The organism is Paenactinomyces guangxiensis (genome assembly GCF_016055185.1).
Lineage (GTDB): Bacteria > Bacillota > Bacilli > Thermoactinomycetales > Thermoactinomycetaceae > Paenactinomyces > Paenactinomyces guangxiensis.
In genome coordinates, this window is sequence record NZ_JAECVR010000013.1 from 1 (window position 1) to 57,671 (window position 57,671).

Annotated in this window: 49 protein-coding genes and 3 pseudogenes (1 of these 52 running past the window's edge); 30 read left to right on the forward strand and 22 right to left on the reverse strand. The window is 46.2% G+C overall.

Features of this window, described 5'->3' with window-relative positions; genetic code table 11:
* On the forward strand, nucleotides 1–181 hold a 181-nt coding region (locus I8U27_RS12610), incomplete at its 5' end, for a hypothetical protein (RefSeq protein WP_181752433.1).
* Nucleotides 182–243: 62 nt separating this feature from the next.
* On the opposite strand, the gene I8U27_RS12615 is transcribed toward I8U27_RS12610, so the two are convergent.
* Nucleotides 244–1,035, reverse strand: coding sequence for a nucleotidyltransferase domain-containing protein (locus I8U27_RS12615; protein ID WP_220185969.1), 792 nt, complete (start codon nucleotides 1,033–1,035; stop codon nucleotides 244–246).
* A 372-nt stretch (nucleotides 1,036–1,407) separates the two neighbouring features.
* Between I8U27_RS12615 and I8U27_RS12620 the strand changes: the two genes are divergently transcribed.
* Together I8U27_RS12620 and I8U27_RS12625 are read left to right on the forward strand one after the other, a co-directional pair.
* The gene (locus I8U27_RS12620) at nucleotides 1,408–1,878 is read left to right on the forward strand and encodes a hypothetical protein (protein WP_181752435.1); all 471 of its coding nucleotides are present in this window, start codon (nucleotides 1,408–1,410) and stop codon (nucleotides 1,876–1,878) included.
* A gap of 111 nt (nucleotides 1,879–1,989) precedes the next feature.
* Complete coding sequence (locus I8U27_RS12625; protein WP_181752436.1) at nucleotides 1,990–2,241, forward strand: hypothetical protein; 252 nt, start codon at nucleotides 1,990–1,992, stop codon at nucleotides 2,239–2,241.
* Nucleotides 2,242–2,368: 127 nt separating this feature from the next.
* On the opposite strand, the gene coaW is transcribed toward I8U27_RS12625, so the two are convergent.
* Together coaW and I8U27_RS12635 are read right to left on the reverse strand one after the other, a co-directional pair.
* Nucleotides 2,369–3,178, reverse strand: a complete 810-nt coding sequence (gene coaW / locus I8U27_RS12630) for a type II pantothenate kinase (RefSeq protein WP_220185970.1) — start codon at nucleotides 3,176–3,178, stop codon at nucleotides 2,369–2,371.
* A gap of 73 nt (nucleotides 3,179–3,251) precedes the next feature.
* Nucleotides 3,252–4,400, reverse strand: a complete 1,149-nt coding sequence (locus I8U27_RS12635; RefSeq protein WP_181752437.1) for a metallophosphoesterase — start codon at nucleotides 4,398–4,400, stop codon at nucleotides 3,252–3,254.
* Nucleotides 4,401–4,723: 323 nt separating this feature from the next.
* Between I8U27_RS12635 and I8U27_RS20675 the strand changes: the two are divergent.
* The 5 genes and pseudogenes from I8U27_RS20675 to I8U27_RS12655 form a co-directional block, all read left to right on the forward strand.
* Nucleotides 4,724–4,855: pseudogene (locus tag I8U27_RS20675) on the forward strand (DNA polymerase subunit beta); the annotation flags it as partial.
* 81 nt (nucleotides 4,856–4,936) lie between these two features.
* Entirely contained in the window at nucleotides 4,937–6,454 is a 1,518-nt protein-coding gene (locus I8U27_RS12640) for a class I adenylate-forming enzyme family protein (RefSeq protein WP_181752438.1), read from the forward strand.
* A gap of 569 nt (nucleotides 6,455–7,023) precedes the next feature.
* Nucleotides 7,024–8,382, forward strand: coding sequence for a GntP family permease (locus I8U27_RS12645; RefSeq protein WP_181752439.1), 1,359 nt, complete (start codon nucleotides 7,024–7,026; stop codon nucleotides 8,380–8,382).
* Nucleotides 8,383–9,002: 620 nt separating this feature from the next.
* Nucleotides 9,003–10,178 (forward strand): hypothetical protein, encoded by a 1,176-nt coding sequence (locus I8U27_RS12650; protein ID WP_181752440.1) that lies wholly within the window; start codon nucleotides 9,003–9,005, stop codon nucleotides 10,176–10,178.
* A gap of 11 nt (nucleotides 10,179–10,189) precedes the next feature.
* Entirely contained in the window at nucleotides 10,190–10,696 is a 507-nt protein-coding gene (locus tag I8U27_RS12655) for a hypothetical protein (protein WP_181752441.1), read from the forward strand.
* A 127-nt stretch (nucleotides 10,697–10,823) separates the two neighbouring features.
* Here I8U27_RS12655 and I8U27_RS12660 read toward each other — a convergent pair whose 3' ends face one another.
* The 6 genes from I8U27_RS12660 to I8U27_RS12685 all read right to left on the reverse strand — a co-directional run bounded on the left by I8U27_RS12660 (nucleotide 10,824) and on the right by I8U27_RS12685 (nucleotide 19,456).
* Nucleotides 10,824–11,171, reverse strand: coding sequence for a YunG family protein (locus I8U27_RS12660; protein ID WP_232345472.1), 348 nt, complete (start codon nucleotides 11,169–11,171; stop codon nucleotides 10,824–10,826).
* Nucleotides 11,172–11,401: 230 nt separating this feature from the next.
* Nucleotides 11,402–12,637, reverse strand: a complete 1,236-nt coding sequence (locus I8U27_RS12665; protein ID WP_181752443.1) for a hypothetical protein — start codon at nucleotides 12,635–12,637, stop codon at nucleotides 11,402–11,404.
* A 335-nt stretch (nucleotides 12,638–12,972) separates the two neighbouring features.
* Nucleotides 12,973–15,648 (reverse strand): phosphoenolpyruvate synthase, encoded by a 2,676-nt coding sequence (locus I8U27_RS12670; protein ID WP_181752444.1) that lies wholly within the window; start codon nucleotides 15,646–15,648, stop codon nucleotides 12,973–12,975.
* Nucleotides 15,649–15,678: 30 nt separating this feature from the next.
* Nucleotides 15,679–16,284, reverse strand: a complete 606-nt coding sequence (locus I8U27_RS12675) for a TetR/AcrR family transcriptional regulator (RefSeq protein ID WP_181752445.1) — start codon at nucleotides 16,282–16,284, stop codon at nucleotides 15,679–15,681.
* 211 nt (nucleotides 16,285–16,495) lie between these two features.
* Nucleotides 16,496–18,040 (reverse strand): gluconokinase, encoded by a 1,545-nt coding sequence (gntK, locus tag I8U27_RS12680; RefSeq protein ID WP_181752446.1) that lies wholly within the window; start codon nucleotides 18,038–18,040, stop codon nucleotides 16,496–16,498.
* 72 nt (nucleotides 18,041–18,112) lie between these two features.
* A complete protein-coding gene (locus I8U27_RS12685) occupies nucleotides 18,113–19,456 on the reverse strand; it encodes a GntT/GntP/DsdX family permease (protein ID WP_181752447.1) in 1,344 nt (447 codons plus the stop codon).
* A 148-nt stretch (nucleotides 19,457–19,604) separates the two neighbouring features.
* Between I8U27_RS12685 and I8U27_RS12690 the strand changes: the two genes are divergently transcribed.
* Nucleotides 19,605–20,108 (forward strand): mismatch-specific DNA-glycosylase, encoded by a 504-nt coding sequence (locus I8U27_RS12690; protein ID WP_181752448.1) that lies wholly within the window; start codon nucleotides 19,605–19,607, stop codon nucleotides 20,106–20,108.
* A gap of 88 nt (nucleotides 20,109–20,196) precedes the next feature.
* On the opposite strand, the gene I8U27_RS12695 is transcribed toward I8U27_RS12690, so the two are convergent.
* Complete coding sequence (locus I8U27_RS12695; RefSeq protein ID WP_181752449.1) at nucleotides 20,197–20,676, reverse strand: DinB family protein; 480 nt, start codon at nucleotides 20,674–20,676, stop codon at nucleotides 20,197–20,199.
* Between the two features lie 158 nt (nucleotides 20,677–20,834).
* On the reverse strand, nucleotides 20,835–22,184 hold the full coding sequence (locus tag I8U27_RS12700) for a protein kinase domain-containing protein (RefSeq protein ID WP_220185971.1): 1,350 nt from the start codon (nucleotides 22,182–22,184) through the stop codon (nucleotides 20,835–20,837).
* 448 nt (nucleotides 22,185–22,632) lie between these two features.
* Between I8U27_RS12700 and shc the strand changes: the two genes are divergently transcribed.
* The 3 genes and pseudogenes from shc to I8U27_RS12715 all read left to right on the forward strand — a co-directional run bounded on the left by shc (nucleotide 22,633) and on the right by I8U27_RS12715 (nucleotide 25,984).
* On the forward strand, nucleotides 22,633–24,519 hold the full coding sequence (gene shc / locus I8U27_RS12705) for a squalene--hopene cyclase (protein ID WP_181752451.1): 1,887 nt from the start codon (nucleotides 22,633–22,635) through the stop codon (nucleotides 24,517–24,519).
* Nucleotides 24,520–24,643: 124 nt separating this feature from the next.
* Nucleotides 24,644–25,077, forward strand: a pseudogene (locus I8U27_RS12710) (DMT family transporter).
* Nucleotides 25,078–25,345: 268 nt separating this feature from the next.
* Nucleotides 25,346–25,984 carry a hypothetical protein gene (locus I8U27_RS12715; protein WP_181752452.1) on the forward strand — a complete coding sequence of 213 codons (639 nt, stop codon included), beginning with the start codon at nucleotides 25,346–25,348 and terminating at the stop codon, nucleotides 25,982–25,984.
* A 170-nt stretch (nucleotides 25,985–26,154) separates the two neighbouring features.
* Here the strand turns inward: I8U27_RS12715 and I8U27_RS12720 are convergent, their stop codons facing one another.
* The 4 genes from I8U27_RS12720 to I8U27_RS12735 all read right to left on the reverse strand — a co-directional run bounded on the left by I8U27_RS12720 (nucleotide 26,155) and on the right by I8U27_RS12735 (nucleotide 30,921).
* Nucleotides 26,155–27,684 carry an erythromycin esterase family protein gene (locus I8U27_RS12720; protein ID WP_181752453.1) on the reverse strand — a complete coding sequence of 510 codons (1,530 nt, stop codon included), beginning with the start codon at nucleotides 27,682–27,684 and terminating at the stop codon, nucleotides 26,155–26,157.
* Between the two features lie 83 nt (nucleotides 27,685–27,767).
* The gene (locus I8U27_RS12725; protein ID WP_181752454.1) at nucleotides 27,768–28,589 is read right to left on the reverse strand and encodes a carbohydrate ABC transporter permease; all 822 of its coding nucleotides are present in this window, start codon (nucleotides 28,587–28,589) and stop codon (nucleotides 27,768–27,770) included.
* Nucleotides 28,589–29,563, reverse strand: a complete 975-nt coding sequence (locus I8U27_RS12730; RefSeq protein WP_181752455.1) for a carbohydrate ABC transporter permease — start codon at nucleotides 29,561–29,563, stop codon at nucleotides 28,589–28,591. The genes I8U27_RS12725 and I8U27_RS12730 overlap by 1 nt, the downstream gene beginning before the upstream one ends.
* A 59-nt stretch (nucleotides 29,564–29,622) precedes the next feature.
* A complete protein-coding gene (locus I8U27_RS12735; RefSeq protein WP_181752456.1) occupies nucleotides 29,623–30,921 on the reverse strand; it encodes an ABC transporter substrate-binding protein in 1,299 nt (432 codons plus the stop codon).
* Between the two features lie 329 nt (nucleotides 30,922–31,250).
* Between I8U27_RS12735 and I8U27_RS12740 the strand changes: the two genes are divergently transcribed.
* The 5 genes from I8U27_RS12740 to I8U27_RS12760 all read left to right on the forward strand — a co-directional run bounded on the left by I8U27_RS12740 (nucleotide 31,251) and on the right by I8U27_RS12760 (nucleotide 36,576).
* Nucleotides 31,251–31,922: a DUF4004 family protein gene (locus I8U27_RS12740; RefSeq protein WP_181752457.1), complete on the forward strand. Its 672-nt coding sequence runs from the start codon at nucleotides 31,251–31,253 to the stop codon at nucleotides 31,920–31,922.
* Nucleotides 31,906–32,637: a polymer-forming cytoskeletal protein gene (locus tag I8U27_RS12745; protein WP_181752458.1), complete on the forward strand. Its 732-nt coding sequence runs from the start codon at nucleotides 31,906–31,908 to the stop codon at nucleotides 32,635–32,637. Before I8U27_RS12740 ends, I8U27_RS12745 begins: the two co-directional genes overlap by 17 nt.
* A 285-nt stretch (nucleotides 32,638–32,922) precedes the next feature.
* Entirely contained in the window at nucleotides 32,923–33,705 is a 783-nt protein-coding gene (locus I8U27_RS12750; RefSeq protein ID WP_181752459.1) for a 3-hydroxybutyrate dehydrogenase, read from the forward strand.
* A 282-nt stretch (nucleotides 33,706–33,987) separates the two neighbouring features.
* Complete coding sequence (locus tag I8U27_RS12755; RefSeq protein ID WP_181752460.1) at nucleotides 33,988–35,181, forward strand: iron-containing alcohol dehydrogenase; 1,194 nt, start codon at nucleotides 33,988–33,990, stop codon at nucleotides 35,179–35,181.
* A gap of 36 nt (nucleotides 35,182–35,217) precedes the next feature.
* Nucleotides 35,218–36,576, forward strand: coding sequence for a GntP family permease (locus tag I8U27_RS12760; RefSeq protein ID WP_181752461.1), 1,359 nt, complete (start codon nucleotides 35,218–35,220; stop codon nucleotides 36,574–36,576).
* 77 nt (nucleotides 36,577–36,653) lie between these two features.
* Here the strand turns inward: I8U27_RS12760 and I8U27_RS12765 are convergent, their stop codons facing one another.
* Nucleotides 36,654–37,643, reverse strand: coding sequence for an extracellular catalytic domain type 1 short-chain-length polyhydroxyalkanoate depolymerase (locus I8U27_RS12765; protein WP_181752462.1), 990 nt, complete (start codon nucleotides 37,641–37,643; stop codon nucleotides 36,654–36,656).
* A 174-nt stretch (nucleotides 37,644–37,817) separates the two neighbouring features.
* Between I8U27_RS12765 and I8U27_RS12770 the strand changes: the two genes are divergently transcribed.
* From I8U27_RS12770 to I8U27_RS12825, 12 genes are all read left to right on the forward strand, one after another.
* On the forward strand, nucleotides 37,818–39,305 hold the full coding sequence (locus tag I8U27_RS12770; RefSeq protein WP_181752463.1) for an acyl-CoA synthetase: 1,488 nt from the start codon (nucleotides 37,818–37,820) through the stop codon (nucleotides 39,303–39,305).
* Nucleotides 39,298–42,519 carry a BTAD domain-containing putative transcriptional regulator gene (locus I8U27_RS12775; protein WP_181752464.1) on the forward strand — a complete coding sequence of 1,074 codons (3,222 nt, stop codon included), beginning with the start codon at nucleotides 39,298–39,300 and terminating at the stop codon, nucleotides 42,517–42,519. The genes I8U27_RS12770 and I8U27_RS12775 overlap by 8 nt, the downstream gene beginning before the upstream one ends.
* A gap of 75 nt (nucleotides 42,520–42,594) precedes the next feature.
* Nucleotides 42,595–43,782 carry a substrate-binding domain-containing protein gene (locus tag I8U27_RS12780; RefSeq protein ID WP_181752582.1) on the forward strand — a complete coding sequence of 396 codons (1,188 nt, stop codon included), beginning with the start codon at nucleotides 42,595–42,597 and terminating at the stop codon, nucleotides 43,780–43,782.
* Nucleotides 43,783–43,798: 16 nt separating this feature from the next.
* Entirely contained in the window at nucleotides 43,799–44,575 is a 777-nt protein-coding gene (locus I8U27_RS12785) for an ABC transporter ATP-binding protein (RefSeq protein ID WP_181752465.1), read from the forward strand.
* A complete protein-coding gene (locus I8U27_RS12790; protein ID WP_181752466.1) occupies nucleotides 44,550–45,251 on the forward strand; it encodes an ABC transporter ATP-binding protein in 702 nt (233 codons plus the stop codon). The genes I8U27_RS12785 and I8U27_RS12790 overlap by 26 nt, the downstream gene beginning before the upstream one ends.
* 24 nt (nucleotides 45,252–45,275) lie before the next feature.
* Nucleotides 45,276–46,145, forward strand: coding sequence for a branched-chain amino acid ABC transporter permease (locus I8U27_RS12795; protein WP_181752467.1), 870 nt, complete (start codon nucleotides 45,276–45,278; stop codon nucleotides 46,143–46,145).
* Nucleotides 46,142–47,149 carry a branched-chain amino acid ABC transporter permease gene (locus I8U27_RS12800; protein ID WP_181752468.1) on the forward strand — a complete coding sequence of 336 codons (1,008 nt, stop codon included), beginning with the start codon at nucleotides 46,142–46,144 and terminating at the stop codon, nucleotides 47,147–47,149. Before I8U27_RS12795 ends, I8U27_RS12800 begins: the two co-directional genes overlap by 4 nt.
* A gap of 13 nt (nucleotides 47,150–47,162) precedes the next feature.
* Nucleotides 47,163–48,182, forward strand: a complete 1,020-nt coding sequence (locus tag I8U27_RS12805) for a 3-oxoacyl-ACP synthase (protein ID WP_181752469.1) — start codon at nucleotides 47,163–47,165, stop codon at nucleotides 48,180–48,182.
* Between the two features lie 7 nt (nucleotides 48,183–48,189).
* The gene (gene phaZ / locus I8U27_RS12810) at nucleotides 48,190–49,116 is read left to right on the forward strand and encodes an intracellular short-chain-length polyhydroxyalkanoate depolymerase (RefSeq protein ID WP_181752470.1); all 927 of its coding nucleotides are present in this window, start codon (nucleotides 48,190–48,192) and stop codon (nucleotides 49,114–49,116) included.
* Nucleotides 49,103–49,843 carry a 3-oxoacyl-ACP reductase FabG gene (fabG, locus tag I8U27_RS12815; RefSeq protein ID WP_181752471.1) on the forward strand — a complete coding sequence of 247 codons (741 nt, stop codon included), beginning with the start codon at nucleotides 49,103–49,105 and terminating at the stop codon, nucleotides 49,841–49,843. The genes phaZ and fabG overlap by 14 nt, the downstream gene beginning before the upstream one ends.
* A gap of 262 nt (nucleotides 49,844–50,105) precedes the next feature.
* Entirely contained in the window at nucleotides 50,106–50,363 is a 258-nt protein-coding gene (locus I8U27_RS12820) for a response regulator (RefSeq protein ID WP_181752472.1), read from the forward strand.
* A gap of 205 nt (nucleotides 50,364–50,568) precedes the next feature.
* A complete protein-coding gene (locus I8U27_RS12825; RefSeq protein WP_181752473.1) occupies nucleotides 50,569–50,730 on the forward strand; it encodes a hypothetical protein in 162 nt (53 codons plus the stop codon).
* Between the two features lie 15 nt (nucleotides 50,731–50,745).
* Here the strand turns inward: I8U27_RS12825 and I8U27_RS12830 are convergent, their stop codons facing one another.
* Nucleotides 50,746–51,456: a metallophosphoesterase family protein gene (locus I8U27_RS12830; RefSeq protein WP_181752474.1), complete on the reverse strand. Its 711-nt coding sequence runs from the start codon at nucleotides 51,454–51,456 to the stop codon at nucleotides 50,746–50,748.
* A gap of 70 nt (nucleotides 51,457–51,526) precedes the next feature.
* Entirely contained in the window at nucleotides 51,527–52,492 is a 966-nt protein-coding gene (locus I8U27_RS12835; protein ID WP_181752475.1) for a transient-receptor-potential channel family protein, read from the reverse strand.
* A 134-nt stretch (nucleotides 52,493–52,626) separates the two neighbouring features.
* Here I8U27_RS12835 and kynA point away from each other — a divergent pair.
* A pseudogene (gene kynA / locus I8U27_RS12840) lies at nucleotides 52,627–53,470 on the forward strand (tryptophan 2,3-dioxygenase).
* A gap of 195 nt (nucleotides 53,471–53,665) precedes the next feature.
* On the opposite strand, the gene I8U27_RS12845 reads toward kynA, so the two are convergent.
* From I8U27_RS12845 to mgtE, 4 genes are all read right to left on the reverse strand, one after another.
* Nucleotides 53,666–54,232: a hypothetical protein gene (locus tag I8U27_RS12845; protein WP_181752476.1), complete on the reverse strand. Its 567-nt coding sequence runs from the start codon at nucleotides 54,230–54,232 to the stop codon at nucleotides 53,666–53,668.
* Nucleotides 54,233–54,439: 207 nt separating this feature from the next.
* Nucleotides 54,440–55,438, reverse strand: a complete 999-nt coding sequence (locus I8U27_RS12850) for a zinc-dependent alcohol dehydrogenase family protein (RefSeq protein ID WP_374057931.1) — start codon at nucleotides 55,436–55,438, stop codon at nucleotides 54,440–54,442.
* A gap of 152 nt (nucleotides 55,439–55,590) precedes the next feature.
* The gene (locus I8U27_RS12855) at nucleotides 55,591–56,886 is read right to left on the reverse strand and encodes a M14 family metallopeptidase (RefSeq protein ID WP_181752477.1); all 1,296 of its coding nucleotides are present in this window, start codon (nucleotides 56,884–56,886) and stop codon (nucleotides 55,591–55,593) included.
* 371 nt (nucleotides 56,887–57,257) lie between these two features.
* Nucleotides 57,258–57,671 carry the end of a magnesium transporter gene (gene mgtE, locus I8U27_RS12860; protein ID WP_374057932.1) on the reverse strand. Its footprint extends 939 nt past the window's final position, so only the last 414 of its 1,353 coding nucleotides appear in the window; the start codon falls outside the window, past its right edge — the gene reads right to left on this strand; the stop codon is at nucleotides 57,258–57,260.

Genomic DNA, 57,671 nt, shown 5'->3' on the forward strand with positions numbered 1-57,671 from the left:
GCGGCACAAAATCGAGGAAGTCACCCGCGAGCTCAGGAACACATTTAAACTTAAATGCAACAGTTACACCTTTGAAACAAGCCTGGTCACCGGAAGAATCGACCGCAACCATCTGCTGCCAATGATCTACAACCCGCAGGTACCGGGAACTTCAGGCAAAAAAGATGATGAGACAAGTTGAAATGAATAAAGGGTAAAGGCCATGATCAAGGCAAATCAAAGGCTGTCTTCTATTTGCCTTGATCATATTTTTTTATTCCAACCCTCGCTTAAAGCAGCACGAAACAGTTCATCCAATGGAAGGTCCAGTTTTTGTTCTGAACCGGGCAGGTGTTTGGCTGTCTTTTCAAAATGCCCGATCTTCTCGTGAATAAAGTTGTTGATGGCGTTGATCTTTGCTTCCAAATCCAGTTCATCCCCTGATTTTTTCCGTTCAAGCAGGCAAGTGATTTCGCTTCTTAACTCGTTGTTTGCAGGCAACAGTTCATCCACCAATTGTTCAAACTCCATCGGGGGCATCGTGTGGCTCTTTTCTATCCACATGCATCCGAGAATCGGGCGTAATACATAAAAGTATTTCTTGATTTTCACTTGCTCTCCTTGCAGATACTCGCGGAAGTTCCCTTTTGCCATATTGAGATAATGATACATGCACGATTTCGGCGAAAAAGCAGAGGATAACAATTCCCGAAGCTGCCCGGGAACCGAACCGTGCTCGTAATATTGGATTGGCGACTGCAACCACTCCAGCAGCGGCGGATTTGATTTTCGGAATAAATTTAAGGCTTTTCGCAGGTCCCATCCGTTGATGTCAAGAAGGTCGTGAATGGGCCGTTCAATCACGTCTCTTTTTTCAAAGATGGATAAATACCATTCGATTGGGCGTATATAGAGAAATCGAACATCATAATCGCTGTCTTTGGAAGGGAATCCCCACGCCCGGCTTCCCGATTCACACGCATAAAGAATACGTACCTGTTCTTCGTTCTCGATTTTCTTCAGTTCCTCTAAAATCTGACTTTGCTGGTCTAACATCTCAATGATACCTCTCTTATGTTTGATGAATTCCACTTACGATTCACAATGCATCTTTGATCAACTGCACAGGTATAGATCGGCCGGATTTAAAGCCCATTCGGCGCCATGTTCCATCTACTCAATCATGACATAAACTGCGGTCAACGAGAAGGTTCCCTTCGTTTTTTCCGGATTTATTAAGGATTACAGAGAGGTTTGACGGTTTATATGCGGCATGGCTCGTTTTGGTGGATATAGAACCAAATATGTTTGCAGTAGAGAATGAATACACGATTATTGTTTCTGATGTAAAAGCAGCTGTTGAATATATCATAGATCCGAATGGGCATCCGTTTTATCCCCATCTTTAAAAGAAATGAGGTAATAGCCTTGCTGCCAGGTGATCTGCGTCAAATCCTTTATCAAAACTTAAAAAATGAAGAGGAAGAAACGTTGGAGAATTTAAAAAAAGTGTTCCATTATCCTTTTCCGGATGAGACGGATCTGTTGCTCTTTGAAATGCAAGGGGTCGAATATTTGAATATCACTGCCTTCCCGTTTACTGGTTATGCATCGCAACTGACTCATAATACCCATGGCGAAAATTTAACTGCTGATTTAAACCTGTTCTCTTACAATTTACTTAAAGGTTTCCCGGATGAACCAATGGAAGATCATATTCTGGCTGATACAGAAGAGGAGTTTATTAACTGGTTCGCTAAGCAATGGGAAAAAGCAGGGGGATCTTATTTTCCATATCCTTGCTACCTGACCATTCATGGTGGTGGGGAACTGTATGATTTGTCCAGGAGAGAGTGGTTGGATGACGCTGAAAAACTGTGGGATTCATTTTTTGAATGAGATCACCTAGGGGGTTTAATGATGCCTGGTTCATAAATGATCTTTCTTATTTGCCTTGAATCTATTTTTTGGTGAGAAGTCTCCATGGTATCCGCCTGAGGAGGAGTAATTTTGGCTTCTTACGTATTATTACTGAAAGAATATGAGACTGACGAAATTGTGGTCTACAGATTTGGACCAAATGAAAATGTAATGGGGAAAATTGAGTTAAACAAATTAACCAAAAAGTTTACTGAGTTAGAAGCGATGCCTGACCCAAACATTCCGTCTCAGTTCTATTTTGATAGAGCTGCGCAGAAATTGGCGGAGTGCTTGATTAGGAAAGGTGGAAAATTTCCAGAAAGAACAGCATTCGAGTCTTAATTCTAGTTAATCTTGAATGACTTTATTTTTTGGTTCACGGTTTGGACAGTGCTGAATGTATGGTTTAAAAAGCCCTCCGGCAACGAGGAGGGCTTTGGTTATGACTTGCGGCGACTGGTCCCCGGTCTTAACCAAGAGACAATAAAGCTCCAATGGCCCCGCTGTACTCTCCATGTTCCGGAAACACGGGTGAAGCTCCGCCAAGCTTTGTATAACTTTCTACCACTTCTTTAAGAGGGTCGTTCCGAACGAAAGATGAACCGATGTAAATAATGGATGATACTCCGTAATGTCCGGCTGCAAGAACACTTACGACTGCCACCGTTTCCCCTACCAGACCGATGACAGAAGCTAATCGATCTTCTTTGGTCAATGGGTCTGTGGATCCCTGCGGTAAAATATTTCCGAAATTGCTTGCTGTTATATCGCCCGGAAGGGGAGGTTCTGCTCCCTCATAAATATGGCTTACTTTCAGGTCTATTCGATCCCGAACTCCTTTGGCGGCCAGTGATACAATGGCTTCATAATCTGTCAGCCCGGTCAGCAATTGGGACAGCCCCATGATGGTCCCGCCGCCAACCCCGGTTCCTCCGAGCCGCTGTTGCTTGTTATGGTCAATATGGTGAATCGAAGTGCCGGTGCCGACATTGGTTAATATATATGATTTCTCTGAACCGTCGTTTTTTGCGAGAAGATAACGCACTCCGTCACATGTTGCCTCAAATTCAACCATTTCTGCAACTTTATAATTGATCATTGACTTCAATAAAGCTGCTTTACCGCCGGTCATACAAATCTTAGCCTTTTCAAATCCGTTGATCCATGAAGCTGCATCTCCCAATCGGGAAATTGGAAACCTCTTAAATTTGAGCGAATGATTATGCATATAGGCGGCTTTGACCAGCGTACCGCCAGCATCAATTCCAATATTTATCATTGGTTTATTGTTTCACTTCCTCTATTGGGATGAAATGGTATCATTCGTTCTTTTTCGTTGTGATCTTTAATATTTACTTAAAATTCAGTGTTATACTCACCACTTCCGGATGATTGCCGATTCTTAACGGCGGACCCCAGGTACCGAAGCCTGATGAAATGATAAGGTGGTAGTTTTCTTTCTTAAGTAATCCCCAATCCTGTTCGTAGATCAGCCCGGTGATCAGGTTTGCGGGAAATATCTGGCCCCGGTGGGTATGGCCGGACAGTTGCAGATCGATGCCGTTTGCCTGGGCCTGTTCCAGATCAAGGGGCTGGTGGTCTAGTAGAATGAGGGGCCTGGAAGAATCGGTTCCCTTCAGTAAATCTTTCAGTTCCTTCCGTGCCGGTACGCTGCGGCGGTTGGGATCGTCCCGGCCGATGAGATACAGGCTGTCTCCAATGCGGACAGAGTTGTCCTTTAAGACATGGATTCCCGCTTCCTTCAGGTGCCGCATTAATTCACTGTCATGATCACGCAGATCCCGGTCATGGTTTCCGGGAACGGCATATGTTCCGTATGGTACCTTGATCTGCCCCAAAACTTCAGCCAATTTCCCGGCTTCTCCCGACGGGAGGCTTCCGTCCGTGATATCTCCGGCCAGCACAACCATGTCGGGCTTGATTTCATTCATCATTTCGATCAAGCGGTTCAGCCGTTCAACATCAATAATCAGGCCGTAGTGAATGTCGGAAATCATGGCGATTTGGAGTTGTTGCAGGGAGCCGGCATCTTTATTTACTGTGACATCGTACTCTGTGATTACCGGATTGCGGGCATTCCAACCGCCGTAAGTCACAATGGCCAAAACGAGGATAACCACTGCGGCACCCAAAATCGGGGGCGTTTTTTTATGTTCCTTGACGGCTGCGGGTATAAAGCGGGCCCATTTATCAATAAGCCTGATGAAATCAATGGCCAGGAGCAGGAAAAAACCATACAAAACGGCTATCATCGAGTACCCTCCCCAGATGGTTAACCAGGGCACGATGGCGCCAGGCAGAACATCCTCTCCCAGTTCTGCGGCAGGGAAGGGCAAGACCAATAAGAAGAAAACAATCAAACACAGTATCCGGGTCAAACGGGAAGCCGATTTGCCGAGGATGGTCCATCCTCTGCGGCCTATGTAGTAACACATCAAACTATATAAGAATAAAAATACAGTTATCATTAGACCCCACATGTTTACTTATCTCCTCCATGGTGTAGTTCGGGACAGTATTCGACAGTGCGTAGTGAGTGGGCCAGTTGATTAGGAAATTTCTGTAAATTTAAACTGTAAATCGGATCAGAAAGCATGATGGAATAGCGGCATTGGTTTCCGTGACTCATCCGTCAGTTGTACCGTTTGACCAATAAAATACCCTCTTGAACCCTTATTATTTAGGGTATCAAAGAGGGGGATGATTTACCAGATGTCCCTGGTATACTACTTATTGATTCTCCGGGATGGAACGGAATCGTTATTTCTATTCCTTTTTATTCAGGTTCTTTCCATATTAAGCATGGGGGCCGTGGATCAATAGCGGCGGTTGGCTTGTGGTTCAAGGGTACCATGTTGACTTTATATTTCGTGATATAAAAAGAGTCTCACAGGTGATCGATGACGGTGTTTCAGGTTCTGTTTCATCTCATTATCCTGTCATTTGAACTTCTAATATAGTAAAATTCTTTATATAAATATTAGTATGTAGTTTATAGATAAGGAGGTTAAACTGAATGCCTACATTGGGGAAGATCTTACAACACAGAGCTTACTTCACTCCAAAAAAAGAAGCGATTGTTGGTATGAAGCGACGTTTTACATATGAACAATATAATAAACGTGTCAATCAATTCGCACATTATCTTCTTAGTTTAGATGTAAAACCAGGGGATCGAATTGCGCTCTTATGTTCAACCGATTATTGGAATCCTATGCTTATCTTTGCTATAGCCAAAGTTGGAGCGATTGTGATCCCGCTTAACTGGAGACTCAATGCAAATGAGTTAGCACCTTTAATGGAAAATGCTCAACCCAAAATATTGTTTTATGACGAAGAGTTTAGCAATATTCTTACGTATGCAAAAGATATCTCTCATATAGAACGGGCGATCAAAGTCGGAGTAGATGGAGATCTGGATCCTGCGCTTGAAGAGCTGATAGATTCTTTTCCTGATCAGGAACCAAATATAGAAGTAGATCAACATGCGCCAGTCATTCTCGCCTATACCTCTGGAACGACTGGTACTCCCAAAGGCGTGTTAGGTAGTCATGATCAGTATTATAACTCCTGTGTATCAGCACTTTTTGCTGGCGGCTTTGGATCAGATGGAAGATCTTTGTTTTTTTCACCTCTCTTTCATGTTAGCGCTTTATGTCTCTTACTACAAGCAGCTCTAACAGGTCAAACCATTGTGTTCATGCCAAGATTTCATCCTCGGCAAGTTTGGGACATAGTAGAACAAGAACGGGTTACTTTTGTTTATGGTGCACCTGCTCTGCTCAAGATGATGCTACCCTTTCTTTTGGAAAGAGACCGGGATCTCGGCAGCTTACAAATGATAGGTTCGGGGGGAACATTTTTACCTAAAGATTTAGCGTTAAGTTATATTTCCTTTGGATACCCGGTCATGAATATTTATGGACAAAGCGAATTTATGGGTGCTATCTCTTACTGGTCGCCAGACATGGGGCTGGATAAAATAGATTCGATCGGTAAACTGATCAATGGAGAAATGAAGATTGTTGATGCCGATACAAAACAAGAACTCCCTCCTGGTGAGGTCGGCGAAATTGCGGTCAAAAGTCCCTCTGTTTTTATAGGGTATTGGCAAAACGATGAGGAAACGCTAAAAGTCAAAGATGAGGATGGATGGCTGTATACTGGTGATGCCGGATATATAGATCAAGATGGGTTCATCTATGTCGTCGATCGGTATAAAGATATGATTCGCTTTGCAGTAGAGACCGTTTTTCCGTCCGAAGTAGAAGAAGTGATTAGAGGATTAGATGGAGTAAATGATGTAGCTTTAATAGGAGTTCCCCACAAAGATTTCGGAGAGATTCCAAGAGCATATATCGAGTTAAAAGAAGGAGCAACGATAACAGAACAGGAAGTATTAGCCTATTGTCATGAGAAGATGGCTGCTTTCAAAGTTCGAGAAGTGATTTTTATAGAAAAACTGCCTCGCAATGGGGTTGGAAAAATACAGAAACAATTGTTACGCGATCAAGCGGCTTCCAAAACCAAATAACAAAGTGTACCTGGCGTTGCAGGAGTTTTCTTAGTCGGATCAAAGAGCAACTGGAATATACGAGATTCCGAAGTGTTGATCCGGTCGATGTCCGTTTCACAATGTAGTTAAGGCGATTTTTTGGTAGTGTAGCATGGTAGATCTGGAACATTGCTTACCGTCTGTATAAAACCACAGACGGTTCTATTTAACTTTCTAAGGGCTTTTAGTGATTAATTATGGTTGAATGTTTCAAAAATATAGATTTTTGCTATCTCTTGATACCCAAGGGATAAATATAAAGGATATCTCATTTGGCTTGCTGCAAGTACACTGTAATTTGTCTCCTTAATGTTATCCCAATTCTAAATGTTTATTCAAATAAAAAACGAATGGAGGAGCGGGAAGCCTTGGCAATGGTTATGAACGGCGATACGAAGATTTTTGTCAGTTGCCATTTCATTGCGATAGGATCCATGGACTTAAAGGAATCGATGGCGAACGCAAGAAGGTATTTGTATACATGTGTACGCAACATTGCCCGTTTAATGAAAGCGTCATCAAGTTAAAGATTTGAAGGGGGAAGTTATATGGTACATGGACCTTTATTGTTTTTAATTATCTTATTAGGTGTTGGATTTATCGTTTTGGCAACGGCAAAGTGGAAGCTGCATCCGTTTTTAGCTTTATTGATAGCGTCTTTTGGAGTGGGAATTGCCGCAGGGATGCCGTTGGCTGATGTGGTTAAAGCTGTCAATGATGGTTTTGGCGGGCTGATGAGCAGTATCGGAATTGTTATCTTAGCGGGAACAGTAATTGGAACTATTTTAGAAAAATCGGGAGCTGCTTTGCGTATGGCAGAAGTTGTTTTAAGACTTGTAGGAGAAAAAAGACCACAGTTAGCTATGTCCTTAATAGGAGCAATTGTCAGCATTCCCGTTTTTTGTGATTCGGGATATGTGATATTGTCGAGTTTGAATAAAGCACTTGCCAAACGGACAAACGTAGCTCTTGCCTCTATGTCTGTTGCACTGGCTACTGGATTGTATGCTACCCATACCCTTGTACCGCCGACACCCGGACCGATTGCAGCGGCGGGTAACATCGGAGCGAGCAATTATTTAGGGACGATTATCATTATCGGACTGATTGTAGCTATTCCGGTTATTTTAGTGGGGTATATTTGGGCCATTAAGGTGGCAAGCAAAATTCATATTCAAGGAGAAGAAGATCATCACTTTAACTACGATGAGGTCGTGAAGCAGTTCGGAAACCTTCCTTCCACTGGAAAAGCGTTTGCACCGATTGTGATTCCAATCCTATTCATCGGTGTAGCTTCTATCATTTCTTCCCTTGGATGGACCGGGCAATTCCCTAATTTCTTTCTTTTTCTTGGTACACCAGTTGTCGCCCTGTTAATAGGCGTATTTGTTTCGTTTACACTTTTGCCGAAGTGGAATGAAGAAACCTTAACGGGATGGGTTGGAGAAGGAATAAAAGATTCGGCAACGATCATTCTCATTACAGGAGCAGGCGGAGCTTTCGGTTCGGTTATTAAGACGACACCGGTAGCCGATTTGATTAAAGGATTGGCTGATGGTGGTCTTTTGAGTGGGGCTTTTGTTCTATTAATTCCCTTTATTGTAGCGGCGGCATTGAAAACAGCGCAAGGTTCATCAACCGCGGCCCTGGTCATTACATCTGCTCTTATTGCTCCAATGATTAAGCAAATGGGGATGGATGGGGCGATCCCATTAGCCCTTGTCGTTATGGCTGTTGGTGCGGGTGCGATGGCAGTGAGTCACGTAAACGACAGCTATTTCTGGGTAGTCACGCAATTCAGTGGAATGAAAGTGACCGAAGCGTATAAAGCTCAAACGATGGCTACATTGCTACAGGGCGTAACAGCTATTATTGTAACTATGATTTTATGGGTGATTCTCGTATAAAAGAAATTTTTTGTTACGCTAACAGCGATCGACCGTTCCGCTCTTAACATGGGCGGTTTTTCTTTGGTCAAAATCAAGAGTGAAAGAGATATCTTACTCATGCTTTATATTCGGTTCCTAATCAGCCTGTAAGATTTGCTCCACATTCACGCATGACGAATACTAAGCGGGATGAAGCAACAGGAAACAAACCAATAAAAACAAGCTACAATGCGGGTGAGCTGTCTGATTGTGGATATATTTTGTTTTTCGCTATATTGTGAGACAGCAGATAGGAACTTGGATACTATAATTAGTTGTTAAGAATTTAAATATATTATTAAATATAAAAGAGATAATATTGTAACATAAACGTATATTCGTGTATAATTTAAAAGAACTAATTTTTTGATTTTAGTAAAATGGTGTAAGACTACCGTATTTCTTGTAACAGGTTACTTTTGGCTGGACAGATTTGACTTAAGGTCGAGGCTGTCCTTTTTTAAAGAAGGGAGGGAACTGTTACGGGAGAGTGTAAAACTCTTTGCCCGGATGGATACCCAACCATTGTGCCTGGTGAAGCAAATTGCAGCAGGCTGGGTAAATTTTTAATTAGAGTTTTCTTTTCTGTAGCGGATCATATGGGTAAATATTTTTGTCCATTCGCCATTCTGATTCTTTTAACATTTGTCGGTATCGGGATCTTTGGACTCGGCGAAGTTCATGCTGCTGGCGGCGGCTTTGATGTCCCACAGGTTGATGACCATTTCAACAAGGTCGAAAAAGGATCGGCACCGAAGAAAACGGAGCCGTTGAATCAGAATGTGGAGGAAGGGGACGGGTTCTGGGATTGGATGAAGGAAGCAGTTTCCGGTGCCTGGGAGTGGACCAAGGAAGCTGCGGCCAGCTTTTGGGAATGGTTTGAAGGCGTCTTAGAGTTGCTCACATCCGTTGTGGTCGTGGTTGGCAGCTTCCTGAAGGGAATCGGGAAAGCTATTTTTGATGCCGTGGCAGGAATTTGGAACCTGATCACAAATCCCATTGACAGTGTGAAAAACGTCATTAATGCGATCATGAACCCCATCGATACGGCTAAGGCGATCTGGAAATCCATTTCCGAATCGTGGGTGCGTGATGTTGTGAATGGAGATGCCAAAAGCAGGGCTGAATGGTTCGGCTATGCGCTTGGGCAAATAGGGTTAGCCATTGTGGGTACCAAAGGTGCGGATAAAGTATCCAAAATCATTCGAGGTTCCAGGAGGAAAGTAAAAGAAGGAGAAGATATTGGAGACCAGAATAATAATGGAAGTGGGAAAGGAGATCATGACGGGAAGGTTGATCATGCACCGGAAACAGTTAAAAATTTGGAAGATCAAATTAGATATGAGTCAAAGGAACATGGGCAATTCTTTGATAAGAACGGTAATCCCATTTCAGACATAGTTGTTGGCAATGAGAAGTCAATCAATCTTAAAAAATACAAAGATGTAGCTGAAGATGCTGTGTTTACCCATAATCATCCCACAAATGGTGTATTTAGCCTGCCCGACCTGCAAACCGCAGTGGGATTTAACATGGCAGAGATCAGGGCAGTAACCCCAAATGGAACCACCTATAGCATGAAGAGAGGGCCAGACGGATGGAAGATCGATCCGTATCTGATTGAGACAAAATTTAAGGAAGCACAAAGAGAGCTTCGGAATGATCCCACAGCCCAGAAATTATTTAAAGAAGGCAATCACGCAGCAGTATGGGATATGCTTTTCCAAAAAATCGCAAAAGAGTTGGGTGGAGAGTATCATGCGTATAGAAAGTAAAGGTGATGGAATTGGATAAGAGGTTTCTATATAAAAAGCCGAATCCGATTGGTGTTTTAGATGACAGTGATGTGGAGAATGATGACCTGGCTTCCTGGTTTTTGGATGACTCCCGGGATGTGCTGAAAAACAAGTTTGAGCAGAGTCCAATAGATGAACTGGTCATAGAGTTAGCAGATATATTTAGAGAAGGAGATCCAAACTTTCAAACGTTAGCCTGGTTATTTGGTTCTAGTCATATCGAAGAAGACAATGAAGAAAAGATCATGATATGGCGTTTACATGAGATTGAACGGACAAATGAGGATATCATCAGAGTTGAAATGCATGTGGACCCTCAAAGCTTAATCCTTCGCAAACTTTATTTATATGTACAAATGTTTCCGCCTTTGCAACTCATAAAAAACAAATTAAATGATCTCGATCCGAACATAGCCTTTCAAGAAACAAGTGATGGCTTTGTAATTGTTGTAAGAGAGTGTGAGATCGCCATACTTAAAAATATTTCACAGACATGAAAATGTCTCTTCTTTCGGCAAACCTCAGTTGTGTTAAAATGTCATTAAATGAAAAAATTGTAAAGTTACCACAATGCGGATCAGCCCGTATTGTGGTATTTTTTGCTCTTTCCCCCTGTTATGCCTATCAGTCAGAGTCTCTCACTCTGCTTATAATCGAATGCTTCAGATAATGATATTGTTGTTCATTTGTATCGGCAAAAGCTTCATCTCTGCTAGAAAGAATATCTTCATATTTAATTTCTTCCTTAAACTGAGAAGCAGTGAAATCGTACACCTGTCCATGTATTCGGTTATAAAAATGCCAGCCTTCCGGCAATGGTGTTTTCAGGATTTCACCCCCGAACAAGTCATTCACAACCAGAGCTGTAACACCACATTGCCCACGTGCAGGATTTTCCGGAGAATATTTTGTACTTGATTTTTCAGACCAGACATGACATAAAATTCTAAGTAATTTCTCATGTGTTAACAACAACGGACTCACCTCAAAGAAGAAGAAAGTAAGGCTAAAGGGAAGGGAAATATTACAGTTATATTACGTTAATGTTACAGTCAAGCGCTACAGAAATCAATTTATATACGGCAGAAAAAAGAAGGATTCAGTCAAAGCAGCTGAACCCTTCTGCTAAATGTAGCTTTTCAAGTATATTTCAAGTGTTGTTCATGCTGATGGCCCGTTCAGGCTCCAAACAACCTGAGGAGCTATTGCCGGTTTAGGCTGAGATTTTTCCAGCCTTTCAGCAAGTGATCAGATGTGGAGAATTTGGATTGATCCACCCCTTGATTGATACGGATCTGGGTGGTCATGATGTGGTAGGCTTCTTTTCCGTTCGCATCTTTTCCTTCCAGCTTTAGCAATACACCTGTGTTTGTGTCTACCCACATTTTATAACTCTTCGCTTTTAGCTTTTTCGCCAGGTATGCATCATGGGTTCCTTCGACCACGGTTACATCCCGGTTCAACAGCTTCTCATGGCCTGTCACTTTATTGTTGGGATTGGATAACCAGAAGGCATAGTGTTGAGGCAGGGTGACCTCATTGGCAGCATGTGCCTGGGCAGGGTCCTGGCGGGTCACATAAACTGAACGGCCCGCTTCATCTTTGTAGTAGCGCGGTCCGTTTGCGATATCCGGATCTGCGTAGGCAGCTTTGCTTTTCTGGTAAGCTCTTGTTTGATGGTTCAGTTCCAGGAGAGATTTTCCGTCTGATTTCATTTCTCTCACTGTTCCGTTTTTTCCGGTTACTTTGATAGAACTGCCCGGGGAAGTCCCTTCGGCAATCATGAACTCAACCTGCTCATTCTGCTGGTTGTTCGTAAAGGCAATATGGAATGAGCCTTGAATGTCTTTATAGTAGTCAACGGCATTTAACATTTTTTTCTGGATCGCGGCTACTTTTGGATCTTGATGATAAGCAAGGTCAACCGTTGGCTTTGACCCGGAATGGTTTTCAGATTGTGAAAGGCTTGAGGTGTCAACTCTTACCATATCTGCACCTGTTTTTGTTCTCCAGTTGGTAAACACCCAGACATCAGCACCGCTGCCGGTACCTACATAGCTCCAGCCAGCCGGGGCCGTATTCTGGTTAACCGATCTTTTTCCTGAATTACCTACATAATAATCAGCGGCGGGATTGGTAAAGTCCCAGTTATTGAGGTAAGCGTACCCGTTAAAAGTACCACTCCTGTTGAAGTTCCATCTATAATAATTGTCTACATTTGTTGTGGAATGCAGGCGGTCATCGCCGTGTTGATCTCCGGACTGCCCGCTCCTGTATGCCCAGCTGCCAGATAAGGAGTTTGTGCAACTATACATATTCGGGTCTCTGTCATTATCGCAATAGTAGCTGGCTGCAAAAGCAGTCTGGATCCCCATCACTCCAAAAAGCAGGAAAGCAGACGCCAATCCGGCAGTGATTTTTTTAAAAAAGCTTTTCATTTTCAAACCATCTCCTCGATTAATGATTGACTTATTCCAAACTGATCCGTAAAGTTTCGCCTTTACCCGTTCAGCTGAATCACAACGAGGCCAAAAGGAAACAAGGAAAAGCTCTTTTCACGCCTGCTTTAATGTCTTTTTCCGGTTCAAACCATTTAGGCTAACCCCCTCATCATGTGACCTACAATCAATTATAATACAAAAATTGGATAAAATGTTTTAAAAATTAATTAATATTCGATAAAGATATTTTGGTCGATTTTGAAATATCTCATACATATATAAAATGCCTGGCTGTGCCAGGTGGAAAAGAATATATTGCGGACTTTTTGTCTCTATGCATGGGTGTGCTTATCATCCAAAATTTGAACAAATCCCTGTGATCCGTCGACCCGGATATACTGGCCGTCTTTTATTTTTTTGGTTGCATCTTCGACACCGACAACCGCCGGGATTCCATACTCGCGGGCAACCACTGCTCCGTGGGTCATCAAACCTCCCACTTCCATCACCAGTGCTTTGGCGGGGTGAAAGAAAGGTGTCCATCCGGGGTCTGTAAAGGGGGCAATTAAGATATCTCCCGGTTTTAGGCTGGCTTTATCCGGATTTAAGACGACACGGGCATAACCTTCGGCTATACCTGCGGACACAGGTGTTCCGGGCAAGGAGCCTGCCGGAGCCTGAATATCGCGCCGCACACCCGTGATCACTTCCCCCTCACTTGTGATCACCCGGGGCGGGGTGAGCTTTTGATGCCATTCGTAATCTTTTTTACGCTGTTCAATCAGTTCGGGCACTGAGCCGGTAAAACGGTTTTCCATGATGGCTGCGATTTCGTTTAAGCCCAGATAAAACACATCTGTCTCATGCCGGAGTATTCCTTGCTTCACCAATTGGCGGGCTTCATCCAAAATGGCCTGTTTATAAAGGTCGAGGTGCCGAATCAAGGTAAATTTGTGGTGTTCGCGGATTCCCGTCACATCCCGGTATACCCGGATCAGGTGAGACATCCATCTTGCTTTTAACCGCCCGTTTCGCGTGTTGCGCAGCCGCCTGAGCAGGGTCTCACCCGCTTGTTGCGCCTCGCTGAAGCCTTGTTGAAATTTAAGCCGGTGTTCTCCCGGTTGCCCTGTTTGCAGATGGCTCAATATGGCGGGAACGAGCATTGTTGGTGATTCCCGCCAGCGTGGTTTGGTGATGTCGATCTCTCCGGGGCAGCGCATGCCGTATTTGTCTATAAACTGTTTAAATGCCGAAGCAAAAACCTCTCCGTTTGCAACTTCACGTAATCCCTCATAAAAGGTTTGGTCCTCTGCCCGGGGCAGGTATGCTGTGACTTCCGGATATTTTCCGGCTATATCCGCCAGATCACCGAGAGCCAACCCCATCTCACTGGTGACATTTCCCGGCAGGGACCGGTTGAGTAACGGAATTTCCCGGTCATCTCCCAACCAGCGTATGGATAAATGACGGATCATTTTCGTCGTGACGATCCCTGTGATGAGATAGGGGACAAAATGGGAGAATAGTTTTAGCATCTGGGAGCCCGCATTTTCCTGAATACGGATGATGCGCTGTACTCCCGAAACATGAGCCAGTTCCTTTTTGCTTTCGGCAACCATCCTTTCCATTACCGTGTCACAGATTTGAATGGCTTTTGAAGTGTCGCGGAACAAAAGATTTCCGATGACCTTGATCAGAACAGGCGGCAAAATGCGAAGAACATTTCTGCGCAATTCCTTGCCGGGCCGGGCTTCTTTCTGTAACCGCCCCCGTTCAATCACCTGGGAGATGGCGTTGCTCATCAATTCATCCATATTGCCGAGAAGGTGGGGAATGATTTTTCGGCCCGGTTTTGTATATAAAAGAGGGGTCAGGTCTATATATAACCGGCCTCCCGCTTCTGCCGCTATGCCGGTTTCGGCAGTCGGCTCCTTCTTGCCGAAGGGAAGAATGGTTCGCATGATTGAGATCGCTAAGGGGCGCAATGCTTCGGTCATCATTTGCTGGTGACCGAAGGATAAGAAAACGTGTAACTTTTGGTCATCTGCTGTTTTTGGCACCGGGTACAGTGAAGTAATGGGGCGGCTTTGCAGGATGAAACATTTTCCTTCCGCCAGGCACCACTCAATATCTTGTTCACATCCGTAATAGTCTTCTATTTTCTTTGCCAGCGCGGCTAACTCCAGAATTTTTTCATCGGGCAGTGCCTGTACGGTTTGCTTTTCCGGGGATAACTCACATGTTTGCGTGCCTCCCTCCGGCAGGGCATAGATAGCCTTTTTCTTGTCGGCAATCTGTTTTTTCGTTATATTTCCGGCGATCACCTGATAGAGATCTGCCGATACAATGCCGGAGACAAGCGCTTCGCCCAGTCCGAAGCCGGCATCGATGGAGACAGTTTCACGATGCCCGGTAACCGGATCTGCGGTAAACATAATTCCGGAAACTTCGGGAAATACCATTTGCTGTACAACGACCGAAAGAAAAACTTTACGATGGCTAAACCCGTTTTTCATCCGGTAGGTGATGGCCCGATCCGTAAATAAGGAGGCCCAGCATTTTTGGACAGCTTGCAGAAGTTGCTCTTCCCCTTTTACGTTTAAATAGGTTTCCTGCTGACCTGCAAAAGAAGCGGTTGGCAAGTCTTCAGCAGTGGCGCTGGACCGGACGGCATAAGCGGAGTCAGTGCCCGTCTCCGCCCATGCCCGTAAAATAGCGGAACGGATATCTGATGGCATGGGTAAGGATTCCAGATGATCGCGGATCTGTTTGCCGGCTTCCCGGATTTGCTCCAGCTGATCAGGGTTCAACCGGTCAAGGCGCTCAAAAAACTCACCGATTTTACTGCTTGTTTCCACAAATTTGCGATAAGCGGCGGTGGTAACGCAAAATCCTTGCGGGACAGGGAAACCGGCCCTGGTCAATTCGCTCAGATTGGCCCCTTTTCCCCCGACGGAAGGGAGGCTGGTTTTATCGATTTCCGGAAAGGTTAACACATAGGAACCCATCGGATTCACCCTCTTTTTCATTTAGTCGGGTCATGCATGAAATTGTTTTCTTCCTTTAGCCGTTAAATTTCCTTCAATGATCAGGGTGGAAATATGTTTAAATACATCATGAAATGTATAAGGCGTGTTTGCCAGGAATTCCGGATTTGCCAGGGTTTGAATCGCATTCATTAAAATTGCAATCACAAGTGTCTGATCCAGATCTTCACGAAAATAACCTTGTTTGACCCCTTTTTGAAACAAAGGAGCCAGTTTATTTAAAATCAGGTTTTTGCGATGCTCATCAAACTGGACATAAGCCTCAGGCATGGCCCTTTTCAGATCGTGAATGGCCGGGGTATCGATTTTCGCGACCCGTTGGCTTACCGTAAACAGCAGTTGCTTAATTTGATCGATTAAATGAAGAGACGGATTTGCCAGGATTTCATCAAACTCTGCTTCAATTTTACGAAAAAAATGCTTAAGCACTTCATATAACAACGCTTCTTTGCTCGCGAAATATTTGTAGAAGGTGGATTTGCTTATTTTCAGCTCGGAAGCAAAGTCAGCGATTGATACGTTTGAATAGCCCCTGGTGAAGATTTTGTTTGTTGCAAACTCAATAATTTTCCGTTGTGTTTTGTCCTTGATTTCCATGGTTCACTACCTTTTTTGATTATTTTGTCCAGTACTATAGATACTTTTATAGTACTGCAGGTACTATTGCTTTTCAAGTTCCGAATCTTATGTGATTTGAAATGAATAAAACAGCGGCCTTTTCCTGTATTTGCAGGGAAAGGCCGCTGTTTTCCTAAAAACCTGTTTGGTTATCAATCAGTGCAGAGGACAGGAGTACACTCCCGTTATGCTATGTCAACCATTTTCTTTGAAAATCAGAGATGATGGTGTACTCTTCTTCCAGTTTCCTTGTGAGACGAATATAGATGGGCATCAGTTCATTGTATACTTTCACATTTTCCGGAATCGGCCGGTGTTGATGGGTGGCGCCAACCATCTTTGAAACAACGGACAACGAATTAATTTTCTTCAAAGCGTACATGCCCAGAATGGCCGCGCCGAGACAAGAGCTTTCATAGCTTTCCGGAATGGTTACTTCCTGGTTGAAGATGTCGGCCATCATCTGCCGCCACAGTTCTGATCTGGCAAATCCTCCGGTGGCCTGTACTTTACTGGGAAGACCAATGATTTCCTGAAGGGCAAGCAGAACGGTATGCAGGTTAAACATAATCCCTTCAAGTACGGCACGGACCATATGCTCTTTTTTATGATGCATGCTTAAGCCGAAAAAGGACCCTCTCGCATCCGCGTTCCATAGAGGGGCCCGTTCTCCGGTCAGATAGGGATGGAAAATCAGTCCGTCCGAACCGGGCGACACCCGGGAGGCGATCTCCGTTAACAAAGTATAGGCATCAACCCCGAGACGCCTGGCGGTTTCCACCTCGGAAGCAGCCAATTCGTCTCTGAGCCAGCGGAAAATCATGCCTCCGTTATTGACTGGTCCGCCAATAACCCAGTGATTTTCGGTTAACGCATAACAAAAGATACGGCCTTTCGGGTCTGTTTCCGGACGGTCGACGACTGTCCGGATCGCGCCGCTTGTTCCGATGGTCACTCCGATGACTCCGGGTTCAATGGCATTGATCCCAAGATTTGAGAGAACACCGTCACTGGCCCCGATGACAAACGGAGTTGAAGGCAGGAGCCCCATTTCTGATGCATATTGGCGGTCAAGGTCTCTGACCACGTAAGTAGTTGGCACGGGGCGGGACAATTGGTCTTTGGTAATGCCGGCAATTTCAAGAGCTTCCTCATCCCAATCCAATTCTTTCAAATTAAACATTCCGGTCGCGGAAGCAAGGGAATAATCAACGAGGTAGCAATCAAACAGTTTGTAAAAGACATATTCCTTAATAGAAATAAATTTATATGTTTGAGAGAAAATGTCTTGTTTCTCGTGGCGCAACCAGCATATTTTGGATAAGGGGGCCATGGGATGCAAGGGTGTCCCCGTCCGCAGATAAACGTTATGTCCGTTCATCTCTTTCTTGATTTTCTCTGTCCATCCCGCGCTTCGATTATCTGCCCAGGTGATGCAGCGGGACAGGCGTTTCCCTTCTTTGGACATGGCAATCACGCTATGCATGGCTGAACTGAAGGATACACACATGATTTTTTGAGGGTTGACCCTGCTTTTCTTTACGGTCTCTCTAATTGTGGCCACAACGGCTTGAAATATTTCTTCCGGATCTTGTTCGGCAGTGGAAGGCGTGGGGGTAAACAAGGGGTATTCAATGTTGTGGTGGGCGATGATTTTACCACCTTCACCAAATAGAACCGCTTTTGTGCTCGTGGTCCCGATGTCCACACCTATGGTATATTGTTTGCGAGTCATACAGCGGCCTCCCAGTTTCTTAAATAACGGAAGAGCAAGGAATGCAACCAGTCCTTACTCCAATGGTATAGTTTATCCCATAAACAGACCGATGACAAACACGACCACAAACCCTGTGACAGCGATTAAGGTTTCCATGATTGTCCAGGATTTGAGAGTGTCTTTCACACTCAGCCCGAAAAAACGGTTTACAAGCCAGAATCCGGAATCGTTGACGTGTGACGCGATGGTTGCCCCTGCTGCAATGGCAATAACCAGCAATCCCAACACGGGGCCTTTCAGCCCGAGGCTGTTGATCAGCGGGGACATCAATCCCGCGGCGGTTACCATGGATACAGTGGACGACCCCTGGGCCACACGAACAACAGCTGCGATCAGGAATGCAAGCAAGATCGGCGGCAGGGCGGAGGCAGCCATCATTTCTCCCAACACTTTACCTACACCAGAGTCAATCAATACTTGTTTAAACACACCCCCCGCACCTGTAACCAGAATAATAATCCCTGCCGGCTCAAGCGCTTTGGTGGCAATATCCTGTACCTCCTGTCTGGAATATCCCCGTTTGATGCCAAGGAAATAGAAGGCCAGCAACGTGGCGATAATCAACGCCACAAACGGGTGGCCCAGAAATGTCAACACGGTACGAATTCCGTTTTCCTTGGGGAGCAATGCATCCGAAATCGTATTCATCAAAATCAAAACCAGCGGAATAAGAATGATGCTGGTAATCATTGCAAAGCTGGGAAGCTCTTTATCAGATTCCCTTTCTTTCATATTCATATAATCGGGAATTGTGGCATGAACTCTCTTGGCGATAAACCTTCCAAACAAAGGTCCGGCGACAATCATTGACGGAACTCCCGCAAGTGCGCCAAATAAAATAACCCATCCCAGATCAGCCCCGATCAGATCGGCAACGGCAATCGGCCCCGGTGTCGGCGGGATAAAGCTGTGTGTAACCGCCAAACCGGCCAATAGCGGAATCCCGTAATACAAAAGAGATTTTCCGGTTTTCTTGGCCAGCCCATAGACGATGGGAACAAGAATAATAAAGCCGACATCAAAAAAGACGGGAATGGCAACGATAAAACCGGTAATCCCCAGTGCCCATTGCGCCTTATCTTCACCGAATTTTCCGGTCAATGTTTGCGCCAGCCTTTCAGCGCCGCCGGACACTTCCAACATCTGTCCGAACATGGCACCCAACCCGACGACGACGGCAACGAACCCGAGTGTCCCCCCCATCCCCTTCTCAATCGATTCAATTACGTTGCTTAACGGCATACCAGCGGCAAACCCCACCAGCAAGCTTACCAATAAAAGAGAAACAAATGCATGAAGTTTTGTGCGGATGACTAAGTATAACAAAAGAAAAATACCTGCGATTGCAACGAAGATCAACATAGAATTTGACATTACTATTCCTCCTCTTATTTATTTTTAACATAATGAAATCGCTTCATCCAATTTTTCTTCAAGGGGTTTCCCCGGTCTGCCACGATCTGTATGATGAAAAATAACAGATACAACAACAAAATTCTACTAGAAAGACGGGTGATTTTACTTGAAGCCAATCCCTGACCATCTTACTTACCACCTGAATCTCCTGTTTGTCGGTTTTAATCCCAGCCTGATGTCGGGCGAGACCGGGCACCATTACGCCAATCCTCATAATCGGTTCTGGAAAATTCTCTATCAGGCGGGGCTTACACCACGACTTTATAAAGCGGAAGAGGACGGGGAGCTGCTTCGCCTCGGGTACGGGCTTACCAACATCGTTTCCAGACCGACCCGGAGTGCGGCAGAGATCACCAGGGAAGAGTACAAGGATGGAAAAGAAAAGCTGAAAAGGAGAATTGAAAAATACTGTCCGAAGATGGTTTGCTTTGTGGGCAAAGGTGTGTATCTGGCTTACAGCGGCAGAAAAAAGGCGGAATGGGGGCTTCAAGAAATCCCTGTTGTCTCCGGCGTTCGAGATTTTGTTGCCCCATCGTCAAGCGGCCTTGTCAGAATGAAATTGGATGAGATTGTTGAGATTTATAAGCAGCTGGCGAATCTGTCCGGGTAACAGATCCGGCATATGATACAAGCTGATCAAATCAACTGCTCTCCGAAAAGCAAAAAGAGCGGGCATTGACCCACTCTCTTTCAATCTCTTATTCTGCTTGAGCTTCAATCACACGCTTTAATGCTTTCATCCAACTCATATGTATTCCCTCATGTACAGTTAAGAAACTAATGACCTGGCTCACTGTTTCGATAGTAAATCCGTTTGGAAATTGAAATGGCTTAACTAATTTTTCCTCTAAGCGGGAACCAAATATATCTTTAATCCGTTCCGTTTGATCTTGCAGTTGAGATGTTAATGTTTCCAGGGAAGGTACATCTCCTGTCCAATCTGCCGGCTTTGTTCCGGGCGAGAACAATTCCTTATAGTTTTGGGGAAGCTTTATCTCCGTATTGGTGAAACCAAATAAAAAGTTTTCAGTAACTGTTAAGATGTGGCCCATATTCCAACGAATTGTGTTGTTAAAACCTTTTGGCATCCGGTCCGCCTCAGCTTCAGTGACTGTTTGTATAAATTCAAGTAAACGCCCCCGAAACATCACCATTTGTCCAATTATAAAATGATCCATCATAAACTCCCACCCTCCGAAAAAATTGGTATTTCATTTGTATTTTATCATGAAGTGGGAATAAAGTTGAAAATGAAAGAAAGCGATCAGAAAAATGACCGCTTTTTCAAAAATAAACAGGAATATATGGTTGTTTAGTATAATGGCTTGAATGAAACTTAGTTTTCCCAAATATATGCGTCTTTAAATCCCATTTGCCTTACTTTCGCCAACATCGCTTCTGCCTTTTCCTGTTTTTGGAAATTCCCGATGCGGACACGGTACCTTGTTTCCCCGAAAACTTCCGCTTTCTGGATCCTGGAGGCAATCCCTTTGTCTTTTAGGGTCAGCATTAGTTTTTCGGCGTTTTCCCGGCTTGTAAATGAACCGACATATACGCTTTTCCCTTTTTTATGCTGTTTATTGTCGGGCGGATTGGTTACCGTTTGATTGGAATTGTCTGCGTTCGGTTTCCCGGGTTGTACAACTTGAAAAATGAAAAATAATAAGATAAGAACACATACTACTGTAATAAGGCTGAATACAGCTTTTTTCCTGCCGGTATTTTTATTTTTCTTTAAAAGGTAGGTTTTGCTTATCCGGTCGTTTCTGGGGGGGAATTGCCCGGAATGTAATTCAATGTTGTACGATTTTTCGGTAACTGTCCGGCGGGTTGCCGGATCGTTGAAACTCATCTCCCGGTTGTTGGCGGTTATGGTCCGGTTAGACGAGAGTACCTGCTCCAGGGCCTGTCTCATCTCATCAGCAGATTGGTATCGATGGTTCGGGTCTTTAGCCATGGCCTTTTGGATGACGCGGACCATTCCTTCGGGGAGTTGAGGGTTAAACTTTCGGAGATCGGGAAGGGGCTCTTGCACATGTTTTAACGCGATGGCAACCGGTTCGTCACCGTCAAAGGGAACCCGGCCTGTTGCCATCTCGTAAAGGACCACACCCAGTGAATAAAGGTCCGATGTGAACCCGATCTCTAAGCCGCGTGCCTGTTCCGGGGAGAAGTAATGGACGGACCCCATCACCGTTCCTGCTTTTGTAATCGTTGAAGAGGTCCGGATGGAGCGGGAGATGCCAAAGTCGGTTACCTTAAATCGCCCGTCCGAGGTTGACATGATATTGTGGGGCTTAATATCACGGTGGATAATCCCCTGTTCATGTGCATGGGTTAAACCTTCACAAATCTGGACAGCAATGGAGATTATTTCTTCAAATGACAGGGAACCCCGGCGTGCAATCCATTGTTTCAGTGTAGGGCCTTCCATATATTCCATAACCATATAGTATGTCTGACCTTCATATCCAACATCATGTACATTAACTACGTGGGGATGGGATAATTTTGCGGTTGCCTGGGCTTCACGGATAAATCGGCGGATAAAATCAGGATCGTGGTTTGATTGTTCGTTCATCACTTTAACAGCGACAAAACGATTGAGTATTAAGTCTTTTGCTTTATAGACGCTGGCCATCCCTCCACCGCCCACATGTTGGATGATTTGATATCTCCCACCCAACTGCCTTCCTTCCACTGGTATCACCTATCTTCATCTGTTTTGTACCGGAAAACCTTTTTAAGTCCCGGTAAACTTCCCCTCGATGGACGGGATGATCCAAAATCTCCCCCTGTTGACACATCGGAGTGGTGAAAAGTTCTGAATGGTTATGCCTTTAAACCATTATACATAGATTTTCCTGTTCCTGTGGTGTTTTATGGATAAATTTTTGTTCTGCTGCTGTTCGGTAACCGCGGGTTAAATGGCGCAAATGGGAGGCCGGATGCAAATGGCCCAACAACCTCCGCAACAAATAGGGCAACAGCAATATATGCAATAATCAAAAAGGGACAATCCCCCGGCCTGCATAACACAGGCAGAGGATTTTTAAGGTTACCTGTTAGTCATCCTCAAACTCTGACTGAATATCCATAAAAGAAAAAGTTGCGAGAGTAAGGAGACTGGCAGGATGAAATATTTATACATAGAACAAGTGGATCAGGTGATTGCAGATCTCACCCAATTCCTGACAAAAAGCCAGAAAACGGATGGACGCTGGAGTTTCTGCTTTGAAAGCGGAACGATGACAGATGCTTATATGATTTTATTGATGAAGCTTTTAGGAAGGAGTGACAGCCGTTTTACCGGTTCGTTATTGCAGAGAATCCTTGGCAAACAAACCAGGGATGGGACATGGAAACTCTTTCAGGATGAAAAAGAAGGCAATCTTTCTGCGACGATTGACTCCAGCCTGGCTCTTCTCTATGCCGGTGTGAGAGACAGACGGGACCCCTTGATGAGAAAAGCGCGTGAATTTATTCTGGAACAGGGGGGAACGGGTCAGGCCGGTTCACTGACGAAGGTTATTCTTTGCCTGTTGGGGCATCTGGATTGGTTTTATCTGCCAAAAATACCTGTTGAGATTTTTCTGCTCCCTTCCTGGTTCCCGGTTCATTTTTTTGATTTTGTGGGATATACTCGTGTACATGTAGCGCCGATTTTGCTCGCTGCCGACAGGGAGTTTTCAGTGAAACTGCCGGGAAAGTCCGCCGTATCTGAATGGTTGCCGCCGGTCAAAAAGCCTGGCTATCCGGACAACCGGGATCATATCTGGACAAAGGAAGAGATTCGTGCAGCTTTTGCTCATGTTTCCCTGTCCGGGAAGGAGCTTCATACCAGAGCAGTACAGTGGGGAGAGCGGTTCATGCTGGAACGGATTGAGCCGGACGGAACGCTGTACAGCTATTTTAGCTCCACCTTTTTGATGATTGTTGCTTTGCTTGCTCTGGGTTATAAAAAGAATCACCCTGTAATTCAGAAAGCGATGAAAGGACTGTATTCTTTCGTCTGGAAAAGCGGACAGAAGGCCCATTTGCAGGAAACAACTTCTTCCGTTTGGGATACTTCATTAATTCTGTATGCATTGCAAGAAGCAGGCATGAAGCCTGATCATCCGGTGGTTCGGCGAGGCCTTCGTTACCTTCTTCAACGCCAGCATACCAGATCGGGAGACTGGGTCATCCGTAATCCCGGAGTTCTTCCCGGCGGATGGGGTTTTTCTGATGTGAACACCATGAATCCGGATGTGGATGATACAGCGGCATGTCTCAGAGCATTGGCTCCCTCTGTCCGTCAGGTTCGTCATAAAATCCCATGGGATCGGGGGCTGTCCTGGCTCTTATCGATGCAAAACAAAGATGGCGGCTGGCCGGCGTTTGAAAGAAATACGGATAAAGCCTGGCTGAAGTTATTGCCTTTTAAAGACGGGAGGCCTGTATGGGGAGATCCGTCAACTGCGGATTTAACGGGGAGGACATTGGAATTTTTGGGACGGGAGATGAGATGGACGATCAACCATCCGATTGTAAGGAGGGGGTGGAACTGGCTTTACCGCCATCAACGCCCGGATGGTTCATGGTTTGGCCGCTGGGGAATTTCCGGTATTTACGGTACCTGGGCGGCCCTTACCGGGATGGCAGCTGTCCGGGTTCCACGCAACCATCCTGTGGTGAGAAAAGGGATTCAATGGTTACTGTCTATTCAAAACCGCGACGGTGGGTGGGGGGAGTCCTGCTACAGTGATCTCAGAAAGAGGTATGTCCCGCTGCGGGCTTCAACTCCTTCCCAGACAGCCTGGGCTTTAGACGCACTCATTTCCTTCCATGATAAACCTACACCTGCAATCCAGTCAGGGGTAAAATGCCTGCTCAGCTTACTTGAAAAGGAGAGCTGGGAATCCTCCTACCCGACCGGAGCCGGTCTGCCAGGGCAATTTTATATTCATTATCACAGTTACAGATATATATGGCCTTTGCTTACACTGGTTCATTACAGGAAGAAATACAAAAGCGGATAGGAAGTATTGAAGGTTTGAAGAGATTTTTTTGAGTTGAACCTTGAGAGCATTAATAAATGATTCCGGGTCTGTTGAAACCGGTTTTTTTTTAAGAAATTGTATTCGTTGAAATGGGGCGGATGTAATGAGACTACTGATGATGTTACTGGCTTTGCTCGCTGGAGTAGGCGTCGGAATGCAAGCGGGAGTAAACGGAGCATTAGGAAAAAGGATCGGGTCACTGGAAGGAGCTCTCATCTCTTTTTCATCGGAACCCTGTCATTACTTCTCGTCAATATTTTTTTCGGTAAAGGCAATATTTTGTCTGTTGTATCTGTCCCCAAATGGCAACTAACCGGGGGGTTACTCGGTGCCTTGTATGTGTTTATCATGGTGCTGAGTGTCCCGAGGATCGGAGTGGCGACCACTTTAATTGTTGTCATCGCAGAACAATTGCTTATCAGTATCATTATCGATCACTTCGGGCTGATGGGCAGCCGGCAAATTCCGGTCGATGGAAACAGAATCGCCGTTATCTTGCTAATGGCAGCTGCCTTGTTCTTTTTTTATAGAAAATAATCGAGCATCCGGTAAAAGGGATGCTCTTTTTGTGATGTGCTTACGAAGGCAGGCAATGCACTAACACTTTGTCTTTTTGCTCCTGTGCACTTTCAGCTTTCCGATTCCCCATAGTAACAGGGGCTGCAAAAGGTTTTGTGAATGGGGGTTGTTTTCTTTCCTGATCACCTCATTCTATCATTGGACAAAATTGGATGTATAATACACAAAATATAAAATAAATAGTTAATAGCAGATATTAGATACCCATATTAAGGAGAAGGTACTGATGGACAAAAAGGTACTTAAAGAAAAAGAACGAAAACGAATGAAAGAATCATATGGAATGATTTGGGGAAATGAAGAGTTTGAGATTTATGCCGGAACCTATGCCTGGCTGGCAAGCAAACGGGAAGAGCGGATGCTGGCGATGATTTATTCAGGTTATGGAAAAGTGGAGCATATGAGAGACCCTGATGGTTTAATGGATCCAATGCTATTGGAATGGAGTTTATATGCAGACGGATGGAACGAAGGGGAGCCGGTTATCAACGTCGTGAATATGGAAGGACCGCTTCTCTGGGAGAACAAAAAGTATCAAATCGTACGTGATGAAAGGGGATTTAACATTTTTTATCGGGAAAAAAGCAGCGGATTTCCCTGGATCGGAAAAGTATTTGAATCAGAACATGCCAAGGCCTTGATTCAACACTGGATTAACCTGTTTGAAGTTGACCCGGAACAAAGGCTGGTTCCCCTTCATGAGTCCAAAGCGAACAGCCGCTGGAGCCTCCCTCCGTACAAATCTGAACCCTTCTTTAAATATCTGGCCGAACGCAGGATGACACTGGATGAGTTTAAAATCCGCCCCATCTATGCCTATGCGGTGGAACAGGGGAAGATCGCGGGGGATGAGTGGGCGGGGTAATTCATGCTTCAATAGTGAATCAAATCGTTTACGCGATGACAGGATGAAAGAGTTTTTTAGGTGAATATGAAACTGGAAGCTACATAAAAGACGTGACAGGATCAGCTTGCATAACAATCTTAGATGCCTGTCACGTCTTGAATGTTTAGAAATAATTAGCCATCTGCGTTTTAGCGAAGGCTATGTTTACTGTTTAAGAGAGATCGCTCGGGAATCGCATGGATTGCTGTATGTTTCTGCGATGGGGCTTGCGTTCCTTTAGTGTCAACATAGTCAGGCATATGGACTTCATCAATAAACAGAATACCGTCATACTGTTCGCGCGGAACCAATTGTTCCTCATCTGCTCCCCAGTATAGTGCCCCTCGTTTGGTGAACATCCATGAAGTCCCTTTTTTATTTTTCTGGTGCAGGAGGTCCACAAAGATATTTTCATGGCCGCTTTTGCTTAAGATCGACTCCAGGCTTCCTTCCGGGTGAGGATAACGGACAGGAATGGGAGTCCGGTTATCTGCGGAAACGCCTCTGTTCATATACAAACCGATGGCGTATGAATCTTTTTTCAAACGATCCGGCAGCAGTTCTCCCATCGTAGGATATAAACCCCCATAGGGATCCACTTGTGTATTTGCTTTGCGGATGTGGTAATTATGCCCCCATACAATGATTTTTTTGTTTGGATATAATGTGTCGGCAATCCAGGTGAGATTTTTTGCCATTGCATGGTCACGCAATACGGAGGCTTCAGCCGCGTATTTGGCAGCTTCTTCAATATTTCCTTCCTGGAGGTATTTTCTGGACAAAATCTTTTTTTCCATGATTTTTTCGACGGTATCGATGCGGTCCTGAAGAACATATTCCGTTGTTGCTATTGCTTGGGGATGCCCGGGATACATAGCGGATAACTGTGTTTGATTGTCTTTTACAAACTTCAAGAGTTCCCGGTAAGCAGCAATCATGTTTGTCTTTTCCAGATGGAATTGAACAATATCTGATTCATTCCAAAAATATTTTTGAAATTGGATTTCCAGCTGATATGCCTTTTCTCCCATTGAAGGACTTTCTTTTTGAAACCAACTTTTTAAAAAGTTTTTGTAAATACCTGTGGGATGGATATCAAAACCGGATAAAATAAGCGGATCTTTGGTTTTCTTCTCTTTTTTAAGGTACTCAAACAGCGGAAGTGTTTCTTCAGTATGCCATACATCGTAAATCGAATTTTTCATGGTTTGCAGTGGTGGATTTTGTGCCGCATGAAGATCGGCAGAATAAGCCTCACCCAGCGGTGATTCAAAAGCGATTACATCATAATCCAGCTTTTCATGTAAATATTGAACCAATCTTGCCTTGGATGAATCAAATTCCGCCGCTCCATGTGAACTCTCGCCCAAGAGGACAATACGTTTACCTTTTAATGCCTTTTTCAAAAAACGTAAGTCCTTATAGGAATCTCCTGCTACAGGAGCCAGTTTCTCTACAGGGGCCGCGTGTTTTTGCAACCATTTGCTCCAATCGGGCTCCTCTTTTGTTGAAACTGTTGCCGCAAAGCCGGTATTTCCCGATAAAAGGGTAGTAAAAACAAAGCTTGTCACCATTCCTATTGATAACCATCGTGCTTTTTTTGTCAAAAGCATCACCTCTATGGCAATATTATAAGTTCTTAAAATTAACAGAAGCTGAACAGGAACTAAATAAAACATAAATCACGGACGCCCCTCCACATACACTTTCACCAAAAACAAAAGCTCCCAAAGTGATCACTCCGGGAGCTTTTGGCAGACTTTTACCCTTTTAATGATCCGGCCAATAATCCTCTGATAAAGTACCTGCCCAAAAATATATAGACCAGCAGTGTCGGAAGCGCTGCCAGCAGAGAACCGGCCATCTGGATATTCCACTGGACAATCTGGCTTCCGGCCAGATTCTGCAATGCGACCATGATCGGTTGCTGGGTGGTGTTTGTAATTGTTACGGCAAACAGGAATTCATTCCAGATCTGGGTGAACTGCCAGATGCCCACTACTACGAAGCCGGGAATGGACAGCGGGAGGATAATCCGCTGATAAACCCCCCAGATCCCGTTGCCGTCGATTTTTGCCGATTCGATGATCTCTGTGGGGATACCGGCGTAGAAATTGCGGAAGATCAAAGTGGTAATGGGAATGCCGTAGACAACGTGAACCAGAATGAGACCCGGGATGGAGTTATATAGTCCAATCTGTTGGAGAAACTGAATCAGTGGAATCAATATACTTTGATAAGGGATAAACATGCCGAATAAAATCAGCGTAAACAGCGTGTTTGCTCCGCGAAAGCGCCATTTGGCGAGAATATATCCGTTGAGTGAACCCAGCAAAGAGGATAAAAGCGTTGCCGGAATAGCCAGGTAAAAACTGTTCATCAGACTGGGTGCCAGTTTTTCATAGGCGATCACATAGCTTTGCCAGTCGATGGTGGAAGGGAAATCCCACATTTGTGCAAGTGTCGCCTCGCTGGCCGGTTTCAGGCTGGTGATCACCATCAGGTAAACCGGGATGAGAAAAAAGGCGGCTAGCAAAAGAAGAACCGCGTAGATCCAGATGTGGCTTTTTCGTGATGCCGCCATTACGCTTCCTCCTTCCGCATGTTGGAAATTAGATAGGGAATGATCAACAAAGAGACAAGTAAGAGCATCAAAATTGCGATAGCGGCACCCTGACCATAGTGGCTGCCCTTAAAGGTTGTTTCCACCATATATACACCCGGCATATCTGTGACAAAGGCCGCCCCCGGCCCGGTCATGGCATAGATCAGATCAAAGATTTTTAAGGAGATATGGCCCAGGATAATCACTACACTCAAGGTGATCGGTCTTAACTGCGGCAGGATGATTTGCCGGAAAATCTGCCATTCAGTAGCTCCGTCCACACGGGCAGCTTCCCGCAACTGGTCGGGGATCGCCCGAATCCCTGCCAGATACATGGCCATGGTAAAGCCGGATAACTGCCAAACAGCGGCGATAACCACCGCGATGATGGCCAGAGGAATACCTGCCTGAATCTGTCCCCATTCCACACCGGGAATAATCTTCGTGTTTACATACCAGAGCGGCGGTTCCTCAATGCCCCACTTTTTTAAAAACAAATTGACACCTGTTGAAGGGTTAAAAATCCACTGCCACACGACACCGGTCACGATAAAGGACAGTGCCATCGGGAAAATGAAAATATTGCGGAAAAGTCCTTCCATCCGGATGCGCTGATCGAGCAAAGTGGCTAGAAACAGTCCCAGAACGATACAAACAGCGATAAAAATGACGGTAAAGACAACCGTATTGCGCAGGTCCGACTGAAAGCGGAAATCATCAAATAAAAACTGATAGTTTGCCAGCCCGTTAAACGAGAGGTCCTGCACCAGTGAATTCCATTTGGTGAGGGAAACGTAGCCGGTCCAGGCGATAAACCCGTAGACAAAGACAGCGATCGTAATGATCGAAGGGAGCAGAAACAAAAAGGAAATCCATCGTTCCCGCCGGCGCTGGCTCCTCTTGGCCGTTTGCGTAAGTGAACCGGACTCGGTCGATGGTGCGAGATCTGCCATAATTTGTCCTCCTTTAACAAACAGGCGGCAGAATTCTGCCGCCTGTCATACTGATTCTTCTATTTCGAAACTTTGTTGGCCGCGGCTGCCTGTTTGATCTGTTGTACGGCTGTATCCACGTTCCCCTGTGTGACAAAGGTATTGATCAGCTGGTTGAATGCGGTTACAAAACCTTCGGGAGCAGCTGAGCCGTGAGCTAAGCTGGGAGTAAGTTTAGCCTTTTTAAATTCTTCAATCGTCTGTTTGCCGTATATATCGTATTTGCTGACATCAGCGTCGAGGCGTGCGGGAATTGACCCTTTTAACGGGTTAAATGCATCCTGTCCTTCTTTAGAGCCCAATACGCTTAAGAAGGTTTTGGTAGCTTCGGGGTGTTTTGCCCCTTTCGGCAATCCGAAAGTATCGGTAATAACCATGAAAGAACCGGTAGTTCCCGGAGTTGGTACCCATCCGTAATCGTTGTCAGGCTGGAGTTTGAGATCGTTGGTCAGATATCCTTTGGCCCAGTCACCCATCACGTTCATGGCAGCTTCCCCTTTGCCTACCAGCTGGGCAGCATCTTGCCAGTTGCGTGCGGCGTGATCCTGGTTGGTGTATGTCAACATTTTCTTAAAGGTGTTGAGAGATTCTTTGATGCGCGGGTCATCAAAAGACAGTTCGCCTTTCCACAGCTTGTTGTAATCTTCGGGGCCAAGTGTACCCAGCAGCACTGATTCATATAAGTGAGTAGCCGTCCAGGGTTCTTTGTCGCCAAGGGCGAGCGGGGTGATTCCTTTTGCTTTAAGTGCATCAGCCACCTGGAAAAATTCCTCAAAGGTGGTTGGCGGCTTTAAACCGTTTTGCTCAAAGATTTTTTTGTTGTACCAGAGAACATTTCCCCGGTGGACATTGACGGGAACGGAGTAGATGTTGCCGTCTTTGCTTACCATTTCAATTAAGGAAGAGGGGAATTTATCCTTCCATCCTTCTTTTTCATACAAATCGTTGAGAGGCTCCATCTTGCCGGCCGCCACCCATCCGTCATTCAGCTCGGAACCGCCGTGAACCTGGAAGGTATCCGGGGGATCATTTCCCTGCATCCGGGTCGCAAGCACCGTTTTCGCATTAGTACCCGCCCCGCCGGCGACAGCAGCATTAATGACCTCGATATCCGGCTGTTTTTCGTTGAAAAGTTTTATCAGAGCCTTCAAACCGTCTTCTTCACCAGCACCGGTCCACCAGCTGAAAATCTCGACCTGATTTTTGTTGCCGGCATCCGATTTGGTCTGTGGACCGGCGTTCTGGCTGCAGGCAACCATTGCAAATACAAGTAATAAAATTGCTAAACATGAAAAAATTCGAGAGTACTTGGTTCTCATTGTTGTTCCCCCCTTTAATGATGTAAGCCATTTTGATGGAAGAGAGAGATTTTTAATTAAATTAATAATCATCCCTCTCTTTAGTATACTAGAGATCTTGATGTAATAAAAGTTAAAATCATAACATCCATAAGCAACAAGAGATGAAGGCAGATAGAAAGGAAAAAGTTGCGGTATGGCTATATGATCAGATAATCGCTCTTTTACAGGGCGTTTTTTTGAACCCAAAATTTTATGAAAAACACTTGCAGTTTCCGTGTAACAATGTTACGATGACGTTAATGTAACATTGTTACATTCGTTTCCGATAAGAAGGATGTGAATGTCGCATGGGTGAGGAGCTCATTTCAAAAAAAGAATTATTATCGTTAACGGGAATCTCATATGGACAACTTTATCGCTGGAAGAGACAAAAGCTGATCCCGGAATCCTGGTTTATCAAACAAGCGACAACAACGGGGCAAGAAACTTATTTTGTGAAGGAAAAGATTTTAAAGCGGATCTCTTTTATCCTGAACAACAAAGAAAAGTATTCCCTTGAAGAGCTTGCCTCCATTTTGTCTCCAACATTTACAGACCGGCGGTTTCCGGCTGAAGAGCTGCGGAAGATTCCCTGGCTGGATGAAGGTGTGATTGACCAGTTTCAACAGCACGGACCGAAAGACTATTTTACTTTTATGGAAATGATTGTTTTAGCAATTATGAGCAAGTGGAAACAGCAGTGGAAGCTGGAAGAAAAGGAGATGTCCGAATGGGCGGCCAGCATCAAAAAATGGCTGCCGCAATTGAAAAACACTTCTTACCGGCTTATCATGTGCCAAAAAAACAGGGAAAAACTCTATTTGTTAGCAGATCAAAACGCGTCCTTTTTTTTAGACGACAGGACACAGGAACTGGAGACAGCAGATTTGGATGAGTGGGGGAAAGAATTGCATCGTCGTTTGAGCGAAAATGATTATGCAGCCCGGCGGGAGGGGAGCGCTGATGGAATTGTTACATGATATAAAAATTTCCGGTTACAGCCATCAGAGTGGCGGAACATTTAACTATGTGAAGATCGCCGGAAAAGGTGTCATCACCGGGGATGTGGAAGCGAAACAAATCAAAGTGGATGGCGCCGGCACTTTTTGCAAAGATGTCAAATCGGCTGAAATGAATGTGAACGGCACGGGTTCCATTGAGGGCAATTTGGAAGTTAAAAATTTTAAAGTACATGGAAACTGTACAGTCAAGGGGAGCGGAACAGTTGAGAAACTGAGCAGCAAGGGAAAATGTTCCTTTCAGGGGGATTTGAAGTCAAATAAAATAAGCTCAGTGGGACATTTGGCAGTCGATGGGGGAGTGGAGACCGAAGAGTTTATCTCACTGGGCGGTTTTGAAATAAAAGGGTTGCTCAATGCACAGCTGATTGATATCAAAATCGGCTGGAGGAGTTATGCCGAAGAAATAGGCGGGGAAGAGATCTATGTGAAGTTAGACAATTCGCGGACACTGTCGCTAACCCTTCTGAGTAAATGGCTCGGGCGTCACTCGTCACAAAGACTGAAATCCAAAGTGATTGAAGGAACGAAAGTGGATATTGAGTTTACAGAGGCAGATGTGGTACGCGGAAATCATGTTTATATCGGCCCCGGCTGCCGAATTGCGAAAGTGGAATACACAGACACCCTGGAGGTAAATCCCAATTCAACCGTGATTGAACAGATAAAAATATAGAGGGAAAAGCAGAGAAAACCTCTGCTTTTTTTGTGCCTGGATAGAAGCCGGCTTACCAGCCCGTTACCAGATGTACTTTCTGTTCAGCCAGCTTTAATAAAATTATTTTTTTCGGAAGGGATCAATATAAAATAATAGAAAATGATTGTGTATGTCTCCTTATGCAGCTTTTGGAACGTTATCCCTACTTCCTTGCAGGGCGCTGATCGGGAGCGAGACAGAATTTTGCCTTCCCCCTTAGACACATACTTTCACAGAAAGAAAATGATTGGAGGAGATGAAAGGATGAGAGCATTAGATCAAAAAGCAGCTCTGATCACTGGTGCGGCAGGAGGGATCGGTCTGGGGATTGCGCAAGCATTTGCCAGTGAAGGGGCGAAAGTGGTTATAGCTGACCTGAACGAAGAAGCCGCTCAATCTGCCGCCAAACAGTTGCAAAGCGAAGGGGCAGAAGCGGTGGGAATCAAGTGCGATGTGACAAAAGAAGAGGAGTTTCGCCAGACCATCCACACATCGGTACAAATATATGGAAGGCTGGATATTTTAGTAAACAATGCCGGTTTGCAATATGTGTCTTCAATTGAGGATTTTCCTACTGCAAAGTTTGAACAGCTGGTTAAAGTGATGCTAACTGCACCATTTATCGGGATCAAGTATGTGTTTCCCATCATGAAAAAGCAAGGATCCGGCAGGGTGATCAATATCGCTTCCATCAACGGACTGATTGGATTTGCCGGAAAAGCTGCCTATAACAGTGCCAAACATGGTGTGATCGGACTGACAAAAGTTGCCGCATTGGAAGGTGCCTCCCACGGCATTACTGTCAATGCTCTCTGCCCCGGATATGTGGACACTCCGCTGGTTCGCAACCAGCTGCAAGATTTGGCGAAAACGAGAAATGTTCCCCTGGAAAGAGTCTTGGAGGAAGTCATTTATCCGCTCGTTCCGCAAAAACGACTGTTGTCTGTCGAGGAAATCGCCGATTATGCAGTGTTTTTGGCAAGTGAGAAAGGAAGAGGAATCACAGGGGGGCCTGTTGTGATTGACGGTGGATATACGGCTCAATAAGAAATAGGGACAGGCGATACTCTGTGTACATGAAAGAACTGTTTTTTCACTTATTTGATAATCGCAATAAAAAAATAATTAAGAAAAACATGAAGGATTTTACTTTGTTAAAGAAGAAAAATATCCAATACCGTTTAGTTATATCCAGGTAACAGCATGAAGGGATCGGCTTTGTGAGTAACTGAAGACAGTTGTACGCAAGATCATCGGCCCAAAAACAGATTTCCCTCTATTTTGTTGAAAACTGATATTTCCGGCGGCGGCCTTTTGAGGAGGGGTTTTATGCAATCATTTGCAGAATTTCGCATTCCGTCCGTAATTCTTTACGGATGTGATTCGTTTGCGAAAATAGGTGAACAGGTTTCGCTTCTGGGTAAAAAGGCTCTTTTGATCAGTGACGGGATAATGGAAAAGATCGGAAATACCAGCCGGTGTCAAAAGTTTTTGGAGCAGGCAGGCTTGACTCATGTGTCCTACCTGGGAGTTCATTCAGAGCCGACCGACCTCTATGTAGAGGAGGCTCTTGAGATTTTCATTCAGGAAAAATGTGATGTGATTGTGGGACTTGGCGGCGGAAGTTGCCTTGATGCAGCGAAGGCAGTAGCTGTGCTGGCTGCCAATGAAGGGTATATTGGTGACTACACGGGAGGAAGAAAGCCGATAAAAAGAAAGCCTGTCCCACTCATTGCAGTTCCGACAACGGCGGGAACGGGCTCCGAAGTAACCAGTGTCACCGTGATCACCAATACCAAAGAAGACGTTAAAATGATGATCAAAGATCCGGCGTTTATTCCAACAGTTGCGATTGTAGATCCGGTGCTTACTCTTACCTCTCCTCCCCAGGTAACAGCGGCAACCGGGCTGGATGCCCTTTGCCATGCAGTGGAGGCCTATATTTCGCGCCGTGCCCAGCCAATGACTGACATGTTGGCCCTGTCGGCAATTGAATTGATCAGCCAACACCTTCACAGAGCGTATAAAAACGGACAGGACATGGAAGCCAGGGAATCGATGGCTTTAGCGGCGATGAAAGCAGGAATGGCCTTTACCAATGCTTCTGTTTGCCTGGTTCACGGGATGTCACGCCCGATTGGAGCCGTCTTTCATGTTCCGCATGGTATATCAAATGCCATGTTGCTTCCCGCTGTATTGGAATTTAGCAAAAATTCCTGTATGGAGCGGTTGGCGGTCATCGGGCGAATTTTTAACGACGATCTGGAAGCGGTTTCAGACGAGAAGGCGGCGACAGAGGCGATTGTAGAGATCAAAAAGCTTTGTTTGCATCTGAACATTCCAAATATAAAAAAATGGGGGATTGACCCCGGTATATTTGCCCGCGCAGTGGAAAAGATGGCGGCGGATGCCATTGACAGCGGCAGTCCCGCCAATAACCCCAGGGTTCCTGCTCAAGAAGAAATTGCAGCTCTTTATGATATTTGCTATGACTACGATTTTTCCAATTTGAACGTGCAGTAAATGGATAATATGCACACATGGGGAGGGAATCGTTGAATGCTGAGTATGATTGGCCTGTTTGCCGGTTTGATATTACTAATATACATGACGATGCGCGGGATCAATATTATTATTGCCGCTCTTGCCAGTGCTGTGGTTGTTGCCGCAGCCGGGGGACTGAATCTGGAAGAAGCCCTGACCAAACACTATATGACCGGATTTACCGGATATTTTGCCTCCTGGTTTTTAATTTTCCTGTTTGGCGCCATTTTTGGAAAAGTAATGGAGGATACCGGGGCAGCCGATGCCATTGCCGACTGGGTAAAACGGAGACTCGGGGCTTCAAGGGCTGTTCTCGCCGTAGTGGCGGCATGTGCCATTATGACATACGGGGGAGTCAGCCTGTTTGTCGTCGGATTTTCGGTTTATCCGATTGCAGTGGCCTTATTCCGCGATGCCAACCTTCCGCACCGGTTTATTCCTGCGGCCATGGTTTTTGGCTCCGTTTCCTTTACCATGACTTCGCCCGGTTCCCCCGAGATTCAGAATCTGATTCCGACAAAATTTTTCGGCACCGATCCGACTGCCGGAGGGTTCATCGGAATCATGATCGGGATTTTGATTATGGTTTCCGGCGGTTTCTATCTAAAACGGGCGGTACAAAAAGCGGTCGCTAACGGAGAAACCTTCTCTCTTCCCAATCAACAGACATCTGCTCCCCAAAATACTCACGGCAAGTCCGCGGAGGAATCGGCTTCGGCCCTTGAGAGCGGGGAGAAATCAGGGAAAACGATCAGAAATCTTCCCCATATTGTATTTGCACTACTGCCGTTGGTTTCAGTTATCGCAATTCTGAATATACTGGCAAAATTTATGTCATCGACCGGGGCAGCGCTAATCTCTCTTGTCACAGGTATTGGCCTGGGCTGGATTCTGATGTGGAAACATGTCCAAAAGTTCTGGGGTTCGCTGGCAACAGGATCTCAGGACGCACTGATTGCCGCCGCCAACACATGTGCTGTAGTGGGATTTGGCAGTGTAGCGGCCAAAGTGCCCGCTTTTAACTCTGTCGTCGACTCTCTGGTCAACATCCCGGGTTCAGAATTGCTCGGCCTCGGAATTGCGGTCACATTAATTTGCGGAATGACCGGATCAGCTTCCGGCGGATTGGGGATTGCCCTTCCGATTCTGGCACCGATTTATATGGCAAAAGGGATTGATCCGAACGCGATGCACCGGGTTGCTACCCTGGCATCAGGGGGATTGGACTCTCTTCCGCACAACGGATATATCGTCACCACCATTCGCGCGATTTGTAATGAATCCCATAAACGGGCCTATGGGCCAATCTTTATTCTCAGCGTTGTCATTCCGCTGACTGCGATGTTCCTGGCCATTATTTTGTTTTCCATCTGAATCAAGCCCAAAAATTCCCCGCCAATGAGAGACGGGGAGTTTTTGGGCCTTGCTTTTAAAAAAGAGTGAGAAACCCTCTAGTTTTTTGGATGGTTCTGAAAGAAATTCCACATCATCTTGCTGGCCTCAGGACCTGTTGGATCTGTATAGGTGCCCGTGTAAGTGCCACCGGACCAGGCATGCCCCATCCCGTTTACTATAATCTTTTCCATCACAATGTTGCCAGCCTGGTCTTTGTAAACAGACCGCGTGTAAGACCTTCCGCCTGTCACTTGCCCGTTTTCAACCTGGTCTGCGTGATCATCAATATTGTTGTTGTCACTCCCGTCAGAAACACGGTCATTGGTCTGTGCCCACTGGGAAATGACCTGGTGTCCATTGACCGGATAAACGGTATAGTCACTGGTGCCGTGGAAGGCGATGACTGGAACCACACGTGCGTAGCTTCCCATGGCTTGATAGGCACGATTCCCCTGCTGGACCGGATCGGGACCTCCATTCATCATCACTGTCCAGGCAGTCAGAGAGCTGGTTGCCGCTTTATATTCGAGTCCTGAACTCACTCCGACGGCGGCAAACATGTCCGGATAAGCAGCCCCCATGATGACGCTCATGGCTCCGCCGGCTGATAATCCTCCCACATAGACACGGTCGCTGTCGACAGAATAGCTTTCTTTAATATGATTGACAACCCGGGCAATAGAGGCAGGTTCCCCGCTCCCGCGTGACTGGTGCAGCGGGTCAAACCAGTTCCAGCACTTACTCAGGTTGGCTGAATAAGGCTGGTCGGGATAAGCCACCAGGAAGTGATACTGCTCAGCATATTGGTTCATTTCGGTGCCGGCCGCAAAATTGTCGGGATTCTGTGCACATCCGTGCAGCATCACCACGAGTGGCAAAGGAGTCTCTGGAGTGTACCCACTTGGAATATATAATTTATAGGTGCGTCCGTCGGTTGAGGTTTTAGTGAGAAAGCTGGAAGCATGTGCTTGATGAAAGGTGGGTATGACGCTGAGAACCAAACTCAAGGAGATGACGATGGAAGAAAATGTAATCCAACGAGCCATTTTCACAACTCTCCACCTCTTCTGGTATTGTTTGAATCATTTCAATGATAACAGGGATTGGAAACAAAACAGTTACAGACAAGTTGCAGCCAATCGGGGATTGTAACCTGTTTGCAACCTCTTCCTTTTATGTTGAATGAAAAAGACGAAGATCTTTACTGGGAGAGATGAAAGATGAGTTGGGTGGTAGATTGGTTGGAGAGCAGAGCCCGTTTAACGCCGGATCGTATCGCCATCGTTGATGCCCAGACGGGGAAGCGATGGAGCTATGGCCAGTTAAACCACCGGGCGATTCGGTTGGCTTCTGCTTTGGATGCACAAGGGGTTCGATTTGGAGATCGTGTTGCGATTCTTTCTCCCAACCATGTTGCTTACTTTGATCTGTTGTTTGCCTGTGCCAAGACCGGGGCTATTTTTGTTCCGCTCAACTGGCGCCTTTCCTTACCGGAACTGAAGGAGATTGTGCTGGATTGTACACCGAAGTCGATCCTCTACCATTCTCAATTTAAAAAAGAGGTGAAATGTCTCCCCATTTCTTTTCGAAGCAGTCTGGATGAACTGGAACTGGAATATACACAAACACAACCAAAAACCGTTCAAATACCGGTAAAACAAAAGATGACAGATCCGTGGATGATCCTCTATACCGGGGGAACGACAGGCAAACCCAAAGGGGTTGTGATCACTCATAAGGCGGCTTTCTGGAATGCGATGAATACGCAACTCAGCTGGGGCCTCACAGCCGAAGATACGACTCCGGTTTATCTGCCTATGTTCCATTCCGGCGGATTAAATGCGCTTTCGCTCCCGCTTTTATACATTGGAGGAACGATAGTGATTGGCGGAAAGTTTGAGGTTGAAAAGGCAATCGACGTGATCGAGAAGGAGCGGTGTACGATTGCTTTAATGGTGCCGACCATGTATCATCTTATGGTTCAATCCTCGCATTTTACTGCCTCCCGCTTTCCGGCGATGCGGGTCTTTCTCTCCGGGGGAGCTCCGTGTCCGCTTTCTGTTTATCAAGCGTTTGCGCAAAAAGGGATTCCTTTTAAGGAAGGGTATGGCCTGACCGAAGCAGGCCCCAATAATTTTCAGATTGACCCTGAAACCGCCGCAACCAAGAGGGGTTCGGTGGGGGTACCGATGTTTTTTAACCAGATTCAGCTGGTCTCGGAAGGCCAAATCGTCAATCAAACCGGAGAGGTGGGGGAAATCTGGATTCGGGGCGGTCATTTGTTTGCATATTACTGGAATAACCCGGAGGCGACCGGGGATGCCTGGGTGGATGGCTGGTTCCGCACCGGAGACTTGGGCAAACGGGATCTTGACGGTTATTATTATATTGTAGGGAGAAAAAAAGATATGATCGTCACTGGCGGAGAAAATGTATATCCTCTGGAAGTAGAGCAAGTGTTGGGAGACCATCCCGATGTGAGTGAAGTTAGTGTAGTAGGGTTGCCGGATGACCATTGGGGAGAAGTGGTCGCCGCCGTTGTGGTGGCCTGTGCCGGGAAAACGCTGACACCGGCACAATTACAGGCATACTGTGCCACCCGCCTGGGACGATATAAAGTCCCCAAGAAAATCTATCTGGCGGATGAACTGCCGAAGACGCCGGTAGGCAAAATTGATAAGAAAGGAATCGTGCAAAAGTATGGTTAAGAGTGCGGGAGTTATCTTTACCAAAATCGTTTGCCCTGTCATCAATTCCCGCGTTCTGCGGCGTGCCTCGCTGGTGAAAAATCTGAAGAGCGGGATCAGTCATCCTGTACTCCTGGTTCATGCACCCACCGGTTATGGGAAGACGACGGCTGTCGCTTCTTTTTTGCAGGATGAACAGATAGAAGCATGCTGGTATCGCCTGACAGAGGAAGATGTGGAATGGACCCGCTTTTGCCGTTATCTTGTCTGTTCATTGCGCAGACGTTTTCCTTCGTTTGGTGACGAGTTATTGCAATACCTGGAATGCTGTGCTCCCGATGATCAAACGCAACTGGAACTCTTTTATGAGATGTGGGTGAATCATCTTGCTGATCTGCACCAAGAGGTGTTATTAATCCTTGACGATTATCACCTCGCCCCGCATTCCTCGCTCATTCAAAGCTGGATGGAGCGTTTCTTGCAGACCATGCCCTCGGGATTTCATCTGGTAATCATCACCCGGGATATTCCCGGATGGGATGAACTCGTAACAATGAAAGTAAAAGGAAGACTGGTTGAGATCACACAAAGAGATCTTTCCTGGTCAGAAGAAGAGATTCATGTTTATTTCACAGACTATTGTCAAACCGAACCTTCGCAACACGATCTGCAAACGATTTGCCGTGCCACGCTCGGCTGGCCCGTCGCCGTTCGCCTGATGGCTGAGGCAGTTTCACAACAAAGGGGGCTTAACCCCCTTTTGGACAGCCATTCTCCCTTCATTCAGGATTTGTTTGCTTATCTGAGGGTGGAAGTATGGAACAAGCTACCTTTGCGAGTTCAGCGGTTGCTGGAAGAAATATGTATGCTGGGGACTTTTTCAAAACAGCTATACAGAGAGGTTTTTGGAGCAGATCCTGAACCGGGGTGGTGGCTCGAGATCGAGCGGAGAAACCTTTTTCTGCTTCGGAAACAGGGGGAGAAAGAGGAGTTTCATCCTTTGTTCCGGCAGTTTGTAAAAGGCCAATTAAGACAGAGAGCCGAGGAGTTCATCCGCATGCAACGGTTGCTGGTTAAGCATGATTGCCGCACCGGAGCTTATGAGCAGGCAATTCAACGATTGCAAGAAGACGGGGATAATGAAATGCTGGCAGAGGCTCTTGTTGGGGGAGGGCGCCAATGGCTGGAACAAGGGCAGCTGGAAAAGTTGGAAAAAGAACTGAAGCGATTGCCGGATGAATGGAAAGACCGCTATTACAAACTATGGATTTATGAGGGAGAAATGAATCGTTACCGCTGTCACTATGACAGGGCGATCGTCTGTTACCGGAGGGCCGAACGACTTGCCCGGCAAAAGGATGACCCGCTTGGCCAAAGTTTGGGATTAGAAGGACAGGCACGAATATACCTGGATACCATCCAACCGGGTAAAGCGGAATATTTTCTGCAGTGTGCCATCCAATTGTTGGATGGTTTGGAGCCCTATGAAGAAGATAAGGAACGTTTGCAAAGTTTAATTGCGGAAAATTTTGTTAACATTGGCCGGGTCGAGGATGCGGACCGCTGGCTGGAGCAAAGACGGGAAATCAATTCCAAATATATTGAAAAGGAACTGGAGGTGCGCCTTCTGTTGCGGACCGGCCGGTTACAGCGGGCCAAACAGATTCTGGAGAAAAAGAAACGCGAAGAATATTCGGAAAGATCCCAATTGTTGCCCCGCTCGCATCGTGAAACCAATTTGTTGTTGTCTTTGGTCGACTGCTTGATGGGGGAACCTGATCAGGCGAAAAAATTGGCGGAAGCCGGGATTATGCAGGGAGTCGGATGCCAGGTTCCCTTTGTGGAGGCGTGTGGATGGATGCGCATGGGGCATGCGGTGCAACTGATCTCCAACTATGAGCGCAGACTGGCCGCGGAATGTTACCAGACGGCGCTGGAATTGATGGAAGATTTGCGGTTGGGGCGGGGAAAGGCTGAACCATTGATGGGGTTGTCGCTTTTGTACGGACGTGAAGGTGCTGTTGATCTGGCTGCTTTTTATGGACAGCAGGCGCTGACGGAAACAGAAAGTGTCAAAGACCGGTGGTTGTCAACGATGATTCGGCTCGGACTGGGGATTGCGGCTTATTATGGTGAACAATGGCGGGAAGCAGCACGTTTCTTTTCCGAATGCCACGAGGGTTTTGTCCGCTGTGGGGACCGTTATTTTATGACAGTCACTCTGTTATGGCAAGCTTTAACGGCATTTGAGACGGAGGATGAATCCACTTTTTTGAAGAGTATGGAACAACTGATCAAGATGATGCAAACAGGGGGGTATGAATACCTCGTACAAAAGCGCACCCTGTTTGGTCCCCGGGATATCCAGAAGTGGGCTCAGCTTCTTCTGTTTGCCCAAACGAAGGGAATCGAAGATCATTATGTTTCTTTCTTATTGTCGGAGATGGGATTTCACAACGTTTCGTCCCATCCTGGCTATACGTTGCGAATTCAGACACTGGGAGATTTTCGCGTCTGGTTGGGCGACGATGAAGTAGGAATGAAAGACTGGCAAAGGGGAAAGGCGAAAGAACTGTTTCAATTGCTTTTAACAAGAAGGCAATCGATGCTGACCAAAGAAGAGATCTGTACTCTGTTATGGTCGGACGCGGATCCTAAATCCGCTGCGCGCGATTTCAAAGTAGCCCTCAATGCGTTGAACAATGCTTTAGAACCGAAGCGTTCGGCCCGATCTGCCTCTTTTTTCATACAGCGGCAAGGCTCCCTGTATGGATTTAATCTGACATCAGGATTTGAGATGGATGCGGTGGAGTTTGAACGCCTCATCCAGGATGGGCTCAAAGAGAAGGATATCACCAAACTGCAGAGCGGGTTAGAGTTATACCGGGGAAGTTATCTGCCCGAGCGAAGATATGAAGATTGGTGTTTTGAGGAAAGAGAACGGCTGCAATCTCTATTTATCCGGGGAGCGGAGCAGCTGGCACAAATTCAGGTAGAGCAAAAAGAGATTGATTCCGCGATTCACTGGTGTGAGCGAATTTTACAGGAGGATGCTTGCTGGGAAGAGGCATACCGGTTGCTGATGTACTGTTTTTATCAGAAAAACAACCGGCCCCAGGCAATCAAGCAGTATCAGAAGTGCCGCGATATGCTGCAGAAAGAGCTCGGGGTTGCGCCCATGCCAAAAACAGAAGAACTTTTTCTGCAAATGATGCAAGGAAACATGATTGTGTAACTATTCTGTAACCCTTTCAGATTAAAATAGGCTGAACATGAGGGAAGGGGGATTTCAAACGTGAAGCAAGGGTGGATGCGAACTTTTCTTCTGATTCTTTCAGCTTTTGCCGTCATCCTCGTGCCTGCCTGTTCGGGCGATAAAGGAAATAGTGCCGGAGATCCGATTAAGATCGGGGTATTAGCCTCTATGACGGGGTCCCTGGAATCGTATGGAAAACAGACGGTGAATGGATTTCAATTAGGTCTGGATTACGCCACTCAAGGGACAAGAGAGGTACATGGCCGCAAAGTCGAAGTGATTATAGAAGATACGGAGACAAAAGCGGAGGTGGCCATTAAAAAGGCGACAAAACTTTTGGAAGAAGATCAAGTAGATATCCTGGTTGGCTCAAGCAGTTCGGCAGATACATTGGCTGTGTTGCCTTTGGCGGAAGAGTACCAAAAAGTAATGATTGTGGAACCGGCAGTGGCGGACAGCATTACCGGAGCTGAATGGAATCGGTATATCTTTCGCACGGCCCGCAACTCTTACCAGGATGCGATTGCCGGAGCGGCGGCTATTGCCAAACCGGGAGTGAAAATTGCAACCCTGGCCCCGGACTATGCGTTTGGGCGGGATGGAGTAAAAGCTTTTAAACAGGCAGCGGAAAAATTGGGGGGCCGGGTGATACACCAGGAATACGCCGATCCCAAGGCAACCGATTTTACCTCGCATTTGCAGAAGATTATCAATGCGAAGCCCGATTATCTGTTTGTCGTCTGGGCAGGGGCAAATACTCCCTGGAATCAGATTGCCGAGATGAAATTACAAGAACGCGGAATTAAAATATCTACGGGTGTCCCTGACCTTCCCGCATTAAAAACGATGGCGGGGCTCGTCGGAATGGAAGGATTTACAGTATATTTCCATACTCTGCCCAAGAACAAAGTAAATGACTGGCTGATCTCTGAACATAAGAAGCGATTTAACGGTCAAGTTCCCGACCTGTTTACTCCCGGTGGCATGTCAGCGGCGATCGCAGCCGTAGAGGCATTGAAAAAAACAGAGGGGGATGCAAGTGCGGATGCGCTTATTCCGGTGATGGAAGGGATGTCCTTTGAAACACCTAAGGGTACGATGATGTTCCGCAAAGAGGATCATCAAGCGTTACAAACTCTCTACGCCATTAAGCTTGAGAAGGGGACAGAATATCCCAATCCTGTCCTGATTCGTGAGCTGACCCCCGAGGAAACCGCACCGCCCGTTCTCAACAAAAAGTGATCGAAAGGATGAGAGTATGGAGCCTATTCTCAGTACCAAAGACTTGTCCATCCAATTTGGCGGTCATCTCGCGGTCAATGGCGTGAATGCAACTTTTCCTGAGAGGCGGTTCACTTCGGTGATCGGACCGAACGGGGCGGGAAAAACCACCTTTTTCAACCTTCTCAGCGGGCAAATCAAACCAACCCGGGGGAAGATTTTCTTTAAGGGAATGGATGTAACCGGTCTGTCCTCTTATAAGCGTACCCGGATGGGAATTGGACGTTCCTTTCAAATTACCGATGTATTTCCTGAACTAACTGTTTTGGAAAATGTGCGCTTAGCTGTCCAGGCCCGGGAAAAGGTTTACTACCGGATGTTTTTTTATGGGCGGAAGTACAGGCAACTGGAAGAAAAAGCGGTTTACTGGCTGAAAAAAGTGTTTCTCGATCAGAAACAGGATTTTTTAGCCAGGTACTTAACCCATGGCGAGAAGCGGAAACTGGAGATTGCCATGCTACTGGCGTTGGAAACCGATATTCTGCTTCTGGACGAGCCGACTGCGGGGATGTCGATGGAGGAAGTTCCGGTGATTCTCGACTTGATTCGCCGTTTGAAAGAGGAACAGGAAAGAACGATCATTCTGATTGAACACAAGATGGACATGGTTCTCGATTTATCTGACCGAGTGATTGTGTTAATGAACGGAAAGATGCTGGCAGACGGTACCCCCGAAGAGATTTTGCAAAATGAGCTTGTCCAGTCTGCATACCTGGGAGGAAACCGGCATGATTCTCGAATTGGAACAGATTGAAACATTTATCGGCCAGCACCACATCTTGCAGGGGGTTACGCTCGGCGTTCCAGAGGGGGAAATCTCGGTTCTGCTCGGGAGAAACGGGGCTGGCAAGACGACTACCTTACGTTCAATCATGGGGATGACACCACCTGCGAAAGGGCGCGTGATCTATCGCGGAGAAGAAATTCAGACACGGCCTCCCTATCAGATTGCCCGTAAAGGAATTGGCTATGTTCCGGAAGACCAGGGGATTTTTGGCGATCTGACCGTAGCGGAAAACTTTAAGGTGGCGATGAGCAGAAAGGATCAAGGGGCACAGGAACGTTTGGAGTGGATGCTGGAACTCTTTCCCGATCTCAAAATGTTCTGGGACCGAAAAGGAGGGAACCTGAGTGGCGGGCAAAAGCAAATGTTGGCGATAGCCCGTGCTCTGGTTCAGGATCTTTCCCTGCTTTTAATTGATGAACCGAGCAAGGGGCTGTCACCTGTGTTTGTGGATAAAGTAGCCGAATCACTGGAAAAGATTAAACATCGTACCACGATCGTGCTGGTAGAACAAAACTTCCACATGGCCAGTGCGGTAGGGGATCGATTTACGATTCTGGACGATGGACAAAATGTGGCGAGCGGCAGGATGGAAGAGTTGAATAATGACGAGCAACTGAAACGGAAATATTTGGGGATCGCATAGTACAGGCAGAAGGGAGGACGGCGTGTGGAAGTTCTCATCAACTTGACAGTCAACGGGCTGGCGACAGGGATGCTTATTTTTTTGCTTGCGGCTGGCCTGACCCTTATTTTTGGCTTGATGGACGTTCTTAATTTTGCACATGGAGGTTTGTTTGTCTGGGGTGCCTTTACCGGAATCTGGGCCTATGGACAAACAGGCAGTTTTGTGATGGGGATTGTCGCTGCCATCACCATCGGATTGGCTTTGGGCTGGCTGATGGAGCGCTGGATTGTACGGCCGGTATACGGAAACCATATGCAACAAATTTTGATCACCCTCGGGGCGATGCTGGTCCTGAGTGAAATGATCAAAGTGGTATGGGGTCCTAACCAGATCAGCGCAAAAGCCCCCGCATGGCTGGAAGGGAGCTGGAACCTGGACGGCGTGATTCTCATTAAGTACCGTTTATTTATCATTTTAGTGGGATTATTGGTACTCGCCGGATCACAGTTTCTCCTGAAACGGACCAAATGGGGACTGATCGTGCGGGCTGGCGTGGCCAACCCGGAAATGGTTCAGGCTCTTGGGATTCATATTCGCCTTGTGTTTATGTGTGTGTTTATGTTTGGATCGGCTCTGGCAGCACTCGGCGGAGTGTTGATGGGGCCTTACTCAGGTGTGATTTATGCGGAAATGGGGATGGAGTATGCCATTCTGGCATTTATTGTGGTGATCATCGGCGGCATGGGAAGTATCACAGGATCGGCGGTTGCCGCCATCTTCGTCGGACTGGCCAATGGATGGATCAGCTATTATTTTCCTGATTTTGCGCTGGCAGTCAATATGATCTTTATGCTGCTCGTATTATTGTTGAAGCCGGAAGGAATATTTGGAGTGAAAGAGGTGAAGGGATGATCAAGAGCAGACGGGATCAGATCAAGGCTGGTTTACTGTTGATCACAGGGCTTTTTCTTGTCCTCTTTCCCTGGATCAATGATTCCCGCAGTTCCCTGATTTTGATGACGCAAATATTTATATTTGCCGTTTTTGCCATGAGTTACGATCTGCTATTGGGATATACGGGAATCATCTCCTTCGGGCATGCGATGTTCTTTGGGATTGGGGCATACAGCACGGGAATATGGCTTGTTCGAACGGATGCCACCCTGGAGGCGCTTGTCTTCGCAATGTTGACGACCCTTATCCTGTGTATGGTTTTGAGTTATGTGGTCGGCATTTTATCTCTCCGCTTAAAGAGCCACTATTACGCGATGCTCACGCTGGCTTTTGCCGGTTTATTTCAAGTGGGGGCAGAGAAATGGCGCAGTTTGACCAAAGGGAATGACGGTTTTACTTTTCGCATTCCGGAAGAGCTGATGAATCGGGAATCGTTCTATTTGATTTCTCTCCTGTTTATGGTCATTATATTCCTTCTCTTGAGAAGATTTACACAATCGCCGATGGGCAAGGTGTTGCAGTCGATCCGTGAAAATGAGCGGCGAGCGAAGTCGCTGGGTTATCAGGTGATGCACTATAAAGTGGCGGCCAGCATGATTGCCGGAGTAATTGCGGGTCTCAGCGGCATGATGTACGCACTCAGTTTACGTTTTGTCAATACGGCGGTTTTTGCGGTGGATGTAACACTGGATGTTTTGCTCATGACGATTATCGGTGGAGTCGGCACTTTATACGGCGCGGTGATTGGGGCGGGGATCATTGAGCTTGCCCATGATGTTCTGGCTGACCTTGCGGATGTCCACTGGTTGTTTGAACGGTGGATCATTCTGTTCGGATTGATCTATATCCTTGCGGTCATATTTTTTCCCAAGGGAATCGTTGGTTCTGTCAATCGGAGGCTGGGAAATGAAAAGTGGCAAAGAAAAGGCAAACAATCACCTGCCGCTGAGCTGAGGAAATGAGAGGGCGAAAAGCATGAAAAAAGATCAACAGAGCATCGGCCTCATCAGCACCGGTTTATACCTTCCGGAAAAAAGGATGACTGGTCGGGAAATCGCACAGGCTGCCGGATTGCCACTGGACGTAGTCGAGAAAAAAATGGGCATTGTGGAGAAGCCGATCCCCGGGGAAGGAGACCATCCCTGCGAGATGGGAGTGCGAGCGGCAAAACAGGCAATTGAAAGGGCCGGGGTTGATCCGGCAGAGATTGATCTCGTGATCTACATTGGCGAAGAGTATAAAGAATATCCTGTTTGGACGGCGGGAATTAAGCTGCAACAAGGAGTAGGAGCCGTTAATGCCTGGGCATTTGATACAGCACTTCGCTGTGGAACTGCCGTGTTAGGGTTCAAGCTGGCAAAGAGTCTGATGCTGGCGGATCATTCACTTCATACGGTACTTTTAGCCGGGGGATACCGCAATGTGGACCTGGTCAATTATCAAAACCCGCGCACCCGATTTCTCTTTAATCTGTCTGCCGGAGGGGGAGCCGTTCTCTTGCGGAAAGGCTGGAACCGGAACGAAGTGCTTGCTTCCCACATTATTACTGATGGTTCTTTTTCTGAAGATGTGATTGTACCTGCCGGGGGGACCAAACTGCCTGCTTCCGCAGAAACAGTGCGGAAGGGGTTGCATAGCCTGGATGTCTGTGATCCGCAGGGAATGAAAGAGCGATTAGAGAAAAAATCTTTGCACAATTTTTTTCAGGTCATACGCCAATCATTGCAGAAAAGCGGCCTATCCGAAAGGGACATCGATTACCTGGGAATTTTGCATATGAAGCGCTCTGCGCACGATGCCATTTTGCATGAACTGGGGTTATCCAGAGAACAAACCGTGTATCTGGACCATTATGGGCATATGGGCCAAATCGATCAAATTCTGTCCCTGGAACTGGGGTTGCGGAAAGGAAAAATTAAAGCAGGAGACATTGTGGTCCTGGTAAGTGCGGGAATCGGATATGCCTGGGGGGCCACAACGATTCGCTGGGGGTGACAGGGGGATGGAACATAGAATCCATTTAAAAACGGTCGGGCTGGGCAATGGCGAGACACTGGGGTATCGGGAGCGTGAAGGCGGAAATGAGACTTTGTTGCTTATTCACGGGAATATGACCTCATCCAGGCACTGGGATGTCCTGTTGGAACAAATGGATGAGAAGTATCATATTATAGCTGTTGATTTGCGGGGGTTTGGTTTGTCCACTTACCATCGTCCGATTGATTCCATGAAGGACTTTGCCGATGATCTGAAACTGGTTGTCAATGCCCTGGACTTGCCATCCTTTTACCTGATGGGATGGTCGATGGGAGGAGCGGTGGCCATGCAATTTGCCGCAGACCATCCCGGATCTGTCCGGAAATTGATTTTGCTGGCACCGGCTTCAACCAGGGGTTACCCGTTTTATCGTCTGGACGCGCAGGGCAAGCCGGTTGATCGCCTGAAAACAAAGGCAGAAATCGTCAACGATCCGGGCAAAACGATCCCGGTTTTACAGGCTTATGCTGAAAAGAATAAGGATTTTCTGCGGATGATGTGGAATTCATTGATCTATACCCGGCGCCAACCGTCAGACGAACGATATGAAGCATATCTGGAAGATATGTGTACCCAGCGCAATCTGGCAGATGTGTATCATGCGTTAAACACATTTAATATCAGCTCTGAAAATAATGGTTTAGAGCCGGGTTCCGGTGCGGCACGCCGTATTCAAGTGCCGACGCTGGTGTTGTGGGGAGAGAATGACCGGATTGTAACTGAACAGATGGTGCAGGAAATCATTCAGGATATCGGCACTCATGCCCAATTGGTTTATCTGAAAAATTGCGGCCACTCTCCTCTCATTGATGATTGCAGTCAGCTGATTCAACAGGTTACCCGCTTTTTAAACACAGAGTCCGGAGGGAATTCCAACGATGAGATTAGGTAATCGGGTTGCGATCATTACAGGGGGAGCCAATGGAATTGGAAGAGAGACGGCGTTTACATTTGCCAGAGAAGGTGCCCAATTAATGATTGCCGACTATGACACTGCCGCAGGACAAGAAATTTGCGCCCAGTTAAGAGAGAAGGGAGCAGAAGCCGCTTTCCATCAGGTTGATGTATCCAGCCGTGAAAGTGTTCAGAAAATGGTCGAAGCAACTGTGGAACATTTTCAAAAGATCGATATCCTTATCAACAATGCCGGGATTACCCATGACGGCATGCTGGTTACATTGACAGAGGAGCAGTGGCGGAGGGTGATTGAAGTGAATTTGAACGGTGTCTTCTTCTGCACCCAGGCCGTTGTACCTCATATGATCAAACAGGGCCGGGGCAGAATCATCAGTGCTTCTTCGGTATCCGGTGTCTATGGAAATATAGGGCAGACCAACTACGCAGCGACAAAAGCAGGTGTGGTAGGGATGACAAAATCCTGGGCGAAAGAGCTAGCCCGTCACGGGCTCCGGGTAAATGCCATTGCTCCCGGCTTTGTTCAAACAAGAATGGTAGAAACCGTTCCACAAACTGTGCTGGAGCAGGTTCAAAAACAAATCCCCGTCGGACGGTTGGGCAAACCTTCCGATATCGCCCACGCGTATCTATTTCTGGCTTCCGATGAAGCCGATTATATTAATGGAACCGTATTGCATGTGGATGGCGGTATAATTATGTAAAAAGAGAAACCTTGTCAAAAAGAGGTGACTGGAGAACAGTTCCTTTGAGTGAAAAGGTCATCTTCCAATTCGCTGATTCCTTATGGATAGATGAAAATGGTTTTGTTATACTGTTTTCCAAACTCACTTTATGAATTGCGAGCGAGAAGCTCGCCATTTCGATGGCAATGCAGTTCACTCCCGGCTCGTTGGTAGCGGCAAAGACCAACGAGCTTTCTTATTTCCCTCCGGCCAGAGATGATGAGGAGAAGGGGGAGGAAATATGAAAGAGAAAATTCTTCTCGTGGATGATGAAGCGGGCCTTTTAGAAATGATCAAAACATTTCTGATAAGAGAAGGCTATGAACAGATTGAGTGCGCGACTACCGGTGCAGAAGCGATCAGGCTTGTCAAACAGGAGTTGTTTGATTTGATTTTGCTTGATGTTATGTTGCCGGACATGAATGGATTTGATGTTTGCCAGGAGATGCGCAAGTTTACCTGCCGAAGATCTTTTTCGCGGCGCGAGTGGTTGGCTTAAGCAACAAGAGCCCTGGTTTTGGGGCTCTTGTTGTTGGTTTCCAAAGGATATATATTTGAAAAAATTGAGGACCCCGGGCTTTTTAATATTGCCCGGGGAATGACAGATATTTTTGAATTGTGGTTTCCGTGCGGAAGCCTTGACAAGGAACAATTCCACACTTTTATAATGACACATAAGAACGATCATTGGCGAGGAAAAGTGAATGGACAAATATATATCCATCCCGGTCATTCTTATCTTCTTTTTGGTTATTGTGATCGCCAAACTGTTAAAAATAGGGTTTATCCTGTTGATTTGGTTGTTGGCACTCTTATTTGTCTTCTTTATCCGGAGAAGATTAAAGCAGCGCCGCAACCGGAATTGAGGAGACAGTGAAAGGTTATGGCCCTTCAGCGGGCGGGTGCAGGATGTGAGCAGCAAAGTCTTCTGCCATGGGTACTCCTGATCTCCGAATTCGTTCAGCTGCCGCCACACAGTCGTACTCTGTGACACGCAGTTCTATGTCAGGGCCGATCAGAGCCCAGCATGCTCCTTTTGTACCGCTGGGCAATCCGACACTGCCCGGATTTAGGATTCGTTTGCCGGCAACCGTCCGGTCAAACTGAATATGGGTATGCCCACAGACAATCATGTTTGGTGAAACATCCTTTACCATCGGCATAATCTCAACTTCCGGTGTGTCCGCACGAATGGATTCTTCATCACTGCGGGGAGATCCATGAACAAATAATACATTTCCTAATCCGTCCATATTGAGCACTTTTTGTTCCGGCAAGCGGCCCAGAAAATCCATATGGGATGCAGACAGCTGGCCGGCACACCAGAGATTGATATCAGCCACCCAGGGTTCCAGTCCCTGTCCAACTCCGTATCGCCCGGCAACTTCCCGATCGGCGTTCCCCCTGATAAAATGAATCTTACCTGTAAGGCTCATCAGCCGCTCCATCACAGCAACGGGTTCCGGCCCCCATGCCAGATCCCCCCCGATCACAATCTCATCCGGAGCAAATTTTTTCATATCGGCAAGTACCGCTTCCAGTGCAAGAAAATTACCGTGAATATCATATAAAGCAGCGACCCGCTTTGGCATATTTGAATCCCTCCTGGTCGTAAATGGTGGCCGAGGTGATTGGTTTTACGGATATATTTACAGAGAACCCTTAGCGATCCAGATCTCTTTTTCCTTTATGACCGGATTTTCTCTGATCAGCAAACAGTTGAATGATCCAATGGACGGATGGCTTAATCACCTGGCGGATGACCCGTGCAGCGGGAGTTTGAATCAGGTGGACCCAGACCCAATGAGCAGGATGTTTGATCAGATAGAGGCCAGCCCAGCGCACCATCGGGAATATGGCCTCCTTCCAAACCCACATGAACATGTTTATGATAAAAAGAAACACGTTTTTTGCCCATTTTGCCGCAACTAGGAGCACAAGTCGGTATATCCGGACAGAGATCGGAACGATGATATGATTCCATACCCAGACCAGGAGAAGTAGAATCAGATTTTTCCATACCCAGGTACAGAAGTGAGCCACAGGGAGAATGATATATTTCCAGAGCCAGCGAAGCGGAATATAGATGAGATAGAACAAGACAAAACGAATCGGATGATAAATGAGATATTTGCAGATCCATACAGTTACTGGTACAAGAACCCGGTTCCACAGCCAGGAAAAGGGAATATAGATCAAATAGACAAAGATAAAGCGCAGCACCGGCCGTAAAATGGTTTTCCAGATCCACAAAGTAACGGGTACAATCACCCGTTTCCAGAGCCAGCGAAGCGGCAGGTCCAATAAGTAAATGTATATAAAGCGGATGGGTAACGCAATGAGATATTCCCAAATCCGGGAGAGAACAGGAACGATTACTTGTTTCCATAGCCAACTCACAAAATGACTGATTTGTTGAGCGAGCCAGCCAAAGCATTTATAAAGAATATAAAGAGGAAAATAGCAGATAAAAAATGCCACTTTGCCAAGTGACTTTACAAACTCCTCAAAAAACAGAAACAAACTTTTACTCCAATTCCATTGATCCTTACTTTTACGATTCCATTGTATGATGGTCAAAATAAGCACTGCAGCCAGATAGACGATGACCAATAAATAAGTGAGCATAGCTGTACTCCTTTTTCTAATTCAATAAATATTATACATTCTTTTCAACTGTCATCAATCATCGGACCTCGGCTCTTGTTTGCAGGGGTGAGAATCTTTCAGGAAGAGATATTAGGATAAGGAGGGCCAGAGACATGTCCGAAAGGAAGAGTACAAAGAATCTTGCACCGGAGAGTGAGATTTATACTGATTTTCAAAGCCGGATGACGTACGGGGAATATCTGCAACTGGACCGACCAGCTGTTATCCAGCTTGTCTGATCACCATGATGAGATGTTGTTTATCATTATTCATCAAACGAGTGAGTTATGGATGAAGCTGATTTTGCATGAATTGAAGGCTGCTATTGCCAATATTAAAAAAGGTGATCTATCTGGCGCCTTTAAGATGCTGGCCCGTGTTTCCAAAATTCAATCGCAGATCATTTCGGCCTGGGATGTCCTGTCCACGTTGACACCGGCGGAGTATATGCAGTTTCGCGGCAAACTTGGACAGGCGTCCGGATTTCAATCGTATCAATACCGATTGATCGAATTTTATCTGGGAAGCAAGAGTTCTCATATTTTGGAAATTTATAAAAAAGATCAAAAGTTGCATGACCAGCTGAAGCAAGCGCTCAACCAGCCAAGTTTGTATGATGTCTCAATTCAGGCACTGGCTAAGGCAGGTTTTCTGATTCTTCCCGATCTTTTACTGCGTGACTGGAGTCAGGCTTATCAACCTGATCCGTAAGTGGAGGCAGCATGGCTGGCTGTTTACCGGGATGTTGAGACCTACTGGGATCTCTATGAACTGGCAGAAAAACTGGTCGATCTCGAAGACTGGCTGCAACAATGGCGTTTTCGCCACATGAAAACAGTTGAAAGAATTATCGGATACAAACGCGGAACCGGTGGCTCTTCAGGTGTTCCTTATTTAAAAAAAGTACTGGACCATCATTTCTTCCCGGAGCTATGGAGCCTGCGCACAAAATTGTAACGCATTTTCCCCGCAAGGCTGTCATCCGATGGGTGGGCCTGCCGACCTGCCGTGATTGGTGTAAAACACTTTAATGTATCATACGATTATTTTCCGAATCTCAGATCAATCCCTTATTTTCGCTGCTGTTCAAGTCCGCAAAAAAATCCGTCATTCCTGATCACAATCAGGGGGTGACGGATTTTTTCTTTTTCCTTAGTTTTGATTTAACCTTTCTCCGGTTTCTGTTTCAACGATAAATTTCATCTTTTTTGGGTCGATGGCCCCTTTGTCCAGCTCAGCATATCGCCTTGCTGCTTCTCCTTCTGTCGAACTGGAAGTAGTACCTTTGTTCAGCTTCACCACAATCCGGATCACATCAGGCTTGATCACTTGCAGGGCTGTGATTTCCATCTTGTAGCCGTAATATTTCTTTTCCTTAATCTGGACGAGCAGCATATCTTTTTTTTCCCAGTCATGCGATGAGTTATCAAGCGACCCCGGATGCTCTTCTTTTGTATAGATCCATACTCCGCCCTGTGGTTGGCGGTCCGGGGCGCCCATAACCCAATTGATCGGTGTAAAAGGAATTTCCTTATAGGTTTGGTTGGCAGCCTGGGCTCCTTCTACATCGCTGCCCTCATTGGAACTTTTTGCATCTGCTTCATTTTTACCCGCTTCTTTTTGTATTTGATCGAGAAGCTGGTTACAACCGGTCAGGGCAACCAGGGAAAAGATGGATACTACAATAAGCGATTTTTTCCATACTAAGAACTGATACAAGATAATACCCCCAAACATAAAATAAACGTTTTTATCATAATCGTATGATCTAAACAATGTCAAGATTATCTTTTGAATAATGAAGGGAAAGATTCAATCTCTTCCGTTATATAGAAAATTAGGTTATATGGGGATATTTACTTTCAGTTTTGACACGTAAATCTCCCCCCACTTAAGCGTTTGCTGAGAAGTGGGGGGAGCTCCTGGTTAAAAATGCTCATTGATCAATGTCACTTTTCCAATCGCCTGACCAGACTCCAAGCGTTTATGAGCCAGAGCTGCTTCGCAAAAACGGTAAGAGTTTGCGTCCAGGAGGGGGCGCAATTTTCCTTCATCTACCAGTTGCGAGATTTGCCTGAGCACATTTCCGTGATGAGCTAAACCTTCTCCTGTCAGGAGGGGCAAGATCATAAAAACAGCATGCAATGTTAATCCTTTGTTGTGCATGGGGGTTAAATCATTGGTGGACCGGGCGGCGATCGTAACCACTGTCCCTTTTACTTTCACCGCCTCCAACGAGCGGTCAATATTGTCGCCTCCAACGGTGTCAAAAACAATATCAAACCCTTTGCCATCCGTATATTTGTCAACATACTGCTGCACCGAACATTCTTTATAATGAATGCCCACATCTGCTCCAAGCTCCCGGGCAATCTTCAGCTTCTCCTTTGAAGATCCTGTGGTGTAGACTTGTGCACCTTTCTCTTTTGCGATCTGAATAGCGACATGTCCCACACCGCCCGTGGCTCCGTGAATCAACACTTTTTGCCCCGGTAGGATTTGCGCCCGGTCAATCAGGGCTTCCCATGCCGTAATGCAGACAAGAGGAAGCGCTGCTGCTTCCGTAAAGGAAAGAGATTTTGGCTTATGGGCAACCAGTTCGGCATTTGCCAGCATATAGTCAGCCAACGCCCCGCCGTATCCTTTGACACCACCCGCACAGGCATACACTTCATCACCAGACTGAAAAGTAGTAACTCCCTCGCCTACTTCCTCGATCACACCTGCCACATCACCGTGTAATACGGCCGGAAAGGCAGGGGCGAGTGCCGGTACAAATCCGCTGCGAATTTTGTTGTCAATGGGATTGACACTGGTAGCGGCAACGCGGATGAGTACATGCCCCGGTTGAACTTTGGGGCGCTCCATCTCCATTGTTTCAAATACTTCCGGACCGCCAAATTGTTTAATGGCTTGAACGCGCAAACATCTCACTCCATTTCTATGGAAGGGAATAGATAGACTATTTATATAGTTTATCAGTTTTTACACATGCGCTGCCAGACAAGACAGCTTGTATCAACTAAAAAAGAGGAACGGTAACCCGAGTGGACCGTTCCTCTCTTATAATTGATCGGTTAAGGGGCACTGCAATATTGTCCCGATTTTCCGATGGTACGATAGGGGCAATCAGCTTGCTCAGCAATATACAGGACGGATTCTTTGTTTCTTGCGGTTTCTCTTGAGATCACCTCATCGGGCGGGTAGAAGCCGGGATTCGAACTGCGGGGATACATTTCAAAGGTATAAGCGAAAATTTTGTGTGTACCGTAGGCCCAGTCTGTCATGTCGCCATCCGTGATATATAGATCACTGGCTTGTTGGGGTGTGTAGTTATTGGTTCTGGCCATTGCTTGTCCCATCGTTTTAAAAACCTGGTAATCGTCCACACTCATATCAGCGGGAGTATCTGCATAGGTGTAGCCATATGGCCAAAGGATCAATTCGCTGTAGGTGTGGAAAGTAATCGCAGTTTTAATCTGCTGTTTGCCTCCGATGACACGGCTGTTGACAAAGTCGCGCAGACGTGCCGTTTCAGGGGCGGAGAAGGGGGCAGATCCGCGATAGGTCTCACTGGAAGGGCTTCCGCTGGAGCCGCCGCAGCATCCCCATTTGTACCCGTAGTTCCGGTTTAAATCGGTGCCAATATAGCCGGAGTTGCTGTTGGGCTGGCGATTTTTGCGCCAATATTTGTAGGAGCCTGACGATATATCATATTCACCGCCGTCAGGGTTGAGGTTAAAGACAATATAAATTTCACGGCTGTTGACGAGATTGGTAATCCGGGAATCTGAACCGTAATTGTCAGCAAAAAGGTGAAGGATGTAAAGAGCCATCTCAACTGTCAGATGTTCGCGGGCGTGATGGAGAGAGACATAAAGGACTTCCGGTTCATTTTCATCTGACTGGACGTTGTCACTGATTTTCACTGCCCATAACTCCCGGCCCTGATATGATTTCCCGATGCTGAATTTTTTTACAATATTGGGATGGGCTGCGGCCACTTGATTAATTTCGGCATCCATCTCCTGATAATTATGATAAGCTGAGTCAGAAGGAGGGAAATCTTCGGTTCCGAAAGATAATTCTGTTTTCATTTGAAAGCCTGACTTTTTCAATTTTTGTACTTCTGCGGGAGTAGCGATAATCACCACATATCCGTCCCCGATTTCTTCAATGGATGCCCCTGTACGAGCGATCGCAGTCCTGGCTTCCTTGGTGTGGACATTGGTAACTTTATACATTCCGATTCTGTTTTTGACAGCGGACTCTTCCGCAGCAGGTTTGCCCGGCTGCCCAAAAGCCACTGCCGGGACACAAGTAATCAGCAAAAGGCAGACGAGCATAACGGAAAGCCATTTTTTCCGTTTCATAAGCAGTTTGCTCCTTTCTCTTATCAATGGAAGGCAGAATGAAAATAAGACTCCCCTTTCTTGAAAAATTTAATAAACGCCTTGTATCTGGAAATGGTGCTTTGAATGGAATAATGGCAAAGCAAAGAAGTTATATGGGGATGGAGAAAAAGAAAGTCAAGGATAGAAAAGCTTTCTAGTGGTTGTTCGCTTTAACGGATAATGAATAAAAGAGGCGCAATATCTGTTTTCTACAAATCAAACAGAAATCCTTCTGAAAAAATGAAAAAAAGGTGAAGATTTAACCTTCACCTTTATCAACGATACCCCCGTAGCCGAACCGGATAATAGTCAACTTCAGGCACTTTATCCATCTCACAAAAACTCCGCCTTCAGATGTGTAAAATCATCCGGGCAATGGTAAAGTAAATAATCAAACCGGTTCCGTCTACGAGAGTGGTAATCAAAGGGCCGGATACGACGGCAGGATCTATTTTGAGACGGTGGAGGAGCAGCGGAAGGACAGCGGATACAACAGATGCCCACAAGACAATAAAAAGAGCCGAGATAGCCACAACATATCCGATGTTTATTTCAACACCCATGAGTATCGCGCGAACATAGGCAACCAGGCCAAGGGACAAACCCAGCAGCACCCCTGTTATTAATTCTTTGTGGATCACCCGGAAAACATCCTTAAACTTCACTTCACCCACTCCCAGCGCACGTACCAGGGTAGTGACAATCTGTGATCCGGTGTTTCCCCCGGTTCCGATTAACAGGGGGATAAAAAAGGAAAGGGCGAC

Bases quoted from the DNA above. Each gene is read 5' to 3' on its own strand.
- I8U27_RS12615 (WP_220185969.1), bottom strand. From the start codon at position 1,035: ATGTTAGACCAGCAAAGTCAGATTTTAGAGGAACTGAAGAAAATCGAG.
- coaW (WP_220185970.1), bottom strand. From the start codon at position 3,178: ATGATAAATATTGGAATTGATGCTGGCGGTACGCTGGTCAAAGCCGCC.
- I8U27_RS12635 (WP_181752437.1), bottom strand. From the start codon at position 4,400: ATGTGGGGTCTAATGATAACTGTATTTTTATTCTTATATAGTTTGATG.
- I8U27_RS12640 (WP_181752438.1), top strand. From the start codon at position 4,937: ATGCCTACATTGGGGAAGATCTTACAACACAGAGCTTACTTCACTCCA.
- I8U27_RS12645 (WP_181752439.1), top strand. From the start codon at position 7,024: ATGGTACATGGACCTTTATTGTTTTTAATTATCTTATTAGGTGTTGGA.
- I8U27_RS12650 (WP_181752440.1), top strand. From the start codon at position 9,003: ATGGGTAAATATTTTTGTCCATTCGCCATTCTGATTCTTTTAACATTT.
- I8U27_RS12665 (WP_181752443.1), bottom strand. From the start codon at position 12,637: ATGAAAAGCTTTTTTAAAAAAATCACTGCCGGATTGGCGTCTGCTTTC.
- I8U27_RS12670 (WP_181752444.1), bottom strand. From the start codon at position 15,648: ATGGGTTCCTATGTGTTAACCTTTCCGGAAATCGATAAAACCAGCCTC.
- I8U27_RS12675 (WP_181752445.1), bottom strand. From the start codon at position 16,284: ATGGAAATCAAGGACAAAACACAACGGAAAATTATTGAGTTTGCAACA.
- gntK (WP_181752446.1), bottom strand. From the start codon at position 18,040: ATGACTCGCAAACAATATACCATAGGTGTGGACATCGGGACCACGAGC.
- I8U27_RS12685 (WP_181752447.1), bottom strand. From the start codon at position 19,456: ATGTCAAATTCTATGTTGATCTTCGTTGCAATCGCAGGTATTTTTCTT.
- I8U27_RS12695 (WP_181752449.1), bottom strand. From the start codon at position 20,676: ATGGATCATTTTATAATTGGACAAATGGTGATGTTTCGGGGGCGTTTA.
- shc (WP_181752451.1), top strand. From the start codon at position 22,633: ATGAAATATTTATACATAGAACAAGTGGATCAGGTGATTGCAGATCTC.
- I8U27_RS12715 (WP_181752452.1), top strand. From the start codon at position 25,346: ATGGACAAAAAGGTACTTAAAGAAAAAGAACGAAAACGAATGAAAGAA.
- I8U27_RS12720 (WP_181752453.1), bottom strand. From the start codon at position 27,684: ATGTTTTATTTAGTTCCTGTTCAGCTTCTGTTAATTTTAAGAACTTAT.
- I8U27_RS12725 (WP_181752454.1), bottom strand. From the start codon at position 28,589: ATGGCGGCATCACGAAAAAGCCACATCTGGATCTACGCGGTTCTTCTT.
- I8U27_RS12730 (WP_181752455.1), bottom strand. From the start codon at position 29,563: ATGGCAGATCTCGCACCATCGACCGAGTCCGGTTCACTTACGCAAACG.
- I8U27_RS12735 (WP_181752456.1), bottom strand. From the start codon at position 30,921: ATGAGAACCAAGTACTCTCGAATTTTTTCATGTTTAGCAATTTTATTA.
- I8U27_RS12740 (WP_181752457.1), top strand. From the start codon at position 31,251: ATGGGTGAGGAGCTCATTTCAAAAAAAGAATTATTATCGTTAACGGGA.
- I8U27_RS12745 (WP_181752458.1), top strand. From the start codon at position 31,906: ATGGAATTGTTACATGATATAAAAATTTCCGGTTACAGCCATCAGAGT.
- I8U27_RS12750 (WP_181752459.1), top strand. From the start codon at position 32,923: ATGAGAGCATTAGATCAAAAAGCAGCTCTGATCACTGGTGCGGCAGGA.
- I8U27_RS12755 (WP_181752460.1), top strand. From the start codon at position 33,988: ATGCAATCATTTGCAGAATTTCGCATTCCGTCCGTAATTCTTTACGGA.
- I8U27_RS12760 (WP_181752461.1), top strand. From the start codon at position 35,218: ATGCTGAGTATGATTGGCCTGTTTGCCGGTTTGATATTACTAATATAC.
- I8U27_RS12765 (WP_181752462.1), bottom strand. From the start codon at position 37,643: ATGGCTCGTTGGATTACATTTTCTTCCATCGTCATCTCCTTGAGTTTG.
- I8U27_RS12770 (WP_181752463.1), top strand. From the start codon at position 37,818: ATGAGTTGGGTGGTAGATTGGTTGGAGAGCAGAGCCCGTTTAACGCCG.
- I8U27_RS12775 (WP_181752464.1), top strand. From the start codon at position 39,298: ATGGTTAAGAGTGCGGGAGTTATCTTTACCAAAATCGTTTGCCCTGTC.
- I8U27_RS12780 (WP_181752582.1), top strand. From the start codon at position 42,595: ATGCGAACTTTTCTTCTGATTCTTTCAGCTTTTGCCGTCATCCTCGTG.
- I8U27_RS12785 (WP_181752465.1), top strand. From the start codon at position 43,799: ATGGAGCCTATTCTCAGTACCAAAGACTTGTCCATCCAATTTGGCGGT.
- I8U27_RS12790 (WP_181752466.1), top strand. From the start codon at position 44,550: ATGATTCTCGAATTGGAACAGATTGAAACATTTATCGGCCAGCACCAC.
- I8U27_RS12800 (WP_181752468.1), top strand. From the start codon at position 46,142: ATGATCAAGAGCAGACGGGATCAGATCAAGGCTGGTTTACTGTTGATC.
- I8U27_RS12805 (WP_181752469.1), top strand. From the start codon at position 47,163: ATGAAAAAAGATCAACAGAGCATCGGCCTCATCAGCACCGGTTTATAC.
- phaZ (WP_181752470.1), top strand. From the start codon at position 48,190: ATGGAACATAGAATCCATTTAAAAACGGTCGGGCTGGGCAATGGCGAG.
- fabG (WP_181752471.1), top strand. From the start codon at position 49,103: ATGAGATTAGGTAATCGGGTTGCGATCATTACAGGGGGAGCCAATGGA.
- I8U27_RS12820 (WP_181752472.1), top strand. From the start codon at position 50,106: ATGAAAGAGAAAATTCTTCTCGTGGATGATGAAGCGGGCCTTTTAGAA.
- I8U27_RS12825 (WP_181752473.1), top strand. From the start codon at position 50,569: ATGGACAAATATATATCCATCCCGGTCATTCTTATCTTCTTTTTGGTT.
- I8U27_RS12830 (WP_181752474.1), bottom strand. From the start codon at position 51,456: ATGCCAAAGCGGGTCGCTGCTTTATATGATATTCACGGTAATTTTCTT.
- I8U27_RS12835 (WP_181752475.1), bottom strand. From the start codon at position 52,492: ATGCTCACTTATTTATTGGTCATCGTCTATCTGGCTGCAGTGCTTATT.
- I8U27_RS12855 (WP_181752477.1), bottom strand. From the start codon at position 56,886: ATGAAACGGAAAAAATGGCTTTCCGTTATGCTCGTCTGCCTTTTGCTG.